The 57,024-nt window shown below is 72.0% G+C and carries 47 protein-coding genes and 4 pseudogenes (1 of these 51 only partly in view); 24 read left to right on the forward strand and 27 right to left on the reverse strand.

The genetic code is table 11. The annotated features are described in order from the left end of the window. Nucleotides 1-3,206, forward strand: a 3,206-nt coding sequence (locus AB0937_RS18240; protein ID WP_366712848.1) for an amino acid adenylation domain-containing protein, incomplete at its 5' end; no start/stop codon positions are given. Nucleotides 3,207-3,377: 171 nt separating this feature from the next. Here AB0937_RS18240 and AB0937_RS18245 read toward each other — a convergent pair. Both AB0937_RS18245 and AB0937_RS18250 read right to left on the reverse strand, forming a co-directional pair. Beyond that, nucleotides 3,378-5,804, reverse strand: coding sequence for an FtsX-like permease family protein (locus AB0937_RS18245; protein WP_366712850.1), 2,427 nt, complete (start codon nt 5,802-5,804; stop codon nt 3,378-3,380). Beyond that, nucleotides 5,801-6,493, reverse strand: a complete 693-nt coding sequence (locus tag AB0937_RS18250; protein WP_234850007.1) for an ABC transporter ATP-binding protein — start codon at nt 6,491-6,493, stop codon at nt 5,801-5,803. Before AB0937_RS18250 ends, AB0937_RS18245 begins: the two co-directional genes overlap by 4 nt. A gap of 221 nt (nt 6,494-6,714) precedes the next feature. Between AB0937_RS18250 and AB0937_RS18255 the strand changes: the two genes are divergently transcribed. After that, the gene (locus AB0937_RS18255; RefSeq protein ID WP_366712852.1) at nt 6,715-8,010 is read left to right on the forward strand and encodes a sensor histidine kinase; all 1,296 of its coding nucleotides are present in this window, start codon (nt 6,715-6,717) and stop codon (nt 8,008-8,010) included. Next, nucleotides 8,007-8,693, forward strand: coding sequence for a response regulator transcription factor (locus tag AB0937_RS18260; protein ID WP_366712853.1), 687 nt, complete (start codon nt 8,007-8,009; stop codon nt 8,691-8,693). The genes AB0937_RS18255 and AB0937_RS18260 overlap by 4 nt, the downstream gene beginning before the upstream one ends. Nucleotides 8,694-9,055: 362 nt before the next feature. Here AB0937_RS18260 and AB0937_RS18265 read toward each other — a convergent pair whose 3' ends face one another. Continuing rightward, entirely contained in the window at nt 9,056-9,190 is a 135-nt protein-coding gene (locus AB0937_RS18265) for a hypothetical protein (protein WP_366712855.1), read from the reverse strand. Between AB0937_RS18265 and AB0937_RS18270 the strand changes: the two genes are divergently transcribed. From AB0937_RS18270 to AB0937_RS18285, 4 genes and pseudogenes are all read left to right on the forward strand, one after another. Beyond that, on the forward strand, nt 9,189-10,124 hold the full coding sequence (locus AB0937_RS18270) for a transcriptional regulator (protein WP_366712856.1): 936 nt from the start codon (nt 9,189-9,191) through the stop codon (nt 10,122-10,124). The genes AB0937_RS18265 and AB0937_RS18270 overlap by 2 nt on opposite strands. 165 nt (nt 10,125-10,289) lie before the next feature. Next, a pseudogene (locus AB0937_RS18275) lies at nt 10,290-10,430 on the forward strand (LysM domain-containing protein); the annotation flags it as partial. Between the two features lie 36 nt (nt 10,431-10,466). Next, nucleotides 10,467-10,718 (forward strand): annotated as a pseudogene (locus AB0937_RS18280) (peptidoglycan-binding protein); the annotation flags it as partial. A gap of 353 nt (nt 10,719-11,071) precedes the next feature. Then, nucleotides 11,072-11,938: a hypothetical protein gene (locus AB0937_RS18285; protein WP_366712858.1), complete on the forward strand. Its 867-nt coding sequence runs from the start codon at nt 11,072-11,074 to the stop codon at nt 11,936-11,938. Here the strand turns inward: AB0937_RS18285 and AB0937_RS18290 are convergent. Beyond that, nucleotides 11,917-13,200 (reverse strand): MFS transporter, encoded by a 1,284-nt coding sequence (locus AB0937_RS18290; RefSeq protein WP_366712859.1) that lies wholly within the window; start codon nt 13,198-13,200, stop codon nt 11,917-11,919. The two genes, AB0937_RS18285 and AB0937_RS18290, sit on opposite strands and share 22 nt — an antisense overlap. 169 nt (nt 13,201-13,369) lie before the next feature. On the opposite strand from AB0937_RS18290, the gene AB0937_RS18295 reads away from it, so the two are divergent. Next, nucleotides 13,370-15,421: a phosphocholine-specific phospholipase C gene (locus AB0937_RS18295; RefSeq protein WP_366712861.1), complete on the forward strand. Its 2,052-nt coding sequence runs from the start codon at nt 13,370-13,372 to the stop codon at nt 15,419-15,421. Here AB0937_RS18295 and AB0937_RS18300 read toward each other — a convergent pair. Together AB0937_RS18300 and AB0937_RS18305 are read right to left on the reverse strand one after the other, a co-directional pair. Then, nucleotides 15,411-16,358, reverse strand: a complete 948-nt coding sequence (locus tag AB0937_RS18300; RefSeq protein WP_366712862.1) for a hypothetical protein — start codon at nt 16,356-16,358, stop codon at nt 15,411-15,413. The genes AB0937_RS18295 and AB0937_RS18300 overlap by 11 nt on opposite strands. Next, nucleotides 16,355-17,158, reverse strand: a complete 804-nt coding sequence (locus AB0937_RS18305) for a phosphatase PAP2 family protein (RefSeq protein ID WP_366712863.1) — start codon at nt 17,156-17,158, stop codon at nt 16,355-16,357. Before AB0937_RS18305 ends, AB0937_RS18300 begins: the two co-directional genes overlap by 4 nt. A 165-nt stretch (nt 17,159-17,323) precedes the next feature. Between AB0937_RS18305 and AB0937_RS18310 the strand changes: the two genes are divergently transcribed. Further along, complete coding sequence (locus AB0937_RS18310) at nt 17,324-17,932, forward strand: TetR/AcrR family transcriptional regulator (RefSeq protein WP_366712864.1); 609 nt, start codon at nt 17,324-17,326, stop codon at nt 17,930-17,932. Nucleotides 17,933-18,085: 153 nt separating this feature from the next. On the opposite strand, the pseudogene AB0937_RS18315 reads toward AB0937_RS18310, so the two are convergent. After that, nucleotides 18,086-18,934, reverse strand: a pseudogene (locus AB0937_RS18315) (hypothetical protein); the annotation flags it as partial. A 474-nt stretch (nt 18,935-19,408) separates the two neighbouring features. Further along, nucleotides 19,409-19,525, reverse strand: a pseudogene (locus AB0937_RS18320) (DUF2510 domain-containing protein); the annotation flags it as partial. 491 nt (nt 19,526-20,016) lie between these two features. On the opposite strand from AB0937_RS18320, the gene AB0937_RS18325 reads away from it, so the two are divergent. After that, nucleotides 20,017-22,701, forward strand: a complete 2,685-nt coding sequence (locus AB0937_RS18325; RefSeq protein ID WP_366712866.1) for an AAA family ATPase — start codon at nt 20,017-20,019, stop codon at nt 22,699-22,701. 95 nt (nt 22,702-22,796) lie between these two features. On the opposite strand, the gene pcaD is transcribed toward AB0937_RS18325, so the two are convergent. The 7 genes from pcaD to AB0937_RS18360 all read right to left on the reverse strand — a co-directional run bounded on the left by pcaD (nt 22,797) and on the right by AB0937_RS18360 (nt 29,298). Continuing rightward, nucleotides 22,797-23,915: a 3-oxoadipate enol-lactonase gene (gene pcaD / locus AB0937_RS18330; protein ID WP_366712868.1), complete on the reverse strand. Its 1,119-nt coding sequence runs from the start codon at nt 23,913-23,915 to the stop codon at nt 22,797-22,799. After that, nucleotides 23,912-25,207 carry a 3-carboxy-cis,cis-muconate cycloisomerase gene (gene pcaB / locus AB0937_RS18335; protein WP_366712869.1) on the reverse strand — a complete coding sequence of 432 codons (1,296 nt, stop codon included), beginning with the start codon at nt 25,205-25,207 and terminating at the stop codon, nt 23,912-23,914. The genes pcaD and pcaB overlap by 4 nt, the downstream gene beginning before the upstream one ends. Continuing rightward, a complete protein-coding gene (gene pcaG, locus AB0937_RS18340; RefSeq protein WP_366712871.1) occupies nt 25,204-25,809 on the reverse strand; it encodes a protocatechuate 3,4-dioxygenase subunit alpha in 606 nt (201 codons plus the stop codon). The genes pcaB and pcaG overlap by 4 nt, the downstream gene beginning before the upstream one ends. Nucleotides 25,810-25,815: 6 nt before the next feature. After that, nucleotides 25,816-26,589 carry a protocatechuate 3,4-dioxygenase subunit beta gene (pcaH, locus tag AB0937_RS18345; protein WP_366712873.1) on the reverse strand — a complete coding sequence of 258 codons (774 nt, stop codon included), beginning with the start codon at nt 26,587-26,589 and terminating at the stop codon, nt 25,816-25,818. A 110-nt stretch (nt 26,590-26,699) separates the two neighbouring features. Further along, nucleotides 26,700-27,902, reverse strand: a complete 1,203-nt coding sequence (locus AB0937_RS18350; protein WP_366712874.1) for a thiolase family protein — start codon at nt 27,900-27,902, stop codon at nt 26,700-26,702. After that, nucleotides 27,899-28,543: a CoA transferase subunit B gene (locus AB0937_RS18355; RefSeq protein ID WP_366712876.1), complete on the reverse strand. Its 645-nt coding sequence runs from the start codon at nt 28,541-28,543 to the stop codon at nt 27,899-27,901. The genes AB0937_RS18350 and AB0937_RS18355 overlap by 4 nt, the downstream gene beginning before the upstream one ends. Next, entirely contained in the window at nt 28,543-29,298 is a 756-nt protein-coding gene (locus AB0937_RS18360; RefSeq protein ID WP_366712878.1) for a CoA transferase subunit A, read from the reverse strand. The genes AB0937_RS18355 and AB0937_RS18360 overlap by 1 nt, the downstream gene beginning before the upstream one ends. Before the next feature lie 206 nt (nt 29,299-29,504). On the opposite strand from AB0937_RS18360, the gene AB0937_RS18365 reads away from it, so the two are divergent. Continuing rightward, nucleotides 29,505-29,969 (forward strand): MarR family transcriptional regulator, encoded by a 465-nt coding sequence (locus AB0937_RS18365; RefSeq protein ID WP_366712879.1) that lies wholly within the window; start codon nt 29,505-29,507, stop codon nt 29,967-29,969. Between the two features lie 27 nt (nt 29,970-29,996). On the opposite strand, the gene AB0937_RS18370 is transcribed toward AB0937_RS18365, so the two are convergent. Further along, on the reverse strand, nt 29,997-30,959 hold the full coding sequence (locus AB0937_RS18370; protein ID WP_366713122.1) for a DUF3048 domain-containing protein: 963 nt from the start codon (nt 30,957-30,959) through the stop codon (nt 29,997-29,999). 205 nt (nt 30,960-31,164) lie between these two features. On the opposite strand from AB0937_RS18370, the gene AB0937_RS18375 reads away from it, so the two are divergent. Continuing rightward, complete coding sequence (locus AB0937_RS18375) at nt 31,165-32,355, forward strand: zinc-dependent alcohol dehydrogenase (RefSeq protein ID WP_366712881.1); 1,191 nt, start codon at nt 31,165-31,167, stop codon at nt 32,353-32,355. Between the two features lie 22 nt (nt 32,356-32,377). On the opposite strand, the gene AB0937_RS18380 is transcribed toward AB0937_RS18375, so the two are convergent. Next, nucleotides 32,378-33,442 (reverse strand): ATP-dependent DNA ligase, encoded by a 1,065-nt coding sequence (locus AB0937_RS18380; protein ID WP_366712882.1) that lies wholly within the window; start codon nt 33,440-33,442, stop codon nt 32,378-32,380. A 74-nt stretch (nt 33,443-33,516) separates the two neighbouring features. Between AB0937_RS18380 and ligD the strand changes: the two genes are divergently transcribed. Then, nucleotides 33,517-34,548, forward strand: coding sequence for a non-homologous end-joining DNA ligase (gene ligD, locus AB0937_RS18385; protein ID WP_366712884.1), 1,032 nt, complete (start codon nt 33,517-33,519; stop codon nt 34,546-34,548). On the opposite strand, the gene AB0937_RS18390 is transcribed toward ligD, so the two are convergent. After that, nucleotides 34,535-36,682 carry a family 16 glycoside hydrolase gene (locus tag AB0937_RS18390; RefSeq protein ID WP_366713124.1) on the reverse strand — a complete coding sequence of 716 codons (2,148 nt, stop codon included), beginning with the start codon at nt 36,680-36,682 and terminating at the stop codon, nt 34,535-34,537. The two genes, ligD and AB0937_RS18390, sit on opposite strands and share 14 nt — an antisense overlap. A 44-nt stretch (nt 36,683-36,726) precedes the next feature. Beyond that, nucleotides 36,727-39,207, reverse strand: coding sequence for a ThuA domain-containing protein (locus AB0937_RS18395; RefSeq protein ID WP_366712885.1), 2,481 nt, complete (start codon nt 39,205-39,207; stop codon nt 36,727-36,729). A 189-nt stretch (nt 39,208-39,396) separates the two neighbouring features. Between AB0937_RS18395 and AB0937_RS18400 the strand changes: the two genes are divergently transcribed. Together AB0937_RS18400 and AB0937_RS18405 are read left to right on the forward strand one after the other, a co-directional pair. Further along, on the forward strand, nt 39,397-40,401 hold the full coding sequence (locus tag AB0937_RS18400) for a multicopper oxidase domain-containing protein (RefSeq protein ID WP_366712887.1): 1,005 nt from the start codon (nt 39,397-39,399) through the stop codon (nt 40,399-40,401). An 87-nt stretch (nt 40,402-40,488) separates the two neighbouring features. Beyond that, on the forward strand, nt 40,489-41,526 hold the full coding sequence (locus tag AB0937_RS18405) for a LacI family DNA-binding transcriptional regulator (protein ID WP_366712889.1): 1,038 nt from the start codon (nt 40,489-40,491) through the stop codon (nt 41,524-41,526). 69 nt (nt 41,527-41,595) lie between these two features. On the opposite strand, the gene AB0937_RS18410 is transcribed toward AB0937_RS18405, so the two are convergent. Then, the gene (locus AB0937_RS18410) at nt 41,596-42,381 is read right to left on the reverse strand and encodes a VOC family protein (protein WP_366712890.1); all 786 of its coding nucleotides are present in this window, start codon (nt 42,379-42,381) and stop codon (nt 41,596-41,598) included. 224 nt (nt 42,382-42,605) lie between these two features. Between AB0937_RS18410 and AB0937_RS18415 the strand changes: the two genes are divergently transcribed. Beyond that, nucleotides 42,606-42,851 carry a WhiB family transcriptional regulator gene (locus AB0937_RS18415; RefSeq protein ID WP_366712892.1) on the forward strand — a complete coding sequence of 82 codons (246 nt, stop codon included), beginning with the start codon at nt 42,606-42,608 and terminating at the stop codon, nt 42,849-42,851. 145 nt (nt 42,852-42,996) lie between these two features. Here the strand turns inward: AB0937_RS18415 and AB0937_RS18420 are convergent, their stop codons facing one another. From AB0937_RS18420 to AB0937_RS18435, 4 genes are all read right to left on the reverse strand, one after another. Further along, complete coding sequence (locus AB0937_RS18420; protein ID WP_234848674.1) at nt 42,997-43,974, reverse strand: acyl-ACP desaturase; 978 nt, start codon at nt 43,972-43,974, stop codon at nt 42,997-42,999. Between the two features lie 189 nt (nt 43,975-44,163). Continuing rightward, the gene (ddaH, locus tag AB0937_RS18425) at nt 44,164-44,940 is read right to left on the reverse strand and encodes a dimethylargininase (RefSeq protein ID WP_366712894.1); all 777 of its coding nucleotides are present in this window, start codon (nt 44,938-44,940) and stop codon (nt 44,164-44,166) included. Nucleotides 44,941-45,465: 525 nt separating this feature from the next. Further along, on the reverse strand, nt 45,466-47,742 hold the full coding sequence (locus AB0937_RS18430; protein ID WP_366712895.1) for an excinuclease ABC subunit UvrA: 2,277 nt from the start codon (nt 47,740-47,742) through the stop codon (nt 45,466-45,468). 10 nt (nt 47,743-47,752) lie between these two features. Then, nucleotides 47,753-49,378 carry an ABC-F family ATP-binding cassette domain-containing protein gene (locus AB0937_RS18435; RefSeq protein ID WP_366712896.1) on the reverse strand — a complete coding sequence of 542 codons (1,626 nt, stop codon included), beginning with the start codon at nt 49,376-49,378 and terminating at the stop codon, nt 47,753-47,755. 307 nt (nt 49,379-49,685) lie between these two features. Between AB0937_RS18435 and AB0937_RS18440 the strand changes: the two genes are divergently transcribed. After that, nucleotides 49,686-50,372, forward strand: coding sequence for a GPP34 family phosphoprotein (locus AB0937_RS18440; protein ID WP_366712898.1), 687 nt, complete (start codon nt 49,686-49,688; stop codon nt 50,370-50,372). Between the two features lie 54 nt (nt 50,373-50,426). On the opposite strand, the gene AB0937_RS18445 is transcribed toward AB0937_RS18440, so the two are convergent. Next, complete coding sequence (locus tag AB0937_RS18445; RefSeq protein WP_234850588.1) at nt 50,427-50,843, reverse strand: SsgA family sporulation/cell division regulator; 417 nt, start codon at nt 50,841-50,843, stop codon at nt 50,427-50,429. Between the two features lie 297 nt (nt 50,844-51,140). Here AB0937_RS18445 and AB0937_RS18450 point away from each other — a divergent pair, with 297 nt between their 5' ends. Then, the gene (locus AB0937_RS18450) at nt 51,141-52,187 is read left to right on the forward strand and encodes an oxidoreductase (protein WP_366713125.1); all 1,047 of its coding nucleotides are present in this window, start codon (nt 51,141-51,143) and stop codon (nt 52,185-52,187) included. A gap of 70 nt (nt 52,188-52,257) precedes the next feature. Further along, nucleotides 52,258-52,581 carry a plasmid stabilization protein gene (locus tag AB0937_RS18455; protein WP_366712899.1) on the forward strand — a complete coding sequence of 108 codons (324 nt, stop codon included), beginning with the start codon at nt 52,258-52,260 and terminating at the stop codon, nt 52,579-52,581. Nucleotides 52,582-52,591: 10 nt separating this feature from the next. Here the strand turns inward: AB0937_RS18455 and AB0937_RS18460 are convergent, their stop codons facing one another. Continuing rightward, a complete protein-coding gene (locus AB0937_RS18460) occupies nt 52,592-52,885 on the reverse strand; it encodes a YciI family protein (protein WP_366712900.1) in 294 nt (97 codons plus the stop codon). A gap of 63 nt (nt 52,886-52,948) precedes the next feature. On the opposite strand from AB0937_RS18460, the gene AB0937_RS18465 reads away from it, so the two are divergent. Both AB0937_RS18465 and AB0937_RS18470 read left to right on the forward strand, forming a co-directional pair. Beyond that, a complete protein-coding gene (locus AB0937_RS18465) occupies nt 52,949-53,641 on the forward strand; it encodes an endonuclease V (protein WP_366712902.1) in 693 nt (230 codons plus the stop codon). 90 nt (nt 53,642-53,731) lie between these two features. Continuing rightward, nucleotides 53,732-53,878 carry a hypothetical protein gene (locus AB0937_RS18470; RefSeq protein ID WP_366712904.1) on the forward strand — a complete coding sequence of 49 codons (147 nt, stop codon included), beginning with the start codon at nt 53,732-53,734 and terminating at the stop codon, nt 53,876-53,878. Nucleotides 53,879-53,891: 13 nt separating this feature from the next. Here the strand turns inward: AB0937_RS18470 and AB0937_RS18475 are convergent, their stop codons facing one another. Beyond that, complete coding sequence (locus AB0937_RS18475; RefSeq protein WP_366712906.1) at nt 53,892-55,070, reverse strand: saccharopine dehydrogenase NADP-binding domain-containing protein; 1,179 nt, start codon at nt 55,068-55,070, stop codon at nt 53,892-53,894. 91 nt (nt 55,071-55,161) lie between these two features. On the opposite strand from AB0937_RS18475, the gene AB0937_RS18480 reads away from it, so the two are divergent. The 3 genes from AB0937_RS18480 to AB0937_RS18490 form a co-directional block, all read left to right on the forward strand. Further along, nucleotides 55,162-55,542: an MmcQ/YjbR family DNA-binding protein gene (locus AB0937_RS18480; protein ID WP_366712907.1), complete on the forward strand. Its 381-nt coding sequence runs from the start codon at nt 55,162-55,164 to the stop codon at nt 55,540-55,542. A gap of 109 nt (nt 55,543-55,651) precedes the next feature. Next, nucleotides 55,652-56,797 carry a CaiB/BaiF CoA-transferase family protein gene (locus AB0937_RS18485; protein WP_366712909.1) on the forward strand — a complete coding sequence of 382 codons (1,146 nt, stop codon included), beginning with the start codon at nt 55,652-55,654 and terminating at the stop codon, nt 56,795-56,797. A gap of 11 nt (nt 56,798-56,808) precedes the next feature. Continuing rightward, nucleotides 56,809-57,024 carry the beginning of an acetyl-CoA C-acetyltransferase gene (locus tag AB0937_RS18490; protein ID WP_366712910.1) on the forward strand. The gene runs 999 nt beyond the window's last position, so 216 of the gene's 1,215 nt are visible here — the first part of the coding sequence; it begins with the start codon at nt 56,809-56,811; the stop codon falls past the right edge of the window.

Below are 57,024 nucleotides of genomic sequence, written 5' to 3' on the forward strand. Positions count from 1 at the left end.
AGCATGTCGTGGGGCGGATACCGGGCGGCGCGGCCAACATCGCCGACATCTACCCGCTCGCCCCGCTGCAGGAAGGCATCCTCTTCCACCACCTGGTCGCTGATCAGGAGGGCGGTGACGTCTATGTGCTGCCGATCGTGCTCGAGTTGGAGTCGCGGGAGCGGCTGGACGCGTTCCTCGGGGCGTTGCAGCGGGTGGTGGACCGGCACGACATCTACCGGACCGCGATCCTGTGGCAGGAACTGCGCGAGCCGGTCCAGGTGGTTCTGCGCGAAGTGGAGCTGCCCGTGGAGGAGTTCGTGGCCGATCCCGAAGGCGGCGACACGGTGCGGCAGTTGCTGGCGCACGCCGGGGGCCGGATGGACCTGAGCAGCGCTCCGCTGATCCGTGCGCACACCGCCTCCCGGCCGGGCAGTGACCGATGGGTGTGCCTCATCCGGATCCACCAGACCGTGCGGGACCACACGAGTCAGGAAGCCCTGCTGAGGGAGCTGGGCGCCTTCTTGTCGGGCCGGGGCGACACGCTTCCCGAAGCGCTTCCGTTCCGGGACTTCGTGGCGCAGGCCCGGCTGGGGGTGCCGAGGGAGGAGCACGAGCGGTACTTCAGTGACCTGCTCGGGGACGTCGAGGAGACCACGGCCCCGTACGGGCTGCTCGACGTCCACGGCGACGGCACCGACGCGGACCGCGCACGGTGGTCCGTCGACGAAAAACTGGCGGGTCGGGTACGCGAGACGGCGAGGTCGCTCGGTGTCAGCCCGGCCACGGTGTTCCACCTGGCGTGGGCCCGTGTCCTCGCGACGGTCAGCGGCCGGGACGACGTGGTGTTCGGCACCGTCCTCTTCGGCCGGATGAACGCCGGGGCCGGAGCCGACCGCGTCCAGGGGCCCTTCATCAACACCCTGCCCGTGCGGGTACGCGTGGGATCGTCGAAGGTGACCGACGTACTGCTCGGACTGCGCGACCAGCTGGCCGGGTTGCTGGTGCACGAGCACGCTCCGCTGGCGCTGGCACAACGGGCCGGCGGCGTGTCCGGCGGCAGCCCGCTGTTCACCTCGATCTTCAACTACCGGCACCATCAGACCGCCGCCCACACAGCGGAACGGGGCAGCGGCACCATGCCGGACGGTGTGAGCCTGCTGCTCACCCGGGAACGCACCAACTACCCGGTCGCCGTGGCGGTGGACGACCTCGGCTCGGGGTTCGCCCTCACCGTCGACGCGGTGGCCTCCGTGGACGCCGACGCCCTGTGCTCCATGCTGCACACCACCGTCGGCAACCTGGTGACCGCGCTGGAAGAGGCCCCCGACACACGGTTCGTGGCCGTCGAGGCGGTGCCCGCGCACGAACTGCGGCGGGTGCTGACGGAGTGGAACGACACCGGCGCGCAGGTCGTCGCGGTGACGGCGCAGGAACTGTTCGAGGCGCAGGCGGCCAGGACTCCCGACGCAGCGGCGGTCGTGGCCGGTACGACCGAGGTGTCGTACGCGGAACTCGACACGCGGGCCAACCGCCTGGCGCACCTCCTGCGGGACCACGGGGTGGGGCCGGAGTCCGTGGTGGGCCTGTGCCTGCCGCGGGGCGTGGAGGCGGTGGCCGCGATCCTGGGCGTTTGGAAGGCAGGTGCGGCGTATCTGCCCCTGGATCCGGAGTACCCGGGGGAGCGGCTGGCGTTCATGCTCTCCGACAGCGGGGCCGATGCCGTCGTCGGGCGGAGCGACCTGACGCGGCGCTTCTCCGCTGCGGGGCCTCGGATACTGAACCTGGACGATCCCGGGGTGGCGGCCGCCCTGGAGACGGCTCCGGTGACGGCTCCCCGGGTGGCCGGAACGCCCGAGCGGATGGCCTACGTGATCTATACATCCGGTTCGACGGGGCGGCCCAAGGGCGTGGCCGTGTCGCATGCCGGGCTGGCGAACCTGGCGGCCGCGCAGACGGACCGCTTCGCCGTGGACGGATCGAGCCGCCTGCTGCAGTTCGCGTCGATGAGCTTCGACGCGGCGGTGTCGGACGTGGTCGTGGCGTTGTCGTCCGGCGCCTGCCTCGTCGTGGCCGGGGCGGACGAGCTGCTGCCCGGGCCCGGGCTGGCGCGGGTCCTGTCCCGGCACGCGGTGACGCACGTGACCCTGCCGCCGGCGGTGCTGGCGGAGATGACGCCCGAGGACCTGGCACCGGTGACGACCCTGGTCTCGGCCGGTGAGGCGCTGGGCAGGGAACTGGTGGGGCGCTGGGCGCCGGGGCGGCGGCTCGTCAACGCTTACGGGCCGACGGAGACGACGGTGTGCGCGACGATGTCCCGGCCGCTGGCGGTCGGCGACGACCCGGACATCGGCGGCCCGATCAGCGGTGTGCGGGCGTTCGTCCTCGACGACCGGCTCGCCCCCGTGCCGGTCGGGGTGGCGGGCGAACTGTACGTCGCGGGCTCCAGCCTGGCCCGCGGGTACGTGGGGCGGCCCGACCTGACGGCCGAGCGGTTCGTGGCCTCGCCGTACACCGGGCCCGGTGAGCGGATGTACCGGACGGGTGACCGGGTGCGGTGGACGGCCGAGGGGCGGCTGGTGTTCGCCGGGCGGGCCGACGCACAGGTGAAGATCCGTGGCTTCAGGGTGGAGCCGGAGGAGATCGCGTCCGTACTGACCGGACACCCCGCGCTGGCCCGCGCCGCGGTGACCCTGCGCGCCGATGCCTCGGGTGAGGTGCGTCTGGTGGCTTACGTCGTGCCCGCGGGTGACCGGTCGGACGCCGATGACGGCGTGCTCGGCCGGACGGTGCGCGATCACGTCGCGCGGGCTCTGCCGCAGTACATGGTGCCGTCGGCGGTCGTGGTCCTCGACGCGCTTCCGCTGACGGTCAACGGCAAGCTGGACCGCGCGGCGCTGCCGGAGCCGGATGTCGCCGAGTCGGCGGGGGCCGGACGGGAACCGGCCACGGAACAGGAGCGGATCCTCTGCGAGGCCTTCGCACGGGTGCTGGGCCTGCCGACGGTCGGTGCCGACGACGACTTCTTCGCCCTCGGCGGTCATTCGCTGCTGGCCACGCGCCTGGTCAGCCGCGTGCGTACGGTGCTGGGCGAGGAGCTGCCGATCCGTACCGTCTTCACCTCGCCCACGCCGGCCGCACTCGCGGGCTGGCTCGCCGGCCAGGGTGACCGGCGGCCCGAGGCCAGGCCCGCGCTGCGGCGCATGCGCAGGCCCGACGGCGCGTGAGCCGTCGCAGGGCCCCCGGTGACGGCCGGGCCTGTGCCGATGAGCGCAGGCCCGGCCCGTCCGGCGGCGCATCCGGGCGACGCCGCGCACGGCTCCGGGTGGTACGCAGGAGGACAGCCCGGCCCTTTACCGGGCCGGGCTGTCCTTTCATGCTGTGTGCTGCGTCCGGCGTCACTCGGTGCGCAGGGCCGTGGCCGTACGGGCCCTGGCCGCCCACCCGGCCGGGATCATCGCGCCCAGCATCGCCAGCACGACGCCCCCCAGCCCCAGCAGGAGCAGCTCGACCGGCCCGTACACGTCGAGGACCGGCGACGGCATACCGGTGCCCACAGCGCGTCCCATCACCGGCATGACGACGCCGTGCAGCAGGTACCCCGCCGGCACGCCCAGCAGCCCGCCGACCACGCCGATCGCGGACACCGAGGCGAGCACGAGGCTCACCGTCTGCCGCGGCGACATGCCGATCGCCTTGCACACGCCCAGGTCGTGGACGCGTTCGCGGGTGTCCAGGACGACGGAGTTGAGCACGCCGAGACCGGCCACGGCGATCAGCATGAGGGTGAGCAGCACCGCCATCGCGTCCATGATGAGGATGACGCCGCTCTGCTCCGACTCCACGACGGTCGTGGCGTCACCGCCCATCGGCTGCACCACCGCCGCCAGCTTCCGGGCGAACTCGTCGGCAGAGACACCGGACTTCACGTCGACGAGGAACGTCTCGGGCTGCGCCGACGGGAAGTTGGCCATGTCCGCGTGGACCTCCAGCTCATTGCCGGAGGTGTCGAAGGATTCGCCCACGATCCGCAGGTCGGCGCTCTCCTTCTCGAACGTCATCCGCACCGTGTCGCCGACCTTTGTGCTGGTCCGCTCCAGGAAGCGCGTCGGCACGACGACCTGGCCCTTCCCGGTGATCCAGTGGCCCGAGAGCATCTCGTAGCTGCCGGAGCGCGAGTCGCCCTCGTAGAGGCTGGCCTCCACCGCGCCGGAGACGCCGGCCACGGCGACCTCGGTCTGGAGCTTGCCGTAGTACGACGCCAGCCCCGCCTCGGACTTGACGGCGGCCCGCACCTTCGCCGGGTCGGCCACCTTGGGCTTGGACGAGCCGGCCGCCGGGCTGGGAGCGACGGGAGAGGGGCTCGCCGGGGCGCCGCCCTCCACGGGAGGCGGTGGCGGCGGGGGAGCGACGTTGTTCATCTTGACCGTCGTGACCGTGACCGCGGCACGGCTCTCGGGATCCTGCGACTTGCCGACCTCGTTGAGGGACGAGGTCAGTCCCACCGCGAACGTGGCCGCGACGGTGCCGAACGCCACCGCGAGCAGCATCGCGAGGGCACGCACGGGATGCGTGAAGGGAGTGGCGAGCCCGTACGTCACCGGCCGGGGCAGCGGAAGCCGCCCCATGGCCCGGTGCGCCCACTGCCCGCGGCCCGGGCGCGGCGCCCGGCCGACGGCGATGGCCTCGACCGTGTTCAGCCGTCCGGCGCGCCGTGCGGGGATCAGCGCCGCGAGCCCGACCACGAGCAGCGCGGCGGCCGGTACGGCGACGTCCACCCACCAGGCCACCGACAGCGAGACGTTGCCGTACACCGACTCCGTGTCCGCCAGCAGCGGGACCGCCAGCAGGTTGCCCAGCACGACACCCAGCGCGATGCCGACCGTGGCCGGGATCAGCGCCTGGGCCACATACGCGCGGACGACCTCGCGGGGCGTGAAACCGATGGCCTTGAGGATGCCGATCCTGCGCAGACTCGTGCCGACCGCACCGCTGATCACACTGCTGACGATGATCACCGACATGACGATGCCGAGCACGCCGAAGGCCATCACGAACGGGACGGTCGCCGCCGCGCCCTGATCCGCGGCCCGCTTGGTGTCCAGCCAGGACTGCGTGCCCAGCAGGGCCCCCGAGTCGACGGCGGAGGCGAGCTTCGCCCGGTCGGCGAGGATCTGCTGCTTCGTGCTCGCGGGGTCGAAGCGGTAGAGCATCTGGGTCGTGAGGGGGTTGCCGAGCGCCGCCAGCGCGTCGACCTGCGCCGGGGTCGCCCACGCGTCGGCGGACTTGCCGACCGACACGGCGAACCCGACGACCGACAGGGTCGGGGCGTTGGGGGTGTCCGACGCCTTGAGGGTGGAGCCGATGTCGACGGAGGGGCCCTGGAAGGACGCGTCGACCACGATCTCGCCGGGCTTCTGCGCCCACCGGCCGGACTTCAGCTCCACGCGGTCGACGTCGGCGTCCGCGCCGGACCGCCCGACCACGGTCAGCGTCGGCATCCGGAAGCCCGACTGGTCCACCGGGCGGAACGCCGTGGACGCGTAGGGCCCCGCGCTCGCCGTGACGCCGGCCAGCTTCTTGGTGTGTTCCAGCTGCGCCGCACTCGCCTTGGCCGGATCGAACTGCGCGGTGATGTGCGCGCCCTGCTGCTTCTTGAAGGCGTCGTCGAAGGGAGCGGCCGCGGCGACCATCAGGGCCCCGGCCACCACGGCCGAGGCCACGGCCATCATCGTGGCCACGGCGATCACCAGGGTCTGCACCCGCCGCCGGCCGACCCCGGAGCGTACGACGCGGCCCAGCGCGCCGTTACCGAAGAGGCTCATCGGACGGCCTGCGCATACGTGTCGAGGGCGAGGTGACCGTCCACCAGGTGGATCGTGCGGCTGGCGCACGCCTCCGCCAGCGCCAGGTCATGCGTCACCAGCACGATGGTCTGGCCACCGCGGTGCAGATCGATCAGCAGCTTGCGGACCTCCGCGCCCGAGGCGGAGTCCAGCGCACCCGTGGGCTCGTCGGCCAGCAACAGCTCGGGACGGTTGATCAGCGCCCGGGCGACACCGACGCGCTGGCGCTCACCTCCGGACAGCCGGCCCGGATAGGCGCGTGCGTGCTTCTGGATGCCCAGCATCTCCATGAGCTCACCCGCGCGGGCCGCGGCCGCGCGCCGGCTGGTCCCGGTCAGCTGGGCCGGGAGCTGGATGTTGTCGGTGACGGTGAGGTCGTCGAGGAGATTGAAGAACTGGAAGGCGATGCCGATGTGCTCGCGACGGAACTTGGCGAGGGCGTGCTCGCTCAACTGGTCGATCCGCCGCCCCGCGACGAGCACGGAACCCTCGGTCGGCTTGTCCAGGCCGGCGATGAGGTTCAGCAGGGTGGACTTGCCGCTGCCGGAAGGGCCCGTCACGGCAAGGGCCTCGCCCTTGGCGACGCTGAGCGTGAGCGGTCCGAGCGCCGGCGCACCGGCGGTGTCGTAGCGCTTCGCCACACCTTCCAGCTCGATCACTTGATTCATGCGGGTTGTCCGTCCTTACGATCGCGAGAGACACATGCCGTTGCCGACTCTGTGAACCTAGAGGCTGCCGCCCGCGCGGCGCGTCGGCCGCGGAACCAACATCGGCCCCTCCCAGCGGATGATTCGGCCCGGGTGTCCTACCTGAGGAGTAGGCCTCGAAGACAATGCCCTGATCAGGCAGGTGGACGCGGACCGGGCGGCGAGCGCCCCACAATGGACGGATGGAGACGCAAGACCGGCGCCGCCGGCTTCACCAGCTCATCGACGCGCTGCGCCCCGAGGCGAAGTCCGCCCCGCAGTCGAAGCGGGCGGTGCGCGTGGACGTGGTGCTGGCGGTGGTGCTGACCGCCTTCGCTCTGTTCGTGGCGGTGCGGTACCCCGGCAACGGGCCGGTGGATGTGAACCCCCCCAAGATCGACGTCGGAACCGGCGTGCCCGCGCCGCCCTCGCCCGGCCCCGATCAGGCGCCCGCGGAGGAAGACGCTCCGCCCGTCCCCTGGGCCATGGTCATCCTGTCGACGCTGCCGCTCGGACTGAGGCGCCTGTACCCGCTGTCCACGTTCGTGACGGTGCTGGTCGCGGCGCTCGCCATCGGTGGCTCCGCCTCCTGGATCACCGTCCTGGCCTGTGTCGTCGGTGCCTACAGCGCCATCGTGTACAGCCGTTACCGGATACTGGCCATCGCCGTCCTGGTGGTGGCCGCCGGACTGTCCGGTTACGCGTTCCGCAACGCCGATCCCCTGCTCCCGGGCTGGTCCAGCCCGGGATTCGTGCTGCTGGTGGCAGGGATGCTGGCCAGTCTCGTCCGGTTCCTGCAACTGCGGCTGGCGTCCAGCCGGGACCGGGTCACCGAACTGCAGCAGGCGCAGGAGGAGGCCATGCGCCGGGCCGTCGCGGAGGAGCGTGCGCGCATTGCCGCCGAACTGCACGACGTCGTGACCCACAATGTCAGCGTGATGGTGATCCAGGCGGGCGCGGCCCGCAAAGTGATGGACGTGGTGCCCGAGCAGTCCAAGGAGGCGTTGCTGGCCGTCGAGGCCGGCGGCAGGGCCGCCATGGCCGAACTGCGGCATGTGATGGGCCTGTTGGCGGCTCCGGACCATGAAAGACCCGACGGCCTGGAGCCGCAGCCGGGGCTGGCGCAGCTCGACGCGCTGGTCGCCCGGGTACGGGCCGCCGGGACGCCCGTGAGCGTCGGCGTGTCGCTGCCGTCGGAACCGCTGCCCTCGGGGGTCGACCTGGCGGCGTACCGGGTCGTGCAGGAGGCTCTGACCAACACGATCAAGCACGCACGCGGCGCGGAGGCCTCGGTCGCCATCGGATACACCGACGACTGCCTGGAGATCGAGGTCACGGACACCGGAGGCGTGAAGGACGCCCCGCCGGTGGAGAGCAACGGCCGCGGCCACATGGGGCTGCGGGAGCGGCTGGCCGTGTACGACGGCGAACTGACGGCCGGTCCGACGCCGAACGGCGGCTACCGGGTCGCCGCCCGCATCCCGCGGAGCGCGGCATGAGCGGGGAGCGGCCGCCGCTGCGCGCCGTCATCGCGGACGACCAGGCCCTCGTGCGCACCGGTTTCAAGATGATCCTCGCCGCGGACGGCATCGAGGTGGCGGCCGAGGCGGCAGACGGGGCCGAGGCCGTCTCCGCGGTGCGCCGCACGCGGCCCGACGTCGTCCTCATGGACATCCGGATGCCGGTGATGGACGGCATCGAGGCCACCCGGCGCATCCTCGGCGGTGACGGTCCGCCGGAGACCCGGGTCATCATCCTCACCACGTACGACCTCGACCAGTACGTCTATGCCGCGCTCACGGCCGGCGCCAGTGGCTTCCTGCTCAAGGACGTCACCCCCGAACGCCTGGTGTCCGCCTTGCGCATGGTGCAGTCCGGTGACGCCCTCCTCGCGCCGACGATCACCCGTCGGCTGATCGAGCGCTTCGCCGTGCCCGACGAACCCCAGACCGTCGCGCCGCACCGCGACCTGTCCGGTCTGACCCCGCGTGAACTGGAGGTGCTCCGCCTGCTGGCCACGGGACTCAGCAACGCCGAGTTGGCCGAGCGGCTGTTCCTGAGCCCCACCACCGTCAAGAGCCATGTCGGCCGCATCCTGTCCAAGCTGGACCTGCGCGATCGCGTCCAGGCCGTCGTCTTCGCCTACGAGACGGGTCTGATCGCACCCGGGGGTGGCAACTAGCGCTGCGGCGGGAGGGGCCAGGCCCCCATGGGAACTGACGAGCTGTCATGAGCGTTGAGATGAACGGCTCATGACGGATCCTGTGAATGTCGCCTTCCTCTATCCGAGGGCTCGACAATGACCAGAGTGACGCGTGAGCATTGGTGGTGAAGGCGCGGGCGACATCTCAGAACGGGGGGAGATGCACGGAATTCCAGATTCCGCCGGTGGGGTGTGCCCGGGCTCCGGACCGGGCCGTACACAGGCCCGTTCCGGTCGTGTGGACCGGTGGTGCTGAGCCGACCGGTCGCGGCGTAAGTCAGATTCTGTGAGCTGTCAGTCAACGGGGTGGACAGAATGAATCAGATGATCGGCGACTCTCACTATTCCTCGGCCGCGGACTTAACCGGAGCGGCCACCACCGGAGTCGTCGCCCGCGACACCGGCCCGACGACGTCCTCCGGGCCTTCGCAGGTGAGCCCGCCGGCGGTGCAGGACATTCCCATCACTTCGATCATGCCGGGCATCTCCCTGCGCTCGCGCGGGCCGGACGCGGAGCACGTCGCCTGCCTGGCGGAGGTGGAAGGGCCTTTGCCGCCCATACTCGTCGACCGCCGGACGCTGCATGTCATCGACGGGATGCACCGCCTGATGGCCGCCTTCGTCAGAGGGCAGCGGACCATCAGCGTGGAGTTCTTCGAGGGCAGCGCCGAGGAGGCGTTCCTGCGTGCCGTGCGGGCGAACGTGACCCACGGCCTGCCGCTCTCGCAGGCCGACCGGCGGGCCGCGGCGGCGAAGATCGTCAGATCCCACCCGCACCTGTCGGACCGGGCGGTCGCGCGTGCCGCCGGGCTCGGGGCCAAGACCGTGGCCGCCATCCGCCGGCAGTACGACGGCGTGCTGCACCTGCACGCGCGAGTGGGCAGGGACGGCAAGGTCCGTCCGCTCAGCAGCGACGAGGGGCGCAGGCGCGCTGCGGAGCTGATCGGTGAGCGCCCGGACGCCTCACTGCGGGAGATCGCGCGTCTGGCGGGGCTCTCACCGGCGACCGTGAGCGATGTCCGAAGACGGTTGCGGGCCGGACAGGACCCGGTCGTCGGACGCGGACATAAGGCCCGTCAGGGCAAGGCGGCCCAGCCCGCCGGCGTGGTGTGCTCACTGCCCGCCGGGCACGCGGACGACCGGGGTGACGGCAATCCCCAGGACGTGCTGGAGAAGCTGTTGCGCGACCCCTCCCTGCGACACAAGGAGGAGGGGCGGAACCTGCTGCGCCTGCTGCACCAGAACGCCGTCGGCATGCAGCAGTGGAGCGAGCTCACCGCTGCGGTCCCGCCGCACTGCGGGGCCCTGGTGATGAACCTGGCACGCCGGTACGCCGAGACCTGGTCGCAGTTCGCGCGGAACCTCGATGAGCAGATGCAGGCGTCGAGCAGGCGGACCGTGGGCGGGTAAGGGGACGTCGAGCGGGTCCGTTCCGGACCCGGGTGGGTGTGTGCGCAGGGGCGCCTGACGGGCTAGGGCCTCGTTCAGGCGCCCCTCTGGTTTCCGCGTCAAAAAGTGAAAGCGAAACGGAATTCTCGACTTCGTTATGGCGGGTGATGGATTTATCGTGGATGTATGGAAAAGGCAACGGAGTTCTATATCGTCAAGCGTGGTGACACGCTCATCAAGATCGCGTCCATGTTCCATGTGACGCTGGATCAGATTCTCGAATGGAATCCTCAGATCGAGAATCCGGACATCATATTCCCCGGTCAGAAGATTCGCGTCTCGGCGCCGGAGATGCACGGAGAGTACGAACCCTTCCCGGGTGCCGACTTCTTCCAGTCCTCCGTGACCAGTCCCGTCATCGAGGCCATGGGCTACCGCCTCATCGAGGAGGGCTGCTCGGCGTACGCCGGCGGACCCGACTCGCAGTGGAGCGAGGCGGACCGGAAGTCGTACTCGAAGTGGCAGCACAAGCTCGGCTTCTCGGGCCACGATGCTGATGGCACACCGGGCCGCAGATCCTGGGACAGGCTGCACGTACCCGCCGTGTACGAGTGACCGGCACCGAGAGCAGGACCGCCCGTACGCGCCGACGGATCACGAGGGGAGCGCACGCCGGCCCGCCCCGGACCGCCTGGCGCGCACGGGCCAGAGCACGTATCGCCTATCTCGAGGCGGAACTGGAGCACGAGAGCACCCGACGGGTCCGCGGAGACCGGAAAGCGCTCCTCGAGGGAATGCGGGGGCATCTCGACAAAGCCCGCGCGGCCGCGGACGAGGATTTCGGATGGCGGAAGCCGTGGTCGGGGTCGGCGGCCCGTGAGGGGGTGTGCTCGAATATCCGCAACGCCGAGGTGTTGCTGATTCAACTGGTTTCCGACGAAGAAGCCGCGGGCCGCGCCAGTGAGGTCATGGCACTGGTCAAGGATCACCTGGACGCGGACGACCCACGCCGGGTGCGGCTCGCCCTGAGACTGCGTTCCATCATCTCCGGCGACGTGACCCGGAGCGACCGGGATCTCATGGGCCGGGCGCTCGACGCCGCGTACAGCAGCCTGGACGACGAACTGGCCCGGGTGCGCAGCCTGCGCAACACCCTCTGGGCCGCGACGGTCCTCGTGATGATCGGGGTGGTGAACCTGGCCCTCTACGGGTGGTTCTCGCCCAGTTCGCTGAGCCTGTGCTTCGCGCCTTCGGGCGGCTCCGGAGGCACGGTCACCGTCGTGTGCCCCACCGCCGAGTACCACAACGAGCCGGCCGACACGGACCCGAGCCGCCTGGCCGGCGCCACGGACATCCTCACCGTCGAGATCGCCGGCCTCGCCGGTGCCGCCCTCACCGTCATCGCCTCGCTGCGCCGCATCCGGGGCACCGACTCCCCGTACATGCTGCCGCTGGCGTCGGCGGTGCTGAAGCTGCCCACCGGCGCCCTGTCGGCCTTCCTCGGGTTGCTGCTGATCCGCGGCGCCTTCGTCCCCGGGCTCAGCGACCTCGACAGCCGGGCGCAGGTCCTCGCCTGGGCCGCGGCCTTCGGCGCCGCGCAGCACCTGGTGACCCGGCTCGTCGACGACCGCGCCCAGATGACGCTGTCGGAGGTGGGCAGGACCACCGACGCCGTGGTCGACCCCGAGCGGGTCGCCGTGAAGGAGGGTCTGCCGGCCTCCGCCGCCGGGTCACCCAACGGTGCGGGACCGCACGACGAGCCGCACGAGGGCGACGGCAAGGACGGTGAGCCGGTTCCCGACGACGTACCCCCTCACCGCCGCAGCGGTGCGTGAGCCGTCTCCGGCAGCCGCAGGTACACCACCGACGACACCAGACAGATCACCGCGACGTACCACGGGAACAGCCCCGAGTGCCCCTGCTCCTTGAAGAGCGTGCCCACGTACGGGGCCGTGCCGCCGAAGAGGGCCACCGTCAGCGAGTAGGGGAAGCCGATGCCCGCCGCGCGGACCCGGGGCGGGAAGATCTCGGCGTTCACGGCCGCGCTGATCGAGGTGAAGCCGGTCAGCAGCACCATGCCCGCGCATTGCACGAGCAGCAGCACGGCGAACGAGTCGCGCAGGGCGTGCAGCAGCGGTACCGCCAGCAGCGCGAAGCCCAGGCCGAAGAAGAGCAGCAGGGGGCGGCGGCCGAAGCGGTCCGACAGCACGCCGCCGAGCGGTTGCAACAGGGCGAAGAAGGACAGTGAGATCGTGCCCGCGAGCAGCGCGTCCGACTTCTCGACACCCGCGTTGAGTTCGGCGTACGTCGGCAGGTACGACGTCCACGTGTAGTAGGCGATGGTGCCGCCGGCGGTGATGCCGCCGATGAGGAGCGACTCGCGAGGGTGCCGGCGCAGCGCCTCGAACAGTCCGGGGCGCGGGGCCTGCTGCTGTTCGGCGCTGCGGGTCTCCTGCGCGCCCTGCCGGATCCAGAAGCCGGCCAGACTCAGCACGGCCCCGAGCACGAACGGCACCCGCCAGCCCCAGCCGTTCATCTGCCCGTCGCTCAGCGTGTCCACCAGCAGGGTGGCGATACCGGAGGCGGCCAGCTGCCCCACCGTCGTCGACACGTACTGGAAGCTGGAGAACAGCCCCCGCCGGCCGGGACCCGCCGACTCCACCAGGAAGGTCGTCGAGGCCGCGAACTCGCCCCCCACGGACAGGCCCTGGAGCAGCCGCGCCAGCACCAGGATCACCGGCGCGAGCACGCCCACCGCAGCGTACGTCGGGGTGAGTCCGACCAGCAGACTGCTGCCGCCCATCAGCAGGATCGTGACCGTGAGGGCGGCCCGCCGTCCGTGCCGGTCCGCGACGGCGCCCATCAGCAGCCCGCCCACCGGCCTCATGAAGAAGCCGACCGCGAACACCGCGAACGTGGACAGCAGCGGCACCAGCGAGTTGTCCGCGCTCTTGGGGAAGACCTGGGCGGCTATGTAGGTGGCCAGAAACGTGTACGCGTACCAGTCGTACCACTCGACCGCGTTGCCCACCGAGGCGGCGAGGAGCTGGCGAACGGGCCGTTTCGTCGGCGGGGAAACCGTCTGCGTCTCTGTCACGCCCCCCACCCTCCCCTGACAACGCCCCGGCACACCCTCCGTACCGGCGACTTTCACACGAGTGTCACGCGCCCCTTCCTTGGCGTTTGGTGTCCCTGAAACACTCCTTCCGCGCAGATTCAGTCACGCTCCGGCCATCCCGCACCTCAGGATGAGAGGTCTGTCCTTCATGTCCGAAGTCAACCGGCGCCGCTTCCTCCAACTCGCGGGCGCCACCACGGCCTTCAGTGCGCTCTCCGCCAGCATCCAGCGTGCCGCCGCCCTGCCGGCGAACCACCGCACCGGGTCGATCGAGGACGTCGAGCACATCGTCGTCCTCATGCAGGAGAACCGTTCCTTCGACCACTACTTCGGCACCCTGAGAGGCGTCCGCGGCTTCGGCGACCCCCGCCCGGTCACCCTCGGTAACGGCAAACCCGTCTGGCACCAGGAGAAGGACGGCAAGGAGATCCTGCCGTTCCACCCGGACGCCGACGACCTCGGCATGCAGTTCCTGGAGGGCCTGCCGCACTCCTGGCCCGACGGCCACCAGGCCTACGACGGCGGCAAGTACGACCGCTGGGTGCCCGCGAAGGGCACCACGACCATGGCGTACCTGACCCGCGAGGACATCCCCTTCCACTACGCCCTCGCCGACTCGTTCACCGTCTGCGACGCCTACCACTGCTCGTTCATCGGATCCACCGACCCCAACCGCTACTACATGTGGTCCGGGTACACGGGTAACGACGGCACCGGCGGCGGTCCGGTCCTCGGCAACGACGAACTCGGCTACGGCTGGACGACCTACCCCGAGCGCCTGGAGCAGGCCGGCATCTCCTGGAAGATCTACCAGGACATCGGCGACGGCCTCGACGCGAAGGGCTCGTGGGGCTGGATCCAGGACGCCTACCGCGGCAACTACGGCGACAACTCGCTGCTGTACTTCAACAAGTACCGCGACGCGAAGCCCGGCGACCCCTGGTACGACAAGGCCCGCACCGGCACGAACGCCAAGGCCGGCGACGGCTACTTCGACGTGCTGAAGGCGGACGTGAAGGCCGGCAAGCTGCCGCAGATCTCCTGGATCGCCGCCCCCGAGGCCTTCTCCGAGCACTCCAACTGGCCCTCGAACTACGGCGCCTGGTACATCGCGCAGGTCCTCGACGCGCTCACCTCCAACCCGGAGGTCTGGTCGAAGACCGCCCTGTTCATCACCTACGACGAGAACGACGGCTTCTTCGACCACGTGGTGCCGCCGCTGCCCCCGAAGGACGCCTCCCGCGGCCTGTCCACCGTCGACGTCTCCCTCGATCTCTTCCCGGGCGACGCCGGGAACACGGCAGGCCCGTACGGACTCGGCCCCCGGGTGCCGATGCTGGTCGTCTCACCGTGGAGCAAGGGCGGCTACGTCTGCTCCGAGACCCTCGACCACACCTCGATCCTGCGGTTCATGGAGCGCCGCTTCGGGGTGCGCGAGACCAACATCTCGCCGTGGCGCCGGGCCATCTGCGGTGATCTGACGTCCGCGTTCGACTTCTCCCGCAAGGACGCCCGCCCGGCCCCGCTGCCCGGCACCGAGGCGTACGAGCCGCAGGACCGCGAGCGCCACCCCGACTACAAGCCCGTCCCGCCGGCCGACCCGCGCATGCCGCGGCAGGAACGCGGTCTGCGCCGCACCCGGCCACTGAAGTACGCCCCGCACGTGGACGCCTCGGTCGACGCGGCGGCCGGGAAGCTCACCCTCACCTTCGCCTCCGGCGCGAAGTCCGGCGGCGCCTTCCACGTCACGTCGGGCAACCGCGGCGACGGCCCCTGGACGTACACCACCGAGGCCGGCAAGACGCTCTCCGACACGTGGAACTCGGCGTACTCCGGGGGCACCTACGACCTGACCGTGCACGGCCCGAACGGCTTCGTGCGTGCCTTCAAGGGCTCGAACAGGACGACCGGCTGCGAGGTCACGGCCCGACACACCGGCGACGACATCGAGCTGACCTTCACCAACAAGGGCTCCGGAACCGCCCGCCTGAAGATGTCCGACGGCTACGGCGGCCGGCCCTCGACGGTCACCGTCCGCCCCGGCGCCAAGGTATGCCGGACCGTCGACCTCGCCGCCGGCCGCCGCTGGTACGACCTGACCGTCACCGCCGAGGGCCACAAGGCGTTCCTGCGGCGGTTCGCGGGGCACGTCGAGAACGGGCAGCCGGGGGTGAGCGACCCGGCGATCGTCACCGGGTAACGGGAGTGAGGTGCCCCGGATCGTGCGGCCGGGGCACCAGCGCCGGTTCGGTCGTGGCCGAGCCGGGCTCCAGTGCCAGGACGGCGGCCACCGGATGGTCGTCGTCCACCGGGGCGGCCGTGGGCGCCGCCCGGGTGAGCAGCACCACGCCCCAGGACGCCAGGCCCGCCCCGGCGAGCGCGAGCAGCACGCCCGCCGGACCGCCCTGGAGGCGTTCGCCCAGCAGCGACAGGCCGATCACCGCTGCGCCGAGCGGGTTCGCCAGGGTCACCATCGCGAGGGGGCCGCCCAGCCCGCCCCGGTACGCGGTCTGCGACAGCAGCAGCCCGCCGGCCGCGAACGCCGCCACGAGCAGGGCCACACCGATCACCTGAACGCTCAGCACCGGCCCGGACCGGTCCGTCGCGGACACCGTCACCGTCTGCGTGAGGGCCGAGGCGACCCCCGAGGCGAGACCGGACGCGGACGCGTGCCGCAGCCCGGGGCGGGCGCCCGGCCGGGACAGCACCCCGATGAGCGCCGCCGTGACACCCGCCACCGCCAGCGCCTCGGGAACGCTCAGCACGTCGTCCGGCGCCGGACCGGACGCCGTCACCAGGATGGCGCCCAGCCCCAGCAGCGTCAGCGCGGTGCCCCTCCACTCGACCGCGCCGACCCGACGTCCCGCCATGCGTGCCCCCATCGGCACCGCCGCGACCAGGGTGAGCGCGCCGAGCGGCTGGACCACGGTCAGCGGGCCGTACCGGAGGGCGACGACGTGCAGGAGCGCGGCCGACGCGTTCAGCCCGACCGACCACCACCAGGCGCCGGTGCCGAGCAGCCGCAGCGTGCCCGCGCCCCGGGAACGGGACGCCAGCCGCTCCTGGGCGACCGCGGCGGCGGCGTAGGCGACGGCGGAGACCAGGGACAGGGCGACGGCGATCACCACGGCGCTCACCGGCCGGCCCCCGCGAGTGCCTGCTCGTCCCGCTGCGCCGGTACGAGGCTGCCCTGCGCACGCCCGGCCCTGCTCGCCGTGCGGTGCGGCAGGTGAACGAACGTGAGCGCGAGCCCGAGCAGGGCCGCCGCCACGAGCGCGTCGAGCCAGTAGTGGTTGGCGGTTCCGACGATCACCAGCAGGGTCAGCAGGGGATGCGCCAGCCAGAGCCACCGCCACCGGGAGCGTGTCGCGACGATCAGCCCGACCGCCACCATCAGCGCCCAGCCGAAGTGCAGGGACGGCATCGCCGCGAACTGGTTCGACAGCGAGTCCGTCGCGGGGTTGCCGTACACCGACGGCCCGTACACCCGCGCCGTGTCGATCAGGCCGGTCGCGGCGAGCATGCGCGGCGGGGCGAGCGGGAACAGCAGGTGCAGCACCAGCGCGGCGGCCGTGACAGCGGCCAGCACGCGGCGCGCCCAGACGTAGTGGACCGGCCGCCGCAGGTAGAGCCAGACCAGGAAGGCGACGGTGGCGGGGAAGTGAACGGCCGCGTAGTAGGTGTTCGCGACGTGCACCAGGCCGTCGCCGTGCAGCAGCAGGGACTGCACCGCCCCCTCGCCGGGCAGATGGACCGCCCGCTCGAAGTCCCACACGCGGTGCGCGTCGCGGAGGGCCTCACCGGTGTGGCCCGTGGCCAGTTGCCGGCCGAACTTGTAGACGAGGAAGAGCCCTGCGACGAGCAGGAGCTCCCGGACGAGCGGCGGTCGCGCTATCGCGTCGGACCCCGCCGGCGCAGGCTCGGTGCGGGCATTCATCCCCCGGCCCCTTCGATGACGGTGGTGCTGTTATCGGTACGAGAGCGTACCGATACGACAGTGTACCGATACGGCTGCGTACCGGTACACTGGTGTATCGATAGACGTACGACACACCGCCGGCCGGGAATTTTCCGGCCGCCTACCGAAGCCAGGAGCACCGCCATGACGTCGCAGGCTGCGGACCGGCCCGAGCCGGTCGGTGCTACGCGCCGCTCCAAGATCACGCCGGAGCGTGAGCAGGAGTTCTACGACGCCGTGCTGGAACAGCTGGGGGAGTGCGGCTATGACTCCGTCACCATGGAAGGCGTCGCCGCGAGCACCCGGTGCAGCAAGTCCACGCTCTACCGCCAGTGGAAGACCAAGCCCCAGCTGGTTGCGGCGGCGCTGCGCTCCCACCGGCGGACGCGCTGCATCGACACCGGCTCGCTCGCCGAGGACCTGCGGGAGGCGGCCCGGGCGGCGGGCGAGCTGTCCGGCCGGGACACCAAACTGCTCCAGGCGCTCGCCCATGCCGCCGGCCAGGATCCGGAGTTGCAGCGAGCGCTGCGCGAGGCGCTGGTCGAGCCGGAGATCGCCGCGCTGAAGGAGATCATCCGGCGCGGGGTCGAACGCGGAGAGGTCCCCGCCGACCATCCGGCACTGGAGTACATCCCGGCCCAGCTGCTCGGGGTCCTGCGGGTGCGGCCCGTCCTGGAGGGCGAGTGGGCCGACCCCGACTACCTGGTCCGTTTCGTGGAGGCCGCCGTACTGCCGGCACTGGACCTGACCTGAGACCCGGGCCGCCGTCCGCCGGATGAACGGACGGTGACCCGACCGCGCCGACCCGTGGGGACGGGGGCGGCGCGCACCCCCCGGCCGGGTGGGGTGCCCCTGTGAGCGGCGGGGGCGCCCCACCCGGCCGACCTGCGTCCATGGGCCGGGACGTCAGACGTCCTGGCCGTTGCCGCTGCCCGTCGACACCTTGATGCCCTTGGTGATCTCGTCCAGCACGGCCTCCTTCTGGTCCGCGTCGACGCCGAACCGCACGACGACCATCTGCTTGGCGTTCGCGGGGGAGGGGAACGCGAGCGACTCCACGATGCCGTCCGCGCCCTTGCTCGTGACGGCCTTCCAGCGGACCAGGTAGCCCCGCTGCCCGGCCACGGTCACGGCCTTGGAGTCGAGTACGTCGTGGGAGGTGATGCCGCCGTAGGACTTGCCGCCGTAGGACTCCTCGGCGTTCTTCGCGATGTCCGCCTTGGCTGTCTCCTCGGCGGTGGCGCCCTTGGTGCCGAGGAGAAGGGCCGGGGCGGAGTAGGCGCCGCCCTTCGTGCACGTCGAGGAGGTGTCGCCGGGGCACTTGTAGGAGTCGTCGGACGTCACCTGCGCACCGGCGTTGGCCTGCTGGCCGTACCAGCCCTCGGGTATCGGCAGACTGATGCCGCTGACCGTGTCGGTCACCGACCCGCTCCTGATCTTCGGCGGCTGGGACTGCTCGGGCCGCGGACTCTGCCCGCCGGACCCGCCGTCGCCACCGGACCCTCCGGAGCCGCCCGGCCCGCCCGGCCCGCCGCCCGGCCCGCCCTGGCCCCCGGGTGCGCCGGGCCCGCCGGGCGCCTGCGAGGTGGGCGAATCGCCCTTGCCGCCGTCGTCCGTCAGCGCGTACACGCCCACACCGATGCAGGTGAGGACGACCACGGCCGCAGCGACGGCCGCACCTATGCGCAGCCGCCGCCCCTGACCGCCCGGAGGCGCGGTGGGATAGGCGGGGTAGGCGGGATAGGCGGCGGGGTGTCCGACGGCTGCCGGATGGGAACCGCCGGGCTGCCCGCCGACTTCCGGATGCGGAGCGGTACCCGGGTACCCGGTGGCACCCGGCCCCCAGCCGCTCGCCGGGTACCCGGTGGCCCCCGGGTGCCCGGCATCGCCCGGCTGCCCCGCGCCTGCCGCCTGTCCGGCATCGCCCGGCCGGCCGGTCCCGCCTGGCAGCCCGGCGGCCGGGTGCTCCGCCGGGGCCTCGGCGCCGGTCGCTTTCCCCGCCTCCGGCGATCCCGCACCGGCCGGCTCTCCGGCCCCGGGCGCCTCGGTCCCGGCCTGCTTCCCGGCTCCCGGCGTCTCACCGCTCGTCGGCGACGCCGCACCGGCCGGCTCTCCGGTCCCCGGCAACTCGGATTCGGCCGGTGCGGGCGACGTGCCGCCAGCGGCCTGATCGGTGGGTGCGGGACCGGTGGACGCCGGGCCTGCCGGGGGACCCCAGGTCGCGGGCGGCTGCGCCGGGCGGATGCGGTCCGTCCAGGCCTTGCCGTCCCACCAGCGCTCGGTGGCGGGCCCGTCACTTGTCTGTCCGGGATCGGCGTACCACCCGGGAGGTGTCTCCTGCGTCATGCCCCCACCGTATGAGGCGTCGGTGAAAGAGGCATGAGAGGAGTCGGAACCCGCTGTTCCACCACTTTCCGCGCCACACCCCGCGCCGGACGCCGCGCCCACCCACTAGCTCCTCCGGGCGGCCGAAAAGCTCCGCTCCGCCGGACGGAAGAAGAACGCGAGCGCGAAACGCGCGTACGTCTTCGCCGGAGCCTCCTCAAGCCTCCTCCCTCGCCACCGGCCCACGACGTGACGAACCGTGCTTCGGTGATCGCCGACCAGCAGCCGTGGACGTCGGACTCGTGCTCCCGGCACTGCTGAAAGAACGTCATCTCCCGTTGCTTTGCTCGTCGTTGACCTCAGGACGGCTGGTGACGGAACAAGTGCGTCGCCCCGCTGCACCCGGTGTCACCCGTCACGGCAAGAGGTGCTCCGACCACCCTCCATTCGGGCAATCGGACGGCTACGCTCGACATCTGTACGTCGTTCGGGCGACTTGGGGAGGTAGCGGGATGACGGAGGTACGGCCCACGGCCGCCGCCTCGGCTTCCCTGTGGGAGCGCGACGAGGAGGTCGCCGCCGTCGAGCGGGCGGTCGACAGCCTGTGCGCGGACCGTTCCTCGTCCGGCGGACTGCTGGTCTTCCGCGGCGAGGCCGGACTCGGCAAGACCGCGCTGCTGGCCGAAACCCGCCGCATCGCCGAGGCGCGCGGCTGCACGGTCTGGTCGGCGCGCGGCGGCGAGACCCTCAGGTCGGTCCCCTTCAACGTGGTACGGCAGTTGCTGCAGCCGGCGCTGGTGTCGATGCTGCCCGAGGAGGCCCGCGAGTACCTCGGCGACTGGTACGACATCGCCGGCCCCGCCCTCGGCATCGCGGACCCCGGGGACCGGCAGGCCGACCCGCAGGGCGTGTGCGACGGCCTGGTCGCGGCCGTACGCCGGCTCGCCCGCCGGGACTGGCCGCTGGTGCTGCTGATCGACGACGCCCACTGGGCGGACCACGAGACCCTGCACTGGCTCGCGGGACTCGCCGAGCGCCTCGACGAGATGTCCGTCCTGGTCGTCGTCACCCGCCGCTCCGAGGAAGTCGCCGGCGCGAGCGCCCGCCACCTCGACGCCGTCGCCGCCGCCGCGGACGGCCCCGCCACCACCCTGAGCGCCCTCACCCCGGACGCCACCGCAGGACTCACCCGCGCCACCCTGGGCGAACACGCCGACGCCGCCTTCTGCCGCGAGGTCTGGGCCGTCACCGCCGGCAACCCCTACGAAACCGTCGAACTCCTCGCCAAGGTGCAGGACAGCGAGTTCGAACCGGTCGAGGCCCGGGCCGGCGAACTGCGGGAACTGAACCGCTCCGCCCGCGGCGGCGGACTCGTCGCCCGCCTGGAGGAACTCGGCATCGACGCCACCCGGTTCGCCTGGGCCGCCGCCATCCTCGGCACCGGCATCTCCGTCGGCCTGGTCGCCAAACTCGCCACCCTGCGGCCGGACGACGCCCGCCGCTGCGCCGAACTGCTGCGCACCGCCCGCATCCTCACCGCGCCCGACCCCGCGACCGGCCGCAGCGCCGACGGCGACCTGGAGTTCGTCCACCCGCTGATCGCGACCGCCGTCTACAACTCCATCCCCGACGCCCTGCGCACCGCCATGCACGGCATCGCCGCCCGGATCGTCTCCGACGAGGGGCACGGCGCCGCGGCCGCCGCCCGTCACCTCTTGGAGGTCCACCCGGACGACGACGAGGAACTCGTCGGGCAACTGCGCGAGGCCGCCCGCGAGCACCTCGCCGTCGGCGCCCCCGACGCGGCCCGCCGCTGCCTGGAGCGTGCCCTGAAGGAACCACCGCGGCCCGAGTCCCACCCGCACGTCCTCTACGAACTGGCCGAGGCCACCTTCCTCACCGCTCCCGCCCGCACCATCGGTCATCTGCGGACCGCGCTCGGCATGCCCGGCCTCGACGGCGACCAGCGGGTGGACGCCGTCTTCCGGCTCTCCCAGGCACTCCTGCACAACAATCAGCTGGAGGAAGCGGTCCGCACGGTCGAGGCGGAGGCCGCCCGGCTCCAGCCGGGACCCGCCCGGATGCGGCTGCAGGCCGTGCACTTCATGTGGGAGGGCATCCACGCGGGCGAGGCCACCTCACCCGGCCGCTCCCAGCGGCTCGCCGACCTCGCGAGCACCTGCACCGGCCGGGACAACTCCGAACGCGCCCTGCTCATCCTGCGCGGCTTCGACGCCCTGATGCACGGCGAGAACGCCGAGGAGGTCGTCGAACTGTGCGACCGCGCCCTCGTCAACGGCCGGCTCGCCCCGGGACTCGGCTGGACCGACACCGAGTGGGGCATCGAACTGCTGCTGATGCTGGCCAACGCGTACGGCTTCACCGACCGCCTCGACCGCGCCGAGACCCTCTACAACGAAGCGCTGCGCGCCTACGAGACGGCCGGCTGGAGCGGCGGCCACCTCGCCCTGGCCCACGCCTACGTCGGGATCGGCCACCGCAGGCGGGGCCGGCTGAAGGAGGCGGAGGCGTCCCTGCGCGAGGCGCTGCGCCTCGCCGAGCGCGTCGGCCGCGGCCTGCCCCTGTACTGGTCCGCGACCTGCAGCCTGGTCGACACCCTGCTCGCCCGCGGCCAGGTCGAACAGGCCTGGGACGTCGCCGAACGGCACGGCTTCGCACCGCCCTACCCGTCCACCATCGTCCTGCCCGACCCGCGATCCGTGCGCGGCCGGCTGCTGCTGGCCGTCGGCCGCACCAAGGACGGCATCAACGAGCTGGAGGCCGCGGAGAAGGCGGCGGCGGCCCGCGGCCACCACAACCCGGTGCTCGTCCCCTGGGCGGCCGACCTCGCCCGGGCCCTCCGCACCAAGGACCCGGCGCGGGCCGGCCGGCTCGCCGTCGACGTACGCCGCCAGGCCGAGCGCTTCGGCACCGACACCGCGATAGGAGAAGCCCTGCGCTGCGCCGCCGACCTGGAGACGGGGCAGCGGGCGGTCCGGCTCTACGGCCAGGCCGTCACCTATCTGGAAGCCTCGCCCTGCCAGTACGAACACGCGGCCGCCCGCATCGAGTTCGGCATCGCCGCCCGCTCGGCCGCCGACCTGCACCGCGGCCTCGACCTGGCGGTCTCGTGCGGCGCCGACGGATTGGCGGAGCGGGCGCGGGCCGCGCTCAGGACCGGTGTCGGCCCGGCCTGACGCGCACGCGGAGCAACCGGCCGGCGGGCGCCCGGCTCCGGTCCGCCCGCGTGGCGCCGGTCACCGCCTGGCCCCGCGGTCCCGCCCCCCGGCGCTCACGAGGTGCCGTCCTCCTCGGCCAGCACCCGCTGGGCCGTCGCGAACGCCGAGTTCGCCGCCGGCACACCGCAGTACACCGCCGTCTGCAGCAGCACCGCGCCGATCTCCTCCCGGGTGAGACCGTTGCGGCGGGCCGCGCGGACATGCATGGCCAGCTCGTCGTCGTGGCCGTGCGCGACCAGCGCGGTGAGGGTGATCATGCTGCGTTCGCGGCGCGACAGGGTGGGGTCGGTCCAGATCTCGCCCCACGCGTAGCGCGAGATGAAGTCCTGGAAGCGCGCTGTGAACGGTGTCTGGCGGGCCTGGGCCCGGTCGACGTGCGCGTCGCCGAGCACTTCGCGCCGTACGGCCATGCCCCGCCGGGCGCCCTGACCGAAGTGGGTGCGCAGGGCGGTCAGCACCGCCTCCGGGCACTGCGCGGGCGCCAGGTGGGAGGCGCCCGGCAGCTCCACGAGCGTCGCGCCCGGCACGGCGTCGGCGATCTCCCGCAGGTGCGCGGGCGGGGTCGCGGGATCCTCCCGGCCGGCGACCAGCAGGGTCGGCACGGTGATCTCCGTGAGCCGGTCCCGCAGGTCGAACGCGGCGAGCGCGTCACAGCAGGCGGCGTAGGCCTGCGGGGCGGCGTCCCGGTGGTCCCGGACCAGGCGGGGCACGGTGAAGTCGCCGGCGAACCAGCGTGCCCCCGCGTCGTCCGCCAGTCCGGACAGCCCCTCCCGCCGCACCAGCGCGGCCCGCTCCTGCCAGGGCTTGGAACCGTTGAAGTGCGCCGACGAACAGATCACGGCGAGTGATGACAGCCGCTGCGGATGGTGCACCGCGAGATGCAGCCCCACGGCCCCGCCCAGCGACACACCCGCGTACGCGAACCGCTCGACGCCGAGCGAGTCGGCGAGCGCCAGCACCAGCCCGGCCAGGTCACCGACCGTCGCGCCGGCCTGGATGAGGCCCGCCGCCGAACCGCCGTGCCCGGGCAGGTCCCAGCGCACCACCCGGTGGGTGAGCGACAGTTCGGGTGCCACGTCGTCCCACAGGGCGTACGACGTGCCGAGCGAGGGGCCGAGCAACAGCGGGGGAGCGGAGGCGGGTCCTTCCGCATGGTGGTTCAGGAGTGTCAACGTCGCTCCAGAGCACGGTCGGTGAGGGCTCCGGCAGAGCCCGTGTAATGAGCCGGATCGAGATCCACCCCGGCCAACTCGGGTGCCTCGGACAGCGGTTGTCCTGCGGAGGCCAGCCGCGTGAGGAGCTCCTTGGCGCGGGCACGGCCCAGTACCGGGGCCAGCTCGGCGGACAGCCGTTCGGAGACGATCAACCCGTGGGTGAGGTCCAGGTGTGCACGCATGACCTCCGGTCTGACCCGTAGCCCCTGCGCCAGTTCGGCCGCGTCCCGCGCGGCCCCGCCGACCAGCCGCAGCAGATCCCGCAGCGGTTCCCACTCGGCGTGCCAGGCCCCGGCCGGGCGTTCGTCCTCCGCGGCCATCGCCCCGTACAGGGTCGCCGCGAGCTGGGGCGCCCGCCGCGCGGCGGAGGCGATCAGCGTGGACCGTACCGGGTTGGACTTGTGCGGCATGGCGGATGAACCCCCGCCGCTGCCCTCCGCGAGCTCGGCGATCTCGGTACGCGACAGGGTGAGCACGTCCACGGCGAGCTTGCCGAGCGCACCCGCCGTGAAGGCCAGACCGCCGGCGAGGTCGGCGACCGGCGTCCGCAGGGTGTGCCAGGGCAGGCCGGGTGCCCGCAGGCCGAGTTCCCTGGCGTACGCCTCCGGCAGCCCGGCCGGATCGCTCGCGCCGTACGCCCCGAAGGCCGCCAGCGTTCCTGCCGCGCCGCCGAGTTGGGCGGGCAGCGACTCCCGGACGGCCCGCACCCGGTCCCGCGCGTCCAGCACCAGCGACCGCCACCCGGCCGCCTTCAGCCCGAACGTGGTCGGTACCGCGTGCTGGGTGAGGGTCCGCCCCGGCATCGCCGTCTCGCGGTGCTCGGCGGCCAGCCGGGCCAGCGCCTGCTCGGTACGCCCGAGGTCGGCGAGCACCACGTCCAGGGTGCGTGCGGCGACCAGCATCGTCGCCGTGTCCATGATGTCCTGGCTGGTCGCGCCGCGGTGGACGTAGGAGCCGTACGCCTCACCCACGGCCTGCGTCAGCTCCGCGACCAGGGGGATGACGGGGTTGCCGCCCGCCCGGGCGCGCTCGGCGAGGGAGCGGACGTCGAAGGCGGCGGCACCGGCCGCCTCGGTCACCGCCGTCGCCGCCTCGGCCGGGGCGAACCCGGTCGCGGCCTGGGCGCGGGTCAGCGCGGCCTCCGCGTCGAGCAGGGCCCGCAGGTACGCCTCGTCGCCGGTGGCCGAGGAGGCCGCCGAGCCGGCCCAGCCGGGGGCGAGCAGACCGGTGTCACCGGGGTGCGCCGTCACGTGAACTCCAGGAAGACCGTCTCGCCTTCGCCCTGAAGGCGGATGTCGAAACGGTACGTGCCGTTCCCCTCCTCCGTCGCGATCAGCGTGTCGCGGCGGGCGTCCGCCAGCGAGGCAAGCAGCGGGTCGGCCGCGAGCACCGCCGCGTCGTCCGGCAGGTAGATGCGGGTGTACAGGTGCACGAGCAGCCCTCGGGCGAACACGCACACGCTGAGGTACGGGGCGTTGCGCCCCCGCGCACCGGGCCGCAGAGTGCGCGCGTACCAGTGGCCGTTCGCGTCGGTCTGGATGCGTCCCCAGCCCGTGAACTCCACGCCGTTGCGCCCGAGGAAACCCCCGGAGGCCGCGTCACGCCGCATCGAGCCGTCGGCCGTCGGCAGGTTGCCGTCGGGGTCCGGGCCCCACAGCTCGATCAGGGCGTCCGGCAGCGGGCTGCCCTCGCCGTCGGTGACGTGACCGTGCACGGTGACGGTGTCCGGATGCCCGAGGGGCGCGATGTCCTCGCCGCCGCGGAACGGCAGGGCGTGACCGTAGAACGGGCCGACGGTGTGCGACGGGGTGGGCAGCACACGGTCGGGCCGGCTGGTGTCGATCTTCGTCATGGCCGGTCAGCGCCCTTCTTCGATCCAGGTGGCCCGCGGGCCGTCCAGCACGATGTCCCAGTGGTAGCCCATCGAGAACTCCGGCACCGACAGGCTGTGGTCGTACGTCGCGACCAGCCGCTGCCGGGCCGCGTCGTCCGTCACGGACTGGATGATCGGGTCGTGGGGGAACAGCGGGTCGCCCGGGAAGTACATCTGCGTCACGAGCCGCTGGGTGAACGCCGTGCCGAAGAGCGAGAAGTGGATGTGCGCCGGCCGCCAGGCGTTGACGTGCTGGCGCCAGGGGTAGGGGCCCGGCTGGACGGTGGTGAAGCGGTAGTGGCCGTCGTCGTCGGTGAGGGTGCGGCCCACGCCGGTGAAGTTGGGGTCCAGTGGGGCGTCGTGCTGCTCGCGCTGGTGGGCGTAGCGGCCCGCCGAGTTGGCCTGCCAGATCTCCACGAGCTGGCCGCGCACGGGGCGGCCGTCACGGTCCAGCAGCCGTCCGGAGACGGTGATGCGCTCGCCGATCGGTTCGCCGTCGTGCTGCCGGGTGAGGTCGTTGTCGATCTCGGTGACGTCCCGTTCCCCGAAGGCGGGGGAGGACAGCTCCACCAGCTCGGGGTCCTTGCTGACGTCGATGGTGACCGGCGGCCGCTTGGGGTGCCGCAGCACCGAGGACCGGTACGGCGCGTAGTCGCGGCGCGGCTGGTGCTCGACGGGCCCTCCGCCGGCGAGCCGCTTCTCGTACGCGGCCCGCTCGGCCGCGATCTCCTGGTCGATGTCGTGCTGAGTGAGAGTCATGGGGGTCCCTGAAAGGTTCTTCCGGTTGTCGTCGACAGAGGGGGCGTGCCCCGGAGGGGAGCGGGGAACTGCGCGACCGGCCGCGCACGGCCCGCAGCCGCGCGCATCGCTCAGCGTTCCAGGACGAGGGCGAGCCCCTGCCCCACCCCGATACACAGCGTGGCCACACCCACACCACCGCCACGCCGGGCCAGCTGATGGGCCACCGTCCCGGCGAGCCGCGCCCCGGACGCCCCCAGCGGATGGCCCAGGGCGATCGCGCCGCCCTGCGGATTGAGGATCGCGGGATCGAACGCGGGCCACTCGGCCACACACCCCAGCACCTGCGCGGCGAACGCCTCGTTCAGCTCCAGCACGGACAGGTCGTCGAACCCTCTGCCCGCCTTGGCCAACGCCCGGTTGACCGCCTCCACGGGCGCGAGCCCGAAGTAGTTCGGGTCGGTGGCGGAGACGCCCGTCGCGCTGACGCGGGCCAGCGGCTCGCGGCCCGTCGCCCTCAGTCCCTCCTCGTCGACGAGCAGCAGCGCCGCCGCACCGTCGTTCAGCGGTGACGCGTTGCCCGCCGTCACCGTGCCGCCTTCCTGGCGGAAGGACGGCTTCAGCTTGGCCATCGCCGCCAGGGAGGCATCCGGCCGTACGCACTCGTCGGCGGCGAAGAGCACCGGCTCGCCCTTGCGCTGCGAAATCGCCACGGACGCCAGTTCGGCGTCGAACAGGCCCTCGGACTGCGCCCGCGCCGCCTTCTCATGGCTGCGCAGCGCGAACTCGTCCTGCTGTTCGCGGCCGATCCCGTGCTGGTCCGCGATGAGTTCGGCCGACTCGCCCAGCGGGATCGTCCACTGCGGTTCCATCCGCGGGTTGACCATCCGCCAGCCGAGCGTCGTCGAATACAGCTCGGTGTGCCCGGCCGGGAAGGGTCTGTCGCTCTTCGGCAGCACGTACGGCGCCCGGGTCATCGACTCGACGCCCCCGGCCAGTGCGATGGACGCGTCGCCGAGTGCGATGGCCCGGGCCGCCTGGATCACGGCCTCCAGGCCGGACGCGCACAACCGGTTGACCGTCACGCCGGGAACGGACGTGGGGAGGCCCGCGAGCAGCGCGGCCATCCGGCCCACGTTGCGGTTCTCCTCTCCGGCCCCGTTCGCGTTGCCGAAGTACACGTCCTCGATCCGGGCCGGATCCAACCGCGGTGTACGGGACAGGAGTTCGCGGACGGCATGCGCGGCCAGGTCGTCCGGGCGCACGCTCGAGAGGCCCCCGTTGTAGCGGCCGATCGGCGTGCGGACCGCGTCGACGATGTAGACGTCCTTCATTTCAGGCCCTCCGGCACGGTCAGTTCGGCGTCGGTCCGGGCGACGATCTCCGCGGCGGTGACCCCCGGCGCCGTCTCCACCAGTACGAGCCCGCCATCGGTGACGTCCAGGACGCCGAGGTCGGTGATGATCCGGTTCACGCACTCCTTGCCGGTCAGCGGCAGGGAGCACTCGGTGAGGATCTTCGGCGAGCCGTCCTTGGCGGTGTGCGTCATGACGACGACGACCGTACGGGCCCCGTGCACCAGGTCCATCGCCCCGCCGATGCCGGTGACCAGCTTGCCGGGGACGGCCCAGTTGGCCAGGTCGCCCCGCTCGGACACCTGCATGGCACCGAGCACCGCCACGTCGATGTGCCCGCCCCGGATCATCGAGAAGGACAGCGCCGAGTCGAAGAAGGAGGCGCCCGGCAGGACCGTCACCGTCTCCTTCCCGGCGTTGATCAGGTCCGGGTCGACGGCGTCCTCGGTGGGGTAGGGGCCGGTGCCCAGGATGCCGTTCTCCGATTCGAGGACGACCTCCACGCCCTCGGGGAGGAAGTTCGGGATGAGCGTGGGCAGGCCGATGCCGAGATTGACGTACTGGCCGTCCCGCAGCTCCCGCGCCGCCCGGGCCGCCATCTCCTCGCGTGTCCAGGCCATCAGGACCTCACCGTCCGCTGCTCGATCTTCTTGTCCGCCGCCTGCTCCGGGGTGAGCGCGAGCACCCGCTGCACGAAGATGCCGGGCAGGTGCACCGCGTCCGGATCGATCTCGCCGGGCTCCACCAGCTCCTCGACCTCGGCGATCGTGACCTTCCCGGCCATCGCCGCCAGGGGGTTGAAGTTCCGGGAGGACCTGTTGAAGACGAGGTTGCCGTGCCGGTCGCCGCACGCGGCCCTCACCAGGGCGAAGTCGGTGCGGATGCCCCGCTCCAGCACGTACTCGGTGCCGTCGAACTCCCGGACCTCCTTCGGCGGTGAGGCGAGCGCGACCCCGCCCCGGCCGTCGTAGCGCCAGGGCAGTCCGCCGTCGGCGACCTGCGTGCCGACACCGGCCGGGGTGTAGAAGGCGGGGATCCCGGCGCCGCCGGCCCGCAGCCGCTCGGCCAGCGTGCCCTGCGGGATGAGCTCGACCTCCAGCTCCCCGGCCAGGTACTGGCGCGCGAACTCCTTGTTGGCGCCGATGTAGGAACCCGTGACCCGGGCGATCCGGCCGGCGGCCAGCAGCACCGCCAGGCCCGACTCCATCGCCCCGCAGTTGTTGGACACCACCGCCAGCCCGGCCACGCCGCGCTCGTACAGCGCCTCGATCAGCACGTTCGGCACACCGCTCAGCCCGAAACCGCCCACCGCGAGCGACGCGCCGTCCGGCACGTCGGCCACCGCCTCCAGGGCCGTGGCGACCACCTTGTCCATCCGAGAAGCCCCATCTCGTCCAAGCGACCCGATCGAATTAATCAGGGCACTGAGTATTTCTGCGAGCTGCCTCTCACGCTGTCACCGCGAACGAAGGGACGTCAAGGCCTCAGCAGATAAGGCGATGAACCGCTGCGCGACCGGCAGACAGCGGTCCGTGCGGTGAGTATTGTTCAGTGCACCAACGAATCGAGCGAGGAGTGTCCATGGCGGCCGCGGACCTCACCACCCACCCCGGGCACCTGGCCCGGCGGCTCCAGCAGGCGCACTACCTGCTGTGGAACGCGATGGTCTCGGAGGAGATCACCTCCCCCCAGTACGCGGTCCTCAACACTCTCGTGGCCGAGCCCGGCCTGGACCAGCGCACGGTGGGGGAGCGGGTGGGACTCGACCGGTCCACCATCGCCGAGGTGATCAGCCGGCTGAGCCGGCGCGGCCTGCTCGACAAGGTGCGTGACCCCCAGGACGGCCGCCGCTCGCTGCTGCGCATCACCGACGAGGGGGTGCGCACGCACCGAAGGCTGACCGTGCGCACCGCCCGGATGAACCAGGTGTTACTCGCCCCGCTGACCGCCGACGAGCGGACGGTGTTCTTCGACCTCATTCGGCGGGTCGCCGACGCGGCCGAGGGGCTCCGCAATCCCGGGGAGCCCGTGGTGACGCCCCGCTGATGCGACAGTACGACCGGGTGGGGCCGGTCAGGGTGCCTCGGCGAACACCACCCACACCTGGCCCTCGGCGAAGTTCACCGGAGTGCCGTCGCCGGTGGTGAACGAGGTGCCGTCCGTGGCCTTCTCCCGCTTCCAGTCCACATCCCAGGCCCGCCCGTCGCGCAGCACCTGCGCCTTCCCCGAGCCGACCGTCTCGGTGTACGGCGTGTTGTTGCCGAGGAAGTCCCGGAAGGCCGACGCGCGCACCTTCACGTACTGCACGACGACCGTCCCGGTCGTCATCCGCTCGCCGTCGGCCGTCGTCGCGGGTGTGCCGTCCATGCCGACCAGCCAGCGGTCACGGGCGTCCGACCAGGTGAAGCTGAAGCTGGCCGCCGGGTAGCGCACGGTCCGGGACGCCGTGGCCATGCCGCCGGCGGGTGCCGCCCCGTAGTGGAAACCGGTGGTCAGGGCCGCCTCGCCCGGGGTCTCGGGCACGATGCGCCCGGGCGTCAGATAGAGGTTGTGCGGGGCGGGCCTGCCGGGGCCGCGGAAGTAGGCATCGGCGGCGTTGCCCGGCGTCTCCGCCTTCAGTGGCGCCTTGTCGATCAGCGGCAGCAGCTTCTTCTGGGCCCCGGAGAAGGCGAGCGTGGGCCGGTCGAACTGGCGCAGCAGCTCCAGATCCGACTCGCGAGCGCTGCGCACCGGCCCGATCGTCTTCGGCAGCCGGGTGGCGTACACCGCGATCAGCCGGCTCAGTCCGCCCTCGACCTGCTCCGCGTAGACCACGTCCGCGGCGTCGACGCCCGTGTGCGGGCGGGCCGCGGCGGCGTTGTCGATCTTGACGACGAGTGCGGAGGGGGACGTGCCGTACTTCGAGTCCTTCGGTGCTCCACGACCGTCGTCGCCCGGTCCGCTCCCGCCGGTGCATCCCGCCACCAGGGCGGTCGTCACCGTGGCGGTCAGCAGCGCCGCCGCCCTCGCGCGCCGTCCGCGCGCCCCTCGTCTCATGCTCACCGTCGCCACCGCGCCCCGTTGTCTTCGACGTGCCTTGATTGTGCGCTTATCTGAACATTGATGGCCATAGTCGATCGTTCCAGGCGGAGAGGTGTCTTCGCCGCGTCCGCCGATCGGCTCAAGGTTCAGCGCGGGGCGTCCGGGTACCCGGACGTCGCCGTACGACCGACGCGCACGCTGACGGAGGGAGCGCGAGGCGATGAGGGCAGTGACCTGGCAGGGCAAGCGGGACGTCCGGGTGGAGAACGTGCCCGATCCGACGATCCAGGAGCCGACGGACGCGATCATCCGCATCACCTCCACGGGGCTGTGCGGATCCGACCTGCACCTGTACGAAGTGCTCACCCCGTTCATGACCCCGGGCGACATCCTCGGTCATGAACCCATGGGCATCGTCGAGGAGGTCGGTGCGGGCGTCCCGGACCTCCAGGTGGGGGACAGGGTCGTGGTCCCGTTCCAGATCGCCTGCGGCAACTGCTGGATGTGCCTGACCGGCCTGCCCACCCAGTGCGAGACCACCCAGGTGCGGGGCGAGGGCATGGGTGCCGCCCTCTTCGGCTACACCCGCCTGTACGGCGCGGTGCCGGGCGCCCAGGCCGAGTACCTGCGCGTCCCGCAGGCGCAGTTCGGCCCGATCAAGGTCCCCGAGGGCCCGGCCGACGACCGTTTCCTCTACCTCTCCGACGTCCTGCCCACCGCCTGGCAGGCGGTCGCCTACGCCGACATCCCGAAGGGCGGCAGCGTCGCCGTGCTCGGTCTCGGCCCCATCGGCGACATGGCCTGCCGCGTCGCCCGGGTCCAGGGCGCGGACCAGGTGTTCGGCGTGGACCTGGTCCCGGACCGGTTGCGCCGGGCCAAGGCACGCGGTGTGGAGACCTTCGACCTGAGGTCCTTCGACGACGAGAAGGAACTCGTCGAAGCGATCCGCGACCGGACCGGCGGCCGCGGCCCCGACGCCGTGATCGACGCGGTCGGCACCGAGGCGCACGGCAGCGCCGCCGCACGCATGGTGCAGAACGCCGCGGCGATCCTCCCCCGCAAGCTGGGCGGCCCGATCGCCGAGCGCTTCAGCGTCGACCGTCTCGCCGCGCTCCACACCGCGATCGAACTGGTGCGCCGCGGCGGCACCATCTCGCTGTCCGGCGTCTACGGCGGCATGGCGGATCCGCTGCCGCTGCTCACCCTGTTCGACAAGCAGATCCAGATGCGGATGGGCCAGGCCAACGTCCGCCGCTGGACCGACGACATCATCCCCTACCTGACCGACGAGGATCCTCTCGGCGTGGACGACTTCGCCACCCACCGGGTGCCGCTGTCGGAGGCCCCCCACGCGTACGAGATGTTCCAGCGCAAGCAGGACGGCGCGGTGAAGGTCGTCATGCAACCGTGAGGCGCCCGGGTCCTCGGCGCCGCTAGGTGCCCAGGATCTGCGCGAGGTCGTAGCGGACCGGCTCCTCCAGCTGCGCGTAGGTGCAGCTCTCGGGAGTCCGGTCCGGGCGCCACCGGCGGAAACGGGCCGTGTGCCGGAAGCGCTGCCCGTTCTCCATGTGGTCGTACGCGACCTCGGCCACCCGGTCCGGCCGGAGCGGCACCCATGACAGGTCCTTCCGTCCCGACCAGCGACTCGGTGCCCCGGGCAGCCGGGACTTCTCGTGGGCGGTCTCGTCCGCCCAGGCCGCCCACGGGTGCCCCGTCACGTCGTCCAGGCGCAGCGGCTCCAGCTCCTCCACGAGTTCGGCGCGCCGTTTCATCGTGAAGGCGGCTGACACTCCCACGTGCTGGAGGGTGCCCCGCTCGTCGTACAGGCCGAGCAGCAGCGACCCCACGACGGGGCCGCTCTTGTGCAGGCGGTACCCGGCGACCACGACGTCCGCCGTCCGCTCGTGCTTGACCTTGAACATGGCGCGCTCGTCCGGCCGGTAGCGCACGGCCGGCGGCTTGGCGACGACACCGTCGAGACCGGCCCCCTCGTACTCCTCGAACCACTGCCGCGCCACCTCGATGTCGGTGGTCGCCGGTGCCAGGTGAACCGGTGACCGCACCCCGGACAGCGCTTCGGTCAGCCGCTCCCGCCGCTCGGTCAGCGGCGCGTCCATCAGCGACGCGTCGCCCAGTGCGAGCAGATCGAACACGACCAGCGAGGCCGGCGTCCGCTCCGCCAGCGTCCGCACCCGGGAGTCCGCCGGGTGGATCCGCTCCGTTAGCGCGTCGAAGTCCAGGTGCCCCTCGCGCGCGATCACGATCTCCCCGTCCACCACGCACCGCTCGGGCAGCCTCTCCCGCACGGCCGTCACCAGCTCGGGAAAGTACCTGGTCAAGGGTTTCCCGGTACGGCTGCCCAGCTCGACCTCGTCCCCGTCGCGGAACACGATCGCCCGGAAGCCGTCCCACTTCGCCTCGTACTGCATGCCCTCGGGGATCGCCGCCACCGACTTGGCGAGCATCGGCAGGACAGGGGGCATCACCGGCAGATCCATGGGTCGATTCTGCTCTGGTGCACCCCGGTCCGCCCGATATGCGAGGTGTGAGGGCTACGCCTACCGTGTCCAGCATGGGTGACGCGGTGGAACTGGAGGTGGGCGGCCGGACCGTTCGGCTGTCCAGCCCGGACAAGATGTTCTTCCCGGAGCGCGGCTTCACCAAGCTGGACCTCGCCCGCTACTACATCGCCGTCGGCCCCGGCATCCTGCGCGCCCTGCGCGACCGGCCGACCACCCTGGAGCGCTATCCCGAGGGTGTGGGCGGCGAGAACTTCTTCCAGAAGCGGGCGCCGAAGAACATGCCCGACTGGATCCCGACCGCCCACATCACCTTCCCCAGCGGCCGCAGCGCCGACGAGATGTGCCCCACCGAGGCCGGAGCGGTGGTGTGGGCCGCCCAGTTCGGCACCCTCACCTTCCACCCCTGGCCGGTACGCCGCGACGACGTCGACCACCCGGACGAGCTCCGCATCGACCTCGACCCGCAGCCCGGCACCGACTACGACGACGCCGCCCGCGCCGCCCACGAACTGCGGGCGGTGCTCGACGAGTTCGGCGGCCTGCGGGGCTTCCCCAAGACCTCGGGGGGCCGGGGCCTGCACGTCTTCGTGCCCATCGAGCCGCGCTGGACCTTCACCCAGGTGCGGCGCGCCGCCATCGCCGTCGGCCGGGAGATGGAACGGCGGATGCCCGAGCACGTGACCATCAAATGGTGGAAGGAGGAGCGGGGCGAGCGCATCTTCCTGGACTACAACCAGACGGCACGCGACCGCACGATCGCCTCCGCCTACTCGGTCCGTCCCCGCCCGCACGCTCCCGTCTCCGCCCCCCTGCGCTGGGAGGAGGTCGGGGTCGCGCACCCCCAGGACTTCGACCTCGCGACGATGCCCGCGCGCTTCGCCGAACTCGGCGACGTGCACGCGGACATGGACGACAAGCGCTACTCCCTTGAGGCCCTGCTCGACCTCGCCCGCCGCGACGAACACGACCACGGACTGGGCGACCTGCCGTACCCGCCCGAGTATCCGAAGATGCCGGGAGAGCCCAGGCGGGTACAGCCGAGCAGGGCCCGCAAGGAGAAGGAACCTCCTACAGCTCCTTGATGCGGATGTCGCGGTACGAGACCACGTCGGTCGTGCCGTGCACCTGGAGACCGATGTAGCCGGAGGCGAACCGCCGCCCGTCCGTGCCCGGGTCGTCCGAGCGCGGCGGGCTGAACTCCTGGCCCCCGGTGTTGTCGAACTCGTTGATCAGCACGCCGTTGCGGAACACCGAGTAGTGCTGGCCCTGCACCCGGATCTCGTAGTCGTTCCAGGTGCCCTTCTGCGTGACACCGGCACCGGCGAGGCCGACGCGGTCGAACCCGTAGACCGAGCCCGTCTTGTACATGTCGCCGTCGGGCCGGTCGAGCACCTGCACCTCGTGCCCGTACTTGATGGCGACCCACTCGGGGCGGGACTCCTCAGGGTGGTCGTGGACCCACGGGAAGCGCACGAACACACCGGAGTTGGCGTTGCCGGTGCCCGGGGCGTCGTCACGCCACTGGAGCTTCAGCGAGAAGTCGCCGTACGTGCGCTGCGGGAACCACAGCATGCCCATGCCCGGTGTGGTCGTGCTGGAGGTGATCGACCCGTCGGGATTCAGCCCGAACGAACCGCCGCCCACCTGCTGCCACTTGGCCAGGGACGCCGCCGTGCCGTCGAAGAGCGCCCGGTAGCCCTCGGTCTGTCCAGGCTTGCCGATGCCCGACTGCCGGGCGGCCTTGCGGATCGCCTTGGACTCCCGCTCGTCGATCACCCCGTCCTTCAGAAGCGCGTCCAGCACGGAGTTCACATGCTTGAGGAACAGCGCCTGGGACGTCCACTCCTTCTCGTCCTCGATCAGCTCGCCGATCCGGCACCGGTTGTCCGTGACCCGGTTGCGCACGCCCGAGTCGACCGTGCCGACGATCACCGTCAGCCGCTCGTCGTACTCCGGGCAGTCCGGCGCCGGGACCTGCCCGGAGACGACCGTGAAGGTCACCGTGCGGGCCGCGGCGGTGTTGCCGGCCTTGTCCGTCGCACGGTAGGCCACGGTGTGCGCGCCCGCCCGGTCGACCACCACCGGCACCGAGTACGTCAGGTACGGGCCGCCGTCGAGCGAGTACTCGATCCGCTCGACGCCCGAGCCGTGCGCGTCCGTCGCTGTGACGGTCACCCGGGCGCTGTTGACGTACGCGCCGCTCGCGTTCCTCGTGCCCTCCACGGTCACGCCCGTCACCGGCGGGGTGGTGTCCTGCGGCGGCGCCGCGACGACCGTGAACGTCACGCTCTTCTCCGCCGCCACGTTGCCCGCCTTGTCGGTGGCCCGGTAGCGCACGGTGTGCTCACCCACCTGGTGGATCATCACCGGCCCGGGATACGGCTGCCAGGCGCCCGACCCGACGGCGTACTCGATCGTGTTGACCCCGGAGCCGGTGTCCGAGACGGAGACGGTGACGGTCGCCATGTCGATGTACGCCCCGCCGGCGTCGCGCTCACCGCTCACCGTCGCCGAGGTCTCCGGCGCGGTGGTGTCGTCCGACTGGGGAGCGACGACCGTGAACGTGGCTCTCTTCTCGGCGGAGACGTTCCCCGCCTTGTCGAACGCGCGGTAGCGGACCGTGTGGCTGCCGACCTGGTCGACGACGACCGGCGCCGTGTACGGCTGCCAGGCACCCGCGTCGCCGATCGCGTACTCGATCCGCTCGACGCCGGAGCCGCCCTCGTCGGTGGCGTGCAGGGCCACGCTCGCCGAGCCGACGTACTCACCCTGCGCGTTCTGCGTGCCGCTCACGTGCGCCGACGCCTCGGGCGCCGTCGTGTCCTCGCCGGTGCCCTCGGTCACGGTGAGGATGCCCTGCATCTGGCCGTGGCCGGGGATCGTGCAGTGGTAGAAGTACCGGCCGGGCGTGAGCGTCACCTGGGCGGTGTGCTTGCCGCCCTGGGCGTCGTTCGGGTTGGCCAGGATGTTGAGCTGCACGTCGCTGTTGAACTCGGGGTCGCTGGTCACGAACGTCAGCGTGTGCGGCATGCCTGTCGTGTTGCCGGTGGCCGCGCTGTTCTCGAAGACGATCGTGGCGGTACCGGCGACCGCGGTCTTCGGTGCCGAGAGGTACTTGTCGATGTCGTTGCCCGCCGTCCAGGTGAGCACCTGGTCGGCGGCCGCCTCGGTCTCTGGCTGCCCCGCGGCGGGCAGCGCCTGCACACCGAGCATCATCAGCAGGGCGGCCAGCAGGGCGGCCCAGACTCTTCGTCGCCGGATCACTCGGTCCCCCTCGCCAGCCGGCCGGCGGCCGGGGTGGGCCCGCCGCCCTTGTAGGTGACCCGCCACAGCGCAGACTTGGAGTCGGAGGTGAAGAAGCCGCGCCCGTAGTCGAGGACGTACAGCGCACCGTCCGGACCGAACTTCCAGTCCATCAGGTTCTTGATGCCGTCGTTGCCGACCGGAACGATCTTCTTCAGCGACTCCGCGTGCACCGGCAGACCGCCGTCTCCTTGCGTCTTCGGGTCCATGAGCACCGCGTTGCGCGGCTGGTCGGCGTCGTAGAAGTCACCGACGAACCACTTGCCGTCCCAGTACGCGGGCCACTTCACGGCACTGTCGGCCGCGACTCTGTCGTACCGGTAGACCGGCCCGTTCATCGCGGCTTGCCCGCCGCCCTTCAGCCAGGGCAGCCGGTACGTGGCCTCCGCCGGCTTGTACGACGGGACACCGTTCGCGTCGCGCGGATAGTCCGGCGCTCCGCCCGACGGCGAGTACCAGATGTTGTTGCCGGTCACCGGCGGCAGGTTGACCAGCCCGTCGTTGTTCGGCGACTCGTTCTTCGGGTGGTCGCAGTCGTACCAGCCCAGCGGCTTGGACGGGTCCGGCAGACCGCGGTCGCGGTAGGGCTGCTTGTTGCCCATGCAGTACGGCCAGCCCCGGTTGCCCGCCTTGGTGATGGCGGCGAACGTGTCGTACTTCGCCGGACCCCAGGTCGCCGAGGGCGCGCTCGCGTCCGGTCCGACCCAGCCCGCGTAGAGCACGTCGGTCGACGGGTCGACGGAGATGCGCGCCGGGTTGCGGACGCCCATCACATAGATCTCACCGCGCGTCTTGCCGCCGCCCTCGTCGGGTTCCTTGCCGGTGAAGAGGTTGCCCTCCGGGAGGGTGTACGTCCCGTCAGGCTCCGGGTGGATGCGCAGGATCTTGCCGTTGAGGTTGTTGGTGTTGCCGGCGGTGCGGCGTGCGTCCGCGAAGGAGACGCCCTTGTAGTTCGGCTCCGGGTTGTTGCCCGAGTAACCGGAGCTGAAGCCGCTGGAGTTGTTGTCACCGGTGGCGATGTACAGGTTGCCCTTGGAGTCCCAGGCCATCCCGCCGCCCGCGTGGCAGCAACTGTGGATCTGCACCGGCCACTTCAGCAACACCTTCTCACTGGAGAGGTCCAGCCTGTTCGTGGCCCGGTCGAGCGTGAACCGGGAGACCCGCCGCTCCGCCATCCGCGTCTCGCGGTTGATCCGCTCGTGCGGCGTGTAGTGCAGGTACACCCAGCCGTTCTGCGCGAACCCGGGGTCCAGCTCGATGCCGAGCAGCCCCTCCTCGACCTTGACCAGCTCGTCGCCGCCGCCCTTGTTGCCGAAGACGGTGAGTGCCCCGGCCAGGGTGACCTGCTTGGTCTTCGGGTCGTAGACGTGGATCTCGCCCTTGCCCTTGCCGATGTCGGGGTTGTTCCAGTCGGTGATCACGGGCTGCGAGGAGTCCGCGCCGCCCCGGCCGATGTAGAACACCCGGCCGTCGGGCGCGGTGACCATCCCGTGCGGCTCGCCGATCTGGTCGTTCTGCCCCGGCTGGTTGGGCTTGGTCAGCCGCTCCGCCGCGTAGTTGGCGTTGATGGCCGCCTTGCAGTCGGCCTGCTCCAGCCGGGTCGTCCACATCAGGGCACCGCGCAGATGGTCGCGGAAGTCGGTCTCGTCGTACGACGACACCGTCCCGCCCATGCCCGTGTAGAAGGAGCGGCCGCCGTCGTAGTCACGGCACCAGCTCACCGGATGGTCCCAGCCGTTGGAGCCCGTGCCCGGCTGGTACGTCGACTCGCGGACCCGGGCCACCGTGTGCACGTCCCCGGAGGGGTTCTTCACCCAGTTCAGCCACCGGTCCGGGCGTTTCCACTGCAGCGGCAGGCTCTTGGTGGCGGGATGCCTGCGGTCGCCGACCTCCACCGTCGCCCGCTGGACGGCCGTCGTGCCCGGCGCGGCCGGACGTGCGCCCACCAGTCCGGTGAACCAGTCCGAGTACGGCTCCGCGCGCGCCGCGTCATGGATGCCGACGAACCCGCCGCCGGCCTCCATATAGGCCTCCAGGCCCGCCTCCTGCTCCGCGTCGAGGACATCGCCCCCGCCGGTCAGGAAGACGATCGCGTTGAAGCGGCCGAGCCGCGTCTCGTCGGTGAAGACCGAGGCGTCGTCGGTGGCCTGCACCTTGAAGCGGCGGTTCGCCGGGCCCGTGAGACCGATGTCCTCGATGGCCTCGATCCCCGCGTTCACCACCGGTGACTCCTCCCCGGCCGCCGCGGAACCGTGGAAGATCAGCACCCGTACGTTCGCGCCGCCCGGCGGCGACTTGATCGACATCGTTGTCAGCGGGGGTTCGGGGAACGGGCGCGCGTTCGCGGCGGGGCCCGACAGCAGCCCGGCGGTCACGACCCCGGCGGCCACGGACGCCGCCCACACCCGTCTTCTCGTGCTCAACCCTCGTAAGTGCATGGGCACCTCCTCGGTCACAGCAACACCGCCAAGGAAGCTAAACCCCTTTGCGTGTCTCGCCAATACCTATGACCGGAATGACGCCACCTTTGTCTTGAGTGTGGATAAACGGGAGCGCGGCCGGTACCGTCTCACAGGTTCATCACAGGTACGCCTCCGTAAATGCCTTACCAAGGTGGGGAGTTCCGCATGGACAGACGCAGCTTCAACCGGCGGGTCCTGCTGGGCGGCGCGGCCGTCGCGACGTCGTTGTCCGTGGCATCGGAGGCCGTGAGCGCCGCCGGACCGGCGAAGACGGCGCCCGCCGGGGGCGAGGTGAGGCGCATCAAGCTGTACGCCGAGAAGCTGCCCGACGGGCAGATGGGCTACGGCCTGGAGAAGGGCAGGGCGAGCATCCCGGGCCCGCTGATCGAACTCAACGAAGGCGACACGCTGCACGTCGAGTTCGAGAACACCATGGACGTGGCGGTCAGCCTGCACGTGCACGGCCTCGACTACGAGATCACCAGCGACGGCACGAAACTGAACCGCAGTCATGTCGAGCCGGGCGGCACCCGCACCTACACCTGGCGCACCCACGCCCCGGGCCGCCGCAAGGACGGCACCTGGCGCTCGGGCAGCGCGGGCTTCTGGCACTATCACGACCACGTCGTCGGCACCGAGCACGGCACGGTGGGGCTGCAGAAAGGCCTGTTCGGCCCCGTCATCGTCCGCCGCAAGGGCGACGTCCTGCCCGACCGGACCCACACGGTCGTCTTCAACGACATGCGGATCAACAACAAGCCGCCGCACTCGGGGCCGAACTTCGAGGCCACGGTGGGCGACCGCGTCGAGTTCGTCGTGATCACGCACGGCGAGTTCTACCACACGTTCCACATGCACGGTCACCGCTGGGCGGACAACCGCACCGGCCTGCTGACCGGCCCCGAGGACCCCAGCCAGGTCATCGACAACAAGATCACGGGTCCTGCCGACTCCTTCGGCTTCCAGGTGATCGCGGGGGAGGGGGTCGGCGCCGGCGCCTGGATGTACCACTGCCACGTGCAGAGCCACTCCGACATGGGAATGGTGGGACTGTTCCTGGTGAAGAAGCCGGACGGGACCATCCCGGGGTACGACCCGCACGAGCACGGGGAGGAACCGGCGGGTCACGAACACGGGGAGGAACCGGCGGGCGGCGGTCACGAGCACTGAGGGGCGCTCCCCGGCACGCGAGAGCGCTCTCACCACGCTGCGAACCGGGGCTATCCTGAGCGGCAGCCGCAGGTGAGGAGCCCCGAAGTGACCGACACAGCGCCGCGTCCCACGCTGGAGGCCGTGGCCGCCCGGGCCGGGGTCTCGCGGGCCACCGTCTCCCGTGTGGTCAACGGCGGGGACGGCGTGCGCGACGTCCTGGTGGAGCGGGTCCGAAAGGCCGTGGAGGAACTGGGGTACGTGCCCAACCAGGCCGCCCGCTCCCTGGTGACCCGACGGCACGACGCGGTCGCGGTCGTCGTCGCCGAACCGGAGACCCGGGTCTTCGCCGACCCGTTCTTCGCCCTCCAGCTGCGGGGTATCAGCAAGGAGCTCACCGCCCACGACAACCAGCTCGTGCTGCTGCTCACGGAGGGCCGGGACGACCACGCGCGGGTCGGCCGATACCTCGCCGGCGGGCACGTCGACGGCGCCCTCGTCTTCTCCCTGCACCTCGACGACCCGCTGCCGGAACTGACGCAGCGGGCCGGTGTCCCCACGGTCTTCGGCGGCCGGCCCGGCTGGAGCGGCGACCGGCGTGACGTCGTCTACGTCGACAGCGACAACCGCGGCGGCGCCCGTGACGCTGTCCGTCACCTCGCCGGTCTCGGCCGCACCCGCATCGCGCACATCACCGGCGCCCTCGACCAGACCTCCGCCGCGGACCGCCTCGACGGCTACCGGGACGTCATGGTGGACGCCGACCCACGGCTGATCGCCGAGTCCGACTTCACCCCGGCCGGCGGCGAACGGGCGATGCGCGAGCTGCTCGACCGGTGCCCGGACGTGGACGCGGTGTTCGCCGCCAACGACCTCATGGCCTCCGGCGCGCTGCGCGTCCTGCGCGCAGCGGGCCGCCGCGTCCCCGACGACGTGGCCGTGATCGGCTTCGACGACATGCGGCCTGTCGCCGAACAGACCGACCCGCCGCTGACGACGGTGCGTCAGGACATCGAGGAGATGGGCCGTCTGATGGCCCGCCTGCTGCTGCGCGGCCTCGACCGGGACGCCCCGCGGGAGGGCGTCGGGGTGTCCCCGTCCAGCGTCGTATTGCCGACGACGCTGGTGCGACGCGGATCGGCCTAGGACCCGTCGTGAAAGTGGCGCCTGCCGCGCGGCGCCCGGGACGCCCCTGACGGTGTGCGCCGGCCGGCCTCAGCCCTGCCGCGGTGCGCTGTGGATCACCGCGAAGCGGGCGCCGTAGGGGTCGGCGAGTTTGGCGAGGCGGCCGACGGAGGGCACGTCGGTGGCCGGGAGGCGGACCGTGCCGCCCAGCTCCGCGGCCCTGGCGAGCGTGGCATCCGTGTCGGCGACCTCGAAGTACGGCAGCCAGTGCGCCTCGTCCTCCGCCGGGTCGTCGGCCAGGGGCACGACCCCGCCGAACATGGCGTCCTCGCTCTGCCCGGCGGGGTTGAACGTGGTGTACGCACCGCCGGCGAAGTCGGCGCCGAAGGTCTCCAGACCCAGCACGGAGTGGTAGAAGGCCGCCGCGGCCGGGACGTCCGCCGTGTACAGCTCGACCCAGCACAGCGAGCCGTGCTCCTGGACGACCTCAAGACCCTTGTTGCGGCCCGGCTGCCACAGGCCGAAGGTCACCCCGGCCCGGTCGGCGAGGATCGCCATCCGGCCCAGGTCCTGGACGTCCATCGGCTGCACCGTCACCGCACCGCGCGCCTGCTCGGCCGCCCGCGCCGTGGCGTCCGCGTCCGGCGACTGGAAGTACACCGTCCAGGAGGGCGGGCCCTGCTCCGGCGTGGTCTGCATGCCTCCGGCGACTGTCCTGCCGCCGAGCTGGAACAGGCCGTACCCTCCGACCTCCGGGCCGCCCGGCTGGAACCGCCAGCCGAACAGTGCTCCGTAGAAGGCGGCGGCGCCGTCGATGTCGGGGGTGCCGACATCGATCCAGTTCGGCGCACCGGTGACGTACCGGGTGGTGAGCATCGTCGCCCTCCTCGCACAGGGGCCCGTCGTCTGCACTGCCGAGTCTGGCACCGCCCGGTGACGAACGCCGCCGGAGCGCCGCCGGAACGCGTTGCGGAGGTCTCCGCGCGCCGCCGTGCGCCGTCCTGTCCGGCGGGCGATCATCGAGCGGCCGGGAGGTCCGTGAACGCGGTGTTGATCCCGCGTTGATCGAATGTTTTTCGCCGCCCGCGACGCTCTCGGTCATGCACATCGACACCATCACCTCGCCCGAACTCGAATGGCAGCAAGAGGCGTTGTGCGCGCAGACGGGGGCGGACTTCTTCTTCCCCGAGCCGGGCAGTTCGGTGCGGGAGGCGAAGCGGATCTGCGGTATGTGCCCGATCCGCGCGGCCTGCCTGGCGTACGCGCTGGACAACGACGAGCGCTTCGGCGTCTGGGGCGGTCTCTCGGAGAAGGAACGGCTTCAGTTGCGGCGGGTTCCGCGGTAGCCGCAGCCACGGGCCGGGGACGACGCGCCGGCCCTGCTGAGCGGACCGGCGCCGCCGCGGGCTCCTGTGCCGCCCGCCGCCGATACGGCAGCGGGCCCCGGCCGCTCGTGGCGGCCGGGGCCCGGTTTTCGTGTGCGGGCGGGCGTCAGGCGCCGGCCCGGGCCGCCATGCGGGCCTTGCGGGCCGCCAGCTTCTCGTCGAACTTCGACGCCTCGGCGTCCAGACCGCCCATGAACAGACCGAGTTCCTCCTGCGCCTTGCGGCCCTCGGGGCCCAGGCCGTCGATCTCCATGATCTTCAGGAAGCGCAGGACCGGCTGGAGCACGTCGTCGTGGTGGATGCGCATGTTGTAGATCTCGCCGATCGCCATCTGCGCGGCGGCCCGCTCGAAGCCGGGCATGCCGTGGCCGGGCATCCGGAAGTTCACGATGACGTCGCGCACCGCCATCATCGTCAGGTCGGGCGCCAGCTCGAAGGCCGCCTTCAGCAGGTTCCGGTAGAAGACCATGTGCAGGTTCTCGTCGGTGGCGATGCGCGCCAGCATGCGGTCGCAGACCGGGTCCCCGGACTGGTGGCCGGTGTTGCGGTGCGAGACGCGGGTCGCGAGCTCCTGGAAGGCCACGTAGGCGACCGAGTGCAGCATCGAGTGCCGGTTGTCCGACTCGAAGCCCTCACTCATGTGGGACATCCGGAACTCCTCCAGCTTGTCCGGGTCCACCGCGCGCGAGGTGAGCAGGTAGTCGCGCATCACGATGCCGTGCCGGCCCTCCTCCGCGGTCCAGCGGTGCACCCAGGTGCCCCAGGCACCGTCGCGGCCGAACAGCGAGGCGATCTCGTGGTGGTAGCTGGGCAGGTTGTCCTCGGTCAGAAGGTTGACGACGAGCGCGATGCGGCCGATCTCGGTGACCTTGGACTGCTCCTTCTCCCAGGCCTGGCCGTCCTCGAAGAGGCCGGGGAAGTTGCGACCGTCGGTCCACGGCACGTACTCGTGCGGCATCCAGTCCTTGGCGACCTTCAGATGCCGGTTGAGTTCCTTCTCGACCACTTCCTCCAGGGCGTACAGCAGCTGAGCGTCGGTCCAGGCGCCGGCCGGGCTGCCGAGGTGGGGAGTGGTGATCGTCATGGACTCTCCAGGGGACAAGCGTACGAGCGGTGAGCAGTAAACCTACGGCATCGTAGGCTACGTCTCCGTAGGTTACGAAGCCGTAGGTTAAGGGTCCTGTAAAGGCCGCTGAGCAGCGGGATCGCCCTGGAGCGCGTCCGTCCGCCGGACCTGCAGGTCGGGGGCCTCAAGGGGAGGGATACGGTCCGCTCAGACGTACAGGTCCCGCAGCCGCACCGAGAGGCACGTCACACATCCCTCGAGCTTCTCGAACTCGCTGATGTCCACGACGACCGGTTCGTACCCGAGGTCGGCGAACAGCTCGGCGGTCTTCGGCGCGCTCGCCGCCATCAGCAGCTTGTCACCGCCGAGCAGCACCACGTGCGACCCGGCCTCCTCCGGGACCGGCAGGAAGCGCCCGAACAGCGACGGCGTGTCCATCTTCGGGATGTGTCCGATGACCGTGCCGTCCGGCAGCGCCGTGACCGCCGACTTCAGATGCAGCACCTTGCTCACCGGCACCGAGACGACCCGCGCGCCGAGTGGCTCGAACGCGGCGCGCAGCTGCCGGACGCCGGCGGCGTTGGTGCGGCCGCCCCGGCCCACGTAGACCGTGTCGCCGATCTTCAGGACGTCCCCGCCCTCCAGGGTGCCCGGCTCCCAGATCCAGTTCACCGAGCAGCCGAGACCGGCCACGGCCTCCTCCACCCCGGCGGTCTCCTCCCGCCGGGAGTCGGCGCCGGGGCGCGCGATCAGGGCCACGTTCTTGTACATCACGACCGTGTCCTCGACGAACACCGAGTCCGGGCAGTCGTCGACCGGGTCCACCTCGATGATTTCCCAGCCGTGCGTGCGCAGGGCCTCGACATACGCCGACCACTGCTCGGCGGCGAGGCCGGCGTCGACCTGCTCCCGCTCGATGTGCGTCACCAGCCCCTCGGCGAGGCGCGGGCTGGGGCGGCGGACGAGGGCCTTCTTGCTGGGCACGAGTGTGACTCCGTATCGGATGGGACGTGTCGGGACCGCACCGGCGGAGCCCCCGGGAGCGACCGGAGCCCATCGGGGCGTCGGCCGACCATCATGCAGGGCGAACGGGGGAGAGGACAGCCCCGGGGAGGTCCGGAGCGGACGGAGGGACCGACCCGCCGCCCTCCGGGTACCCACCACCCGCCGACAACTCACCCCACGGCCACGGCACCGCCCGCGTACGTCGACGGCACCGCCCGCGTGCGCCCACTCAGCTCACGGGCCCTGCCCCCCCGCCGCCGACACGCGCCCGATGCCGTCGCCGGAGGTGAGGGCGGTGCGCCGGCCACGGGAACCCGCCCGGCCCCGCGGGACCATCCCGGCGCCCTCGGCCGTGCTCGTCGGCTCAGCCCACGGACCCGCCTGCCCCCGGCCCCGCCCGGACCCGCCCGCCGTCACCGCCCCCACGTCACAGGTCCGGCGGCAAGGCGCCTGACCGCGCACACCGTCTCACCCCACCGGCCCCGACCTCGGCGCGCAGCCGGCTCACGGGCGGTGCCGCACCGCCCGCCGCAGGTGCTCGGCCGTGAACGACCCCTCCGCCTCCAGCAGTCGGCCCGGCGTCCCCTCGAAGACGATCTCGCCGCCGTCCCGGCCACCGTCCGGGCCGAGGTCGATGACCCAGTCGGCCCGGGCGACCACGTCCAGGTTGTGCTCGACCACGACGACCGTGTTGCCCGCGTCGACCAGCCGGTCCAGGAGGGCGACGAGGCCCTCCACGTCCGCCATGTGCAGGCCGGTCGTCGGTTCGTCGAGGACGTAGACCGCGCCCGTCCGGTGCAGTCGTGTGGCCAGCTTGATCCGCTGCCTCTCGCCGCCGGAGAGGGTGGAGAGGGGCTGCCCCAGCGTCAGGTACGTGAGTCCGACGTCCCGCAGGGCGCTCAGCCGGCGCCGTACGCCCGGGTCGTCGAAGAAGTCGAGCGCCTGCTCGGCGGTCATCTCCAGGACGTCCGCGACGGAGCTGCCCCGCACGGTCAGCCGCAGCACCTCCTCCTTGAAGCGCCGCCCCTCGCAGGCGTGGCAGGTCGTCGTCACCGGGTCCATGAAGGCCAGGTCGGTGTAGAGGAGGCCCCGGCCCTCGCAGGTGCCGCAGGCCCCGCCGGAGTTGAAACTGAACAGGCCCGCCTCGGTCCCCGTCTCGCGGGCGAAGATCTTGCGGACCGTGTCCATGATCCCCAGATAGGTCGCCGGGGTGGAACGGCCCGAGACGCCGATCGACGACTGGTCGACGACCACGGCCTCGTCGTGCGCCGCGGCGAACTCCCCGGCCAGGGTGCTCTTGCCGGACCCGGCGACCCCGGTCACCGCCGTGAGCACACCGATCGGGAACCGTACGGTCACGTCCCGCAGGTTGTGCCGGCGGGCGCCTTTCACCCACAACTCCCCGGCGGCCTCGCGCACTTCGTCCTTGACCGCCGTACGGCGGCGCAGACACCGTCCGGTGAGCGTGCGGGACGACGCCAGCTCCCGTGGCGTCCCCTCGAACACCACCGTGCCGCCGCCCGCCCCGGCTCCGGGACCCATGTCGACGACGTGATCGGCCAGCGCGATCACGTCCGGGTCGTGCTCGACCACCAGCACGGTGTTGCCCTTGTCGCGCAGCCGCAGCAGCAGGTCGCCGAGGCGGCCCACGTCGCGCGGGTGCAGTCCGACGCTCGGCTCGTCGAAGATGTACGTCATCCCGGTCAGGCTGGAGCCCAGGTGCCGCACCGTCTTCAGACGCTGCCCCTCCCCGCCGCTCAGCGTGGCCGTCTCCCGGTCCAGACTGAGGTAGCCGAGACCGATCGCCTCGATGCGCTCCAGCGCCGTGACGGCGGCCGAGGCGATCGGCCCGGCCACCGGGTCGTCGATCTCCTTCAGCACCGCGATCAAATCCGTGACCTGCATGCGGGTGCAGTCGGCGATCGACCGGCCGCTGACGCGGGTCGCGAGCGCCGCCGCGTTCAGCCGGGCTCCTCCGCAGCCCGGGCAGGTGCCCTCCACCAGGTACGCGCTCACCAGGTCCCGGGTCTTCTGGCTCATGGCCGACAGGTCCCGCTTCAGATACAGCCGCTCGAAGCGGACGGCCAGCCCCTCGTACTCGGTGGTCCAGGTGCCGCCGGTGCCGTTGACGGTGACCTTGCTGCCCGGCCGCCCGCGCATCAGGAACTCCCGCTCGGCGGCCGTGAACCGCCCGACCGGCTTGTGCGGGTCCAGGTCGGTGCTGTTGGTGTACGCCTGCCCCTGCCAGGTCCCTGCGGCGAACGGCGGGAAGCGGACCGCCCCGTCGGCGAGGGAGCGGTCCGGATCCAGGATCCGGTCCCAGTCGGGCCGCACCGTCCGGCCGAGGCCGTCGCACTCGGGGCACATCCCCGACGGGTCGTTGAACGAGTACGCCGTTGCCGGCCCGGCGCTCGGCGTGCCGTGCCGGGAGAACAGCACCCGGATCACCGAGTAGACGTCCGTCATGGTGCCGACGGTCGACCGGGAGTGGCCGCCGACCTGCCGCTGGTCGACGACGATCGCCGGGGTGAGGTGCTCCAGGCCGTCCGCGTGGGGCCGCTCGAACTTGGGCAGCCGGTTGCGGACGAACCAGGGGTACGTCTCGTTCAGCTGGCGCTGCGACTCCACGGCGATCGTGTCGAAGACGACGGACGACTTCCCCGACCCCGAAACGCCGGTGAACACGGTCAGCCGGCCTTTCGGGATGCGGAGGGTGACGTCCTTGAGGTTGTTCTCGCGTGCCCCGGTCAGGGTGATGGCATCGTGTGCGAAGTCGGTCATGCCACCGACGCTAGGAGGAAAACCCGACAGCCTCTGGCGTGATTTCCCTGAGTTCTCCCTCCTCCAGCAGCAGCCAGCGCGTGATGCCGATGGACTCCAGGAACGGCAGGTCGTGACTGGCCACGACCAGCGCTCCCTCGTACGACTCCAGTGCCGTGGTGAGCTGCCGGACGCTCGCCAGGTCGAGGTTGTTGGTCGGCTCGTCCAGCATGAGCAGCTGCGGGGCGGGCTCGGCCAGCATCAGCGCGGCCAGCGCGGCCCGGAAGCGCTCACCGCCGGACAGCGTCGCCGCCTTCTGGTCGGCGCGGGCGCCCCGGAACAGGAAGCGTGCCAGCCGCGCCCGGACCCGGTTGTTGGTGGCGTCCGGCGCGTACCGGGCCACGTTCTCGGCGACGGACAGCTCCCCGTCGAGGACGTCCAGCCGCTGGGGCAGGAACCGCAGCGGGACGTGCGCCACCACCTCGCCCGCCTCCGGGGCGAGCTCGCCGGTGATCGTGCGCAGCAGCGTGGTCTTGCCCGCGCCGTTGCGCCCGATCAGCGCGACCCGCTCGGGCCCGCGCAGCTCGAGGCCCCCCTTCACCCGGGCGCCGTAGCGGAGCCCGAGATCCTGGAGGGTGAGGACGGTCCGCCCCGGCGGCACGGCCGTGTACGGCAGGTCGACGCGGATCTCGTCGTCGTCCCGTACGGCCTCCACCGCCTCGTCGAGCCGCTCCCGGGCCTCGGCGAGCTTCTCCTCGTGCATGATGCGGTGCTTGCCCGCGGACTCCTGCGCCGCGCGCTTGCGTGCCCCCATGACGATCTTCGGCTCGCGCTTGCTGTCCCACATCTTCTGCCCGTACCGCTTGCGGCGGGCCAGTTTGACCTGGGCGTCGGCGAGTTCGCGCTTCTGCTTGCGGAAGTCGGACTCGGCGACCCGCACCATGCGCTCCGCCGCCTCCTGCTCGATCTCCAGCGCCTCCTCGTAGTCGGTGTAGTTGCCGCCGAACCAGGTGATCCCGCCGGAGCGCAGATCGGCGATCTGGTCGACGAGGTCCAGCAGTTCACGGTCGTGGCTGACGACGACCATCACACCCGGCCAGGACTGCACGGCCGCGTACAGCCGCCGACGGGCGTACAGGTCGAGGTTGTTGGTCGGCTCGTCCAGCAGCAGCACGTCGGGCCGGCGCAGCAGCAGCGCGGCCAGCCGCAGCAGGACCGACTCGCCGCCGGACACCTCACCGATGGTGCGGTCCAACGCCACGTGTCCCAGGCCGAGTTCGCCCAGGGTGGCGAGGGCTCGCTCCTCGACGTCCCAGTCGTCGCCGACGGTCTCGAAATGCGCCTCGGAGGCGTCGCCCGACTCGATGGCGTGCAGGGCGGCGCGCTGTGCGGCGATGCCGAGGGCTTCGTCGACGCGCAAGGTGGTGTCGAGCGTGACGTTCTGCGGGAGGTATCCGACCTCGCCGGCCACGCGGACGGTGCCGTCGGCCGGTGCGAGTTCACCGGCGATCAGCTTGAGCAGGGTGGACTTTCCCGACCCGTTGACGCCTACCAGGCCGGTCCGGCCGGGGCCGAACGCGACGTCCAGGCCCTCGAAGACGGGACTGCCGTCGGGCCAGGCGAACGCAAGGGACGTGACGGTGATGGAAGCAGACATGGGGGCCTCACTCGCGGTTGCTTGAAGCGGTCAGGGGCAAACGCGTGTCGAGACACCTGCGACCAGGGGGAGGAGGCTCCGTGGGCACGTCACGGACATGAAAAATGCCCTGCACCGGGAGGACGGCTCTGACGCCGAGGTCGCACGCAGCGCACACCAAGGGGTGTGACGCGGTGTCTCAGGACCTCAGACGAGCAACGTCCTTCTCCAATCGGCGGCAACAGGACGTTGTACACCGTACGAAGGCGCTGTGAGCCTGTCAACGCCTTTACGGGGAACTCGATCTTCCTGCTCGAAGGAGGCTCCCGTGCCGAACGAACCGCTCTCAGTGCCGGCCCGGCTCTCTCTGCTGACCTGGGACACCGGGCGGCCGGCTACCGGCGGCACCGCTCCGCGAACCGGCCTGGTGCGGGCCGGCGCCCTCGTCGAGCTGGCCCGGCGCGGGCTGCTGACCGACGTGGACGGCATCGCCACGCCGGTGGACCTGGACGCGAGCGCGGGTGACCCGGTCCTCGACGGGCTGCTGGACCTCGTCCGCGAGTCCTGCCCCCACCCCTGGCACACCTGGGTGACGCTGCGGGCGCGGGTGACCTCCGATGCCGTGCGGGAGCAACTGGTGGCCGACGGGTACGTCCGGGCGGAGAAGAGACGGGTGCTCGGTGTGTTCCCGTCCGTGGAGTACGCGCTGGAACGGGTGGTCGTCGTGGAGACGCTGCGGGAGGAGACACGGCAGGTGCTTCAGGAGCCGCACGAGGGGACGGGCCAGGTGCCTAGCGGTCCGCTGCCGGCCGCCGGGGTCTCCGGTCGCGACGCGGCGGTCGCCGTCCTCGCCGCAGCCGCGCACCTCTTCGGCGAAGGCCCTTCGGGACACTGCACCCGGGAACTGACCGAGCGGGCCGCAGAGGCGAGGCCCGAACTGGTCGGCATCGTCCGCGAGGTGAGTGCGGCGGTGAGCGAGCGGAGGGCGAGGAGCGCGGTGACCGCCTCGCACTGAGACCCCTCGTGGCCGAGTGCGAGGACAACGCCGTGCCGGAGCGGACCCGTCAGCTCAGCACGCGTCGCGCATCAGCTCGGCCAGACCGTGGTCCAGATCGAGCTGGAGGTGCTCCAGGCCGACGGGCACGAGTTCACTCGTGGCCTCGAGGAACCGGCGGATCTCGCTCGAGCGGACGTGGACCACGGCGGTGCCCTCGGGTGCGTGGAACTCCAGCACCGTGCGGTCGTAGCCATAGGGACGCACCCGCACGTCGCCGTGCCCCTCGGCGCTCTTCTGGCCCGCGGCGAGCAGCTCACGGGAGAAGGTCCAGCAGACGTCGACGCCCTCCAGCGTGGCCGGGGCGGGGAAGGTCATACGGACCGCGAAAGGATCACGCCGGTCGTAGTGCAGCGTCGCGGGAATGCTCGGCATACGCGGCGCGGCGGCGACGAGGCGGGCCTCAACGGGCTGCTCGATGACGATGGACAACGCCTTTGCTCCCTTGTGACGGCTGGACGGACACTTCCGGGCGGATGAGGCCGGGCACTGGAAGAGACGACGGAATCAGCCAATCCGTGCACACGAAATGCGAGTGACCTCTGTCACCGCGTTCATGCACCAGAGTGACGTGACTCTCCTCGTGTGCCCCCGAGGACACGTGTGGTGCCGGACGTGCGAGCGGGGAGGCCGTCTGGACGGCACCCGGGGTGTGGGCTAGCTTCGCCCGCCATGAGGCGCATGGGGAGCACGCGACGGGCGGGACGAACACGGGGCAGGGCGACCGCGATGGCGGCCTGCGCGGCGGCACTGGCGGCCCTGACCGCCGTACCGGCGCAGGCGCACGAGCCGGAGCACCGGGCGCCGCACTGGGAACTCAAGGACACCGGCGCCCCGGAGGCACGCTTCCGGGGCCTCGCCGCCGTCAGCCGGAACACCGCCTGGGTCGCCGGCACCGGCGGAACCGTCCTGCGCACCACCGACGGCGGCGCGAGCTGGCGGAACGTGTCGCCGCCCGGCGCGGGGGAGTTGCAGTTCCGGGACGTGGAGGCGTTCGACGCGCGCCGGGCCGTGGTGCTGGCCATCGGCGAGGGGGAGGCGTCCCGGATCTACCGCACCGACGACGGCGGAACGACCTGGACGGAGTCCTTCCGCAACCCCGACCCGAGAGCGTTCTACGACTGTCTCGCCTTCTTCGACCGCCGCCACGGTCTCGCGATGAGCGACCCGGTGGACGGGAAGTTCCGCATCCTGTCGACGGGTGACGGCGGCCGCTCCTGGACGGTGCTGCCGGACCGGGGGATGCCGGCCGCGCAGGAGGGCGAGGCCGGGTTCGCGGCGAGCGGCCAGTGCCTGGTGACGTCCGGTGCGAAGGACGTCTGGCTCGCCACCGGCGGAGCGGCCCGCGCGCGGGTCCTGCACTCCGCCGACCGTGGGGTCACCTGGACGGCCGCCGACGGGCCCCTCCCCGCGGGAGATCCCGCCCGGGGCGTCTTCGCGCTGGCCTTCCGCGACCGCGCCCGAGGCCTTGCCGTCGGCGGCGACTACCGCCCCGACCAGCCCTCGCCGCGCGCCGCCGCGCGCACTGCCGACGGCGGGCGCACCTGGCGCCCGGCGGCCACGCCCGTGCCCGCCTACCGCTCCGGCGTGGCCTGGCTCCCGCACAGCCGGACCGCCGCCCTCGCCGTCGGCCCCACCGGCACCGACCTCACCACGGACGCCGGCCGGACCTGGCGGACCGTGGACGCGGGCTCCTACGACACCGTCGACTGCACGCCGTCCCAAGGGTGCTGGGCCGCCGGTGAGAAGGGCCGGGTTGCCCGCCTGGAGCAGTGAGCATGCGGCGTGCCCTGATCGTTGGCAGTGTGGGTACTCGTTCACTGATCGCGAAAGGAAGTGAGCGAGAATGCCACGCGGTTCGAGCTCCAAGCGGGAGCGTCAGTACGAGCACATCAAGGAGAGCGCGAAGGACCGGGGCGAAAGCACCGGCCGCGCCAAGGAGATCGCCGCCCGGACGGTGAACAAGGAACGCGCCCGCTCCGGCGAGTCCAAGACGGCCAGCCGCACCTCCATCAAGGACATGTCCTCGGGCAAGCGGGGCGGTCAGCGTTCGGGGCAGGGCTCCCAGGGCCCCACCTACGACCAGCTGTACCAGGAGGCCAAGCGCAAGGGCGTCGAGGGCCGTTCCAGCATGAACAAGAGCCAGCTGCAGCGCGCACTGGGCAAGTGAGGCGGACGCCTCAGAGGGTCTCGCGGTAGGCCTCCAGCGCGGGTGCCGTCTTCGTGGCCGTGAACTCGGTGACGCGGTACGCGCACACGCCCGCGACGACGAACGGGTCCTCCGCGGTGATCTCCTCGATCCGCGCGCGATCCCCCGCGACGGCGATGATCACCCCGCCGTCGCGGGGGTTCTTGCGCCCGGACGCGAGGAAGACCCCCTGCCGGTACTGCTCGTCGAGCCAGACCACATGCTCCTCCAGCACGGCGTCGACGGCTTCCAGCGGGGCGGTGTAGGTCAGTTCCAGCACGAACATGATCGGGAGCCTACCCCCGGGCGCCCGTCCGGCCGCCTGGCAGCCCGTAGGCTCGGGCCCATCATGACGACCGTACAGATTCCAGAGGACTGGCCCGCCACCGAGGAGCAGGCCCGTGCCGTGCAGGACGCTCTGCGCGCCCGTGTGATCCTCGGCGAACCGGGGCCGCCGCCCGGAACGGGCCGCGTGACGGGGGTCGACGTCGCGTACGACGACGAACGCGACGTCGTCGCGGCGGCGGCGGTCGTGCTGGACGCGTCGACCCTCGACGTCGTCGCGCAGGCCACCGCCGTGGGCCGGGTCTCCTTCCCCTATGTGCCCGGGCTGCTCGCCTTCCGTGAGATCCCCACGGTCCTCGCCGCCCTCGACGCCCTGCCCTGCCCGCCCGGCCTGGTCGTCTGCGACGGCTACGGCCTCGCCCACCCCCGCCGCTTCGGCCTCGCCAGCCACCTCGGCGTCCTGACCGGCCTGCCCACGATCGGCGTGGCGAAGAACCCGTTCGCGTTCTCCTACGACGACCCGGACACCCCGCGCGGCAGCACCGCCGCCCTGCTCGCCGGCCCGGAGGAGGTCGGCCGGGCCCTGCGCACCCGGGACGCCGTCAAGCCGGTCTTCGTCTCCGTCGGCCACCGGGTGACCCTGGACAACGCCTGCGCGCACACTCTCGCGCTGACCCCCGCCTACCGCATCCCGGAGACCACCCGCAGGGCGGACGCGCTGTGCCGCGAGGCGCTGCGGGAGACGTACCCGGCCTGACCGGCCGCAGGGCGACCGGACGATCTGAGTACCGGCCCTGAGTACCCGTACGGATGCCCGCGGGGCGGCTCCGTCGGCAGGCTGGGGCGCATGACAACGCACCGCGCCCCCAAGCCAGTTGCCGGCCCGACCCAGACCGTCGAGCGGGCCGTCACCACAGGGCTGATCCTCGCCGTCCTGGCCGGGCTCGGCTGGATCGCCGGGATGATCTACACCGTCGCCGAGTGGCCGCTGTAGGCCCCGGCCTGCCTCAGCGGGCCGCCGCGACGCGGAAGCGGATGCCCGCCGTGCGCAGCCGGTCGATCAGCGCGTTGCCCATGGCCACCGCCGTGGTGACCTGACCCGCCGTCTCCGGAAGGTCGTCGAAGGCGAGGCACAGCGCCGACTCGGCCAACATCTTGGCCGTCTCGTCGTAGCCGGGATCGCCGCCCGAGACCTCCGTGTACACCCGCTGACCGCCGCCTTCACCCACGAAGCGCACGGAGAACCAGCTCTTCGCCCGCTTCTCGGGGCTCGGCCCGTCGCCGGGCTTGAGCCGGTCCGACAACCAGCGCCGCGCGGGCGGCACCTGAGCCGCCGCGACCAGCGCGCCGACCGCCGCGACCCCGCCCACGGCGACGGGCAGACGCCGGACGGCCGCGTACTGCCGGTAGCGGAAGTCGGGCCCGTACCGGTCGAGGGCCGACGCCGAGCGCCGCACGATCTGAGGGTCGATGGTCGGCATCGGCAACGCCCACGCGCCGACCTCCTTGGCGAACCGCGGCCCGCCCAACGGCGCCGACGCACGCCGGCCCACCAGCCGCGGCTCGTGCCGCCGCCGGTCACGCGCGGCCGCCGCCATCTCCCGCTGCCGTGCGAACTGGCCCAGCGCGGAGGCGAAGGTGCCGCCGGAGAACGCCGCGTCCGCGGTGACGAAGCCCTCCACGGTCAGGGGCACGTCCTCGGGCAGCTGCTGCACGGTGAAGTACACGCCCAGGTCGTGCGGGATCGAGTCGAACCCGGCGGCGTGCACCAGCCGCGCCCCCGTCTCCCGCGCGCGTGCGTCGTGCCGGACGTACATCAGGTCCACGAACTCGGGCTCGCCGCACAGGTCCAGGTAGTCGGTCCCGGCGTCCGCGCAGGCGGCGACGAGTTCCTCCCCGTATGTCACGTACGGGCCGACGGTCGTGGCCACCACGCGCGCCTGCCCGGCGAGGCCGCGCAGCGATGCCGGATCGGAGACGTCCGCCCGCACCACCCCCACCCCGGCGTCGGCGGGCAGCCGTTCCCGCAGCCGCTCCAGCTTCTGCGCGTCGCGGCCCGCGATCGCCCAGCGCAGCCCCCCGGGCGCGTGGGCGGCCAGGTACTCCGCGGTGAGCGCCCCGGCGAAACTGGTCGCTCCGAAGAGCACGATGTCGTACGGACGGTCCGTCCTGCTTTGCCTGCTCATGACACCCCTCGGTCGTGCAGCCCGTGCCGCTGTCGGTGGCCGAGGCTAGCGTGAGGAGTGCGGAGCCCGACGACGAGCCCGGAGGACGACGATGGCCGTGCCCAGGAATGCCCTGAAGAAGTGGGAGAAAGTGCGCGGGTTCGCACTGGGGCTGCCGGACGCCGTCGAGGAGTTCCCCTGGGGCGAGTCCGTCGCCAAGGTCAACAGCAAGGTCTTCGTCTTCCTCGGGGTGCAGGACGGCAGTTACCCCCTGGGGGTGACGGTGAAGCTCAAGGACGAGACGGCGCACGCCCACGCACTGGCCTGCCCGGGCGCCGAGCCCGCCGGGTACGGCCTGGGCAAGGCGGGCTGGGTGAGCGTTCCCCTGGAGCTGCAGGGCGCCCCGTCCGCGGAGGTGCTCTGCGACTGGGTGGAGGAGAGCTACCGGGTGATCGCCCCGAAGCGGCTGATAGTGGAACTGGACGGAAGCTGACCCGTACGGCAGATTGCTAAGCGCTTGCTCGGCCGGGTCTTGTGCCGAGTGGAACCCGTTCTTAGCATCACTGGTGTTACATCAGATGTGTCACAGCACTGGGGGCTGGATGACCACGGCAAGGACGCCAGGACACGGCCCGCTCACCGGCGTGCGCGTCGTCGAGCTGGCCGGTATCGGCCCCGGCCCGTTCGCCGCCATGCTCCTGGCCGACCTCGGGGCCGACGTCGTGCGGGTGGACCGGCCCGGCGGCCCCGGGCTCGCGATCGACCCGGCGTACGACGTCACCAACCGCAACAAGCGCTCGGTGGTCGTCGACCTGAAGGCCCCGGACGGCCCGGAGCGGGTGCTCGACCTCGTGGCCCGCGCCGACATCCTGATCGAGGGCTACCGCCCCGGCGTCGCCGAGCGCCTCGGTGTCGGCCCCGAGCCCTGCCACGCCCGCAACCCGCGCCTGGTGTACGGCCGGATGACCGGCTGGGGCCAGGACGGCCCGCTCGCCCGGCGCGCCGGGCACGACATCGCGTACATCGCCCCCACCGGCACTCTCCGCATGATCGGCCGGCCGGGTCAGGCGCCGCCGGTCCCGGCCAACCTGCTCGGCGACTACGCGGGCGGCTCCCTCTACCTCGTCGTCGGCGTCCTCGCCGCCCTGCACCACGCCCGTGCGAGCGGCACCGGCCAGGTCGTCGACGCCGCCATCGTCGACGGCACCGCCCACCTCGCCACGATGATCCACGGCATGCTCGCCGCCGGCGGCTGGCAGGACCGCCGCGGCGCCAACCTCCTGGACGGCGGCTGCCCCTACTACGGGACCTACGAGACGGCCGACGGCCGGTACATGGCCGTCGGCGCCCTGGAACCGCAGTTCTACGCCGAATTCCTCGGCCTCCTCGGCGTCGGCGACCGGGCCGGCGCCCGCAAGGACGTCACCCGCTGGGACGAACTGCGTGAAGAGATCGCCGCCCGCTTCAAGACCCGGACGAGGGACGAGTGGACGGCCGTCTTCGACGGCTCCGACGCCTGCGTGGCGCCCGTGCTGTCCCTGCGCGAGGCCCCGCACCACCCGCACCTGGCCGCCCGCGGCACCTTCACCGACCACGGCGGCATCACCCAGCCCGCCCCGGCCCCCCGCTTCTCCGCGACCCCGACCTCCGTCCGCACCGGCCCGGCGCGGCCGGGCGCCGGCACGGCGGACGTCGCCCGGGACTGGGACGTCCCCGGGCTCCTCCCGTCGTCCCGAAACCCTCAGTGAAAGGCCCCCTCGTGAGCACCGAAGCGTACGTCTACGACGCGATCCGCACCCCGCGCGGCCGCGGCAAGGCAAGCGGCGCCCTGCACGGCACCAAGCCCATCGACCTGGTCGTCGGACTCATCCACGAGATCCGTGCCCGCTTCCCGGACCTCGACCCGGCCGCCGTCGACGACATCGTCCTCGGCGTCGTCGGCCCGGTCGGCGACCAGGGCTCCGACATCGCCCGG

Source organism: Streptomyces sp. NPDC047880 (assembly GCF_040706515.1).
Taxonomy (GTDB): domain Bacteria; phylum Actinomycetota; class Actinomycetes; order Streptomycetales; family Streptomycetaceae; genus Streptomyces.

Coding starts and splice junctions, on each gene's coding strand:
- AB0937_RS18245 (WP_366712850.1), bottom strand. CDS start 5,804: ATGAGCCTCTTCGGTAACGGCGCGCTGGGCCGCGTCGTACGCTCCGGG.
- AB0937_RS18250 (WP_234850007.1), bottom strand. CDS start 6,493: ATGAATCAAGTGATCGAGCTGGAAGGTGTGGCGAAGCGCTACGACACC.
- AB0937_RS18255 (WP_366712852.1), top strand. CDS start 6,715: ATGGAGACGCAAGACCGGCGCCGCCGGCTTCACCAGCTCATCGACGCG.
- AB0937_RS18260 (WP_366712853.1), top strand. CDS start 8,007: ATGAGCGGGGAGCGGCCGCCGCTGCGCGCCGTCATCGCGGACGACCAG.
- AB0937_RS18270 (WP_366712856.1), top strand. CDS start 9,189: ATGCCGGGCATCTCCCTGCGCTCGCGCGGGCCGGACGCGGAGCACGTC.
- AB0937_RS18265 (WP_366712855.1), bottom strand. CDS start 9,190: ATGATCGAAGTGATGGGAATGTCCTGCACCGCCGGCGGGCTCACCTGC.
- AB0937_RS18285 (WP_366712858.1), top strand. CDS start 11,072: ATGGCACTGGTCAAGGATCACCTGGACGCGGACGACCCACGCCGGGTG.
- AB0937_RS18295 (WP_366712861.1), top strand. CDS start 13,370: ATGTCCGAAGTCAACCGGCGCCGCTTCCTCCAACTCGCGGGCGCCACC.
- AB0937_RS18305 (WP_366712863.1), bottom strand. CDS start 17,158: ATGAATGCCCGCACCGAGCCTGCGCCGGCGGGGTCCGACGCGATAGCG.
- AB0937_RS18310 (WP_366712864.1), top strand. CDS start 17,324: ATGACGTCGCAGGCTGCGGACCGGCCCGAGCCGGTCGGTGCTACGCGC.
- AB0937_RS18325 (WP_366712866.1), top strand. CDS start 20,017: ATGACGGAGGTACGGCCCACGGCCGCCGCCTCGGCTTCCCTGTGGGAG.
- pcaG (WP_366712871.1), bottom strand. CDS start 25,809: ATGACGAAGATCGACACCAGCCGGCCCGACCGTGTGCTGCCCACCCCG.
- pcaH (WP_366712873.1), bottom strand. CDS start 26,589: ATGACTCTCACTCAGCACGACATCGACCAGGAGATCGCGGCCGAGCGG.
- AB0937_RS18350 (WP_366712874.1), bottom strand. CDS start 27,902: ATGAAGGACGTCTACATCGTCGACGCGGTCCGCACGCCGATCGGCCGC.
- AB0937_RS18355 (WP_366712876.1), bottom strand. CDS start 28,543: ATGGCCTGGACACGCGAGGAGATGGCGGCCCGGGCGGCGCGGGAGCTG.
- AB0937_RS18360 (WP_366712878.1), bottom strand. CDS start 29,298: ATGGACAAGGTGGTCGCCACGGCCCTGGAGGCGGTGGCCGACGTGCCG.
- AB0937_RS18365 (WP_366712879.1), top strand. CDS start 29,505: ATGGCGGCCGCGGACCTCACCACCCACCCCGGGCACCTGGCCCGGCGG.
- AB0937_RS18370 (WP_366713122.1), bottom strand. CDS start 30,959: ATGAGACGAGGGGCGCGCGGACGGCGCGCGAGGGCGGCGGCGCTGCTG.
- AB0937_RS18375 (WP_366712881.1), top strand. CDS start 31,165: ATGAGGGCAGTGACCTGGCAGGGCAAGCGGGACGTCCGGGTGGAGAAC.
- AB0937_RS18380 (WP_366712882.1), bottom strand. CDS start 33,442: ATGGATCTGCCGGTGATGCCCCCTGTCCTGCCGATGCTCGCCAAGTCG.
- ligD (WP_366712884.1), top strand. CDS start 33,517: ATGGGTGACGCGGTGGAACTGGAGGTGGGCGGCCGGACCGTTCGGCTG.
- AB0937_RS18390 (WP_366713124.1), bottom strand. CDS start 36,682: ATGATGCTCGGTGTGCAGGCGCTGCCCGCCGCGGGGCAGCCAGAGACC.
- AB0937_RS18395 (WP_366712885.1), bottom strand. CDS start 39,207: ATGCACTTACGAGGGTTGAGCACGAGAAGACGGGTGTGGGCGGCGTCC.
- AB0937_RS18400 (WP_366712887.1), top strand. CDS start 39,397: ATGGACAGACGCAGCTTCAACCGGCGGGTCCTGCTGGGCGGCGCGGCC.
- AB0937_RS18410 (WP_366712890.1), bottom strand. CDS start 42,381: ATGCTCACCACCCGGTACGTCACCGGTGCGCCGAACTGGATCGATGTC.
- AB0937_RS18415 (WP_366712892.1), top strand. CDS start 42,606: ATGCACATCGACACCATCACCTCGCCCGAACTCGAATGGCAGCAAGAG.
- AB0937_RS18420 (WP_234848674.1), bottom strand. CDS start 43,974: ATGACGATCACCACTCCCCACCTCGGCAGCCCGGCCGGCGCCTGGACC.
- AB0937_RS18430 (WP_366712895.1), bottom strand. CDS start 47,742: ATGACCGACTTCGCACACGATGCCATCACCCTGACCGGGGCACGCGAG.
- AB0937_RS18435 (WP_366712896.1), bottom strand. CDS start 49,378: ATGTCTGCTTCCATCACCGTCACGTCCCTTGCGTTCGCCTGGCCCGAC.
- AB0937_RS18450 (WP_366713125.1), top strand. CDS start 51,141: ATGGCGGCCTGCGCGGCGGCACTGGCGGCCCTGACCGCCGTACCGGCG.
- AB0937_RS18455 (WP_366712899.1), top strand. CDS start 52,258: ATGCCACGCGGTTCGAGCTCCAAGCGGGAGCGTCAGTACGAGCACATC.
- AB0937_RS18460 (WP_366712900.1), bottom strand. CDS start 52,885: ATGTTCGTGCTGGAACTGACCTACACCGCCCCGCTGGAAGCCGTCGAC.
- AB0937_RS18465 (WP_366712902.1), top strand. CDS start 52,949: ATGACGACCGTACAGATTCCAGAGGACTGGCCCGCCACCGAGGAGCAG.
- AB0937_RS18470 (WP_366712904.1), top strand. CDS start 53,732: ATGACAACGCACCGCGCCCCCAAGCCAGTTGCCGGCCCGACCCAGACC.
- AB0937_RS18475 (WP_366712906.1), bottom strand. CDS start 55,070: ATGAGCAGGCAAAGCAGGACGGACCGTCCGTACGACATCGTGCTCTTC.
- AB0937_RS18480 (WP_366712907.1), top strand. CDS start 55,162: ATGGCCGTGCCCAGGAATGCCCTGAAGAAGTGGGAGAAAGTGCGCGGG.
- AB0937_RS18485 (WP_366712909.1), top strand. CDS start 55,652: ATGACCACGGCAAGGACGCCAGGACACGGCCCGCTCACCGGCGTGCGC.